The 57,671-nt window shown below is 46.4% G+C and carries 53 protein-coding genes (1 of these 53 running past the window's edge); 39 read left to right on the top strand and 14 right to left on the bottom strand.

Annotated elements, in window-relative coordinates:
* On the bottom strand, positions 1-379 hold the 5' portion of the coding sequence (locus ACFQZT_RS11380; protein WP_379299738.1) for a C40 family peptidase. It extends 248 nt beyond the left edge of the window; the window shows 379 of its 627 coding nt (coding positions 1-379); its start codon is at positions 377-379; the stop codon falls past the left edge of the window.
* A 206-nt stretch (positions 380-585) separates the two neighbouring features.
* Between ACFQZT_RS11380 and ACFQZT_RS11375 the strand changes: the two genes are divergently transcribed.
* The 17 genes from ACFQZT_RS11375 to ACFQZT_RS11295 all read left to right on the top strand — a co-directional run bounded on the left by ACFQZT_RS11375 (position 586) and on the right by ACFQZT_RS11295 (position 16,268).
* The gene (locus ACFQZT_RS11375; protein WP_379299736.1) at positions 586-1,371 is read left to right on the top strand and encodes an arylamine N-acetyltransferase family protein; all 786 of its coding nucleotides are present in this window, start codon (positions 586-588) and stop codon (positions 1,369-1,371) included.
* A gap of 279 nt (positions 1,372-1,650) precedes the next feature.
* Positions 1,651-2,202 (top strand): DUF1003 domain-containing protein, encoded by a 552-nt coding sequence (locus ACFQZT_RS11370; protein ID WP_379299734.1) that lies wholly within the window; start codon positions 1,651-1,653, stop codon positions 2,200-2,202.
* 170 nt (positions 2,203-2,372) lie between these two features.
* Positions 2,373-3,530, top strand: coding sequence for a putative lipid II flippase FtsW (ftsW, locus tag ACFQZT_RS11365; RefSeq protein ID WP_379299732.1), 1,158 nt, complete (start codon positions 2,373-2,375; stop codon positions 3,528-3,530).
* A complete protein-coding gene (locus ACFQZT_RS11360) occupies positions 3,508-4,653 on the top strand; it encodes an FtsW/RodA/SpoVE family cell cycle protein (RefSeq protein WP_379299730.1) in 1,146 nt (381 codons plus the stop codon). The genes ftsW and ACFQZT_RS11360 overlap by 23 nt, the downstream gene beginning before the upstream one ends.
* A gap of 39 nt (positions 4,654-4,692) precedes the next feature.
* Positions 4,693-5,319: a DUF4337 domain-containing protein gene (locus ACFQZT_RS11355; RefSeq protein ID WP_379299728.1), complete on the top strand. Its 627-nt coding sequence runs from the start codon at positions 4,693-4,695 to the stop codon at positions 5,317-5,319.
* A 42-nt stretch (positions 5,320-5,361) separates the two neighbouring features.
* Positions 5,362-6,291, top strand: coding sequence for a magnesium/cobalt transporter CorA (gene corA, locus ACFQZT_RS11350; RefSeq protein WP_379299725.1), 930 nt, complete (start codon positions 5,362-5,364; stop codon positions 6,289-6,291).
* Positions 6,292-6,470: 179 nt separating this feature from the next.
* The gene (locus ACFQZT_RS11345) at positions 6,471-7,142 is read left to right on the top strand and encodes a phospholipase D-like domain-containing protein (RefSeq protein WP_379299723.1); all 672 of its coding nucleotides are present in this window, start codon (positions 6,471-6,473) and stop codon (positions 7,140-7,142) included.
* Between the two features lie 92 nt (positions 7,143-7,234).
* Positions 7,235-7,906 (top strand): DUF1345 domain-containing protein, encoded by a 672-nt coding sequence (locus ACFQZT_RS11340; protein ID WP_379299721.1) that lies wholly within the window; start codon positions 7,235-7,237, stop codon positions 7,904-7,906.
* A 219-nt stretch (positions 7,907-8,125) separates the two neighbouring features.
* On the top strand, positions 8,126-9,148 hold the full coding sequence (locus ACFQZT_RS11335) for a LacI family DNA-binding transcriptional regulator (protein WP_379299719.1): 1,023 nt from the start codon (positions 8,126-8,128) through the stop codon (positions 9,146-9,148).
* Between the two features lie 13 nt (positions 9,149-9,161).
* A complete protein-coding gene (locus ACFQZT_RS11330) occupies positions 9,162-9,986 on the top strand; it encodes an ABC transporter permease (protein WP_379299717.1) in 825 nt (274 codons plus the stop codon).
* Between the two features lie 33 nt (positions 9,987-10,019).
* Positions 10,020-11,048 carry an ABC transporter ATP-binding protein gene (locus ACFQZT_RS11325; protein WP_379299714.1) on the top strand — a complete coding sequence of 343 codons (1,029 nt, stop codon included), beginning with the start codon at positions 10,020-10,022 and terminating at the stop codon, positions 11,046-11,048.
* 31 nt (positions 11,049-11,079) lie between these two features.
* Positions 11,080-12,261: an extracellular solute-binding protein gene (locus ACFQZT_RS11320; RefSeq protein ID WP_379299712.1), complete on the top strand. Its 1,182-nt coding sequence runs from the start codon at positions 11,080-11,082 to the stop codon at positions 12,259-12,261.
* Positions 12,258-13,109, top strand: a complete 852-nt coding sequence (locus ACFQZT_RS11315; protein WP_379299710.1) for an ABC transporter permease — start codon at positions 12,258-12,260, stop codon at positions 13,107-13,109. Before ACFQZT_RS11320 ends, ACFQZT_RS11315 begins: the two co-directional genes overlap by 4 nt.
* Complete coding sequence (locus ACFQZT_RS11310; RefSeq protein WP_379299708.1) at positions 13,106-13,570, top strand: hypothetical protein; 465 nt, start codon at positions 13,106-13,108, stop codon at positions 13,568-13,570. Before ACFQZT_RS11315 ends, ACFQZT_RS11310 begins: the two co-directional genes overlap by 4 nt.
* A gap of 5 nt (positions 13,571-13,575) precedes the next feature.
* Positions 13,576-14,568, top strand: coding sequence for a CehA/McbA family metallohydrolase (locus ACFQZT_RS11305; protein ID WP_379299706.1), 993 nt, complete (start codon positions 13,576-13,578; stop codon positions 14,566-14,568).
* Positions 14,569-14,583: 15 nt separating this feature from the next.
* Positions 14,584-15,348 (top strand): glycerophosphodiester phosphodiesterase, encoded by a 765-nt coding sequence (locus tag ACFQZT_RS11300; protein WP_379299704.1) that lies wholly within the window; start codon positions 14,584-14,586, stop codon positions 15,346-15,348.
* Complete coding sequence (locus ACFQZT_RS11295) at positions 15,345-16,268, top strand: hypothetical protein (protein WP_379299702.1); 924 nt, start codon at positions 15,345-15,347, stop codon at positions 16,266-16,268. The genes ACFQZT_RS11300 and ACFQZT_RS11295 overlap by 4 nt, the downstream gene beginning before the upstream one ends.
* A gap of 1,071 nt (positions 16,269-17,339) precedes the next feature.
* On the opposite strand, the gene ACFQZT_RS11290 is transcribed toward ACFQZT_RS11295, so the two are convergent.
* Both ACFQZT_RS11290 and ACFQZT_RS11285 read right to left on the bottom strand, forming a co-directional pair.
* Positions 17,340-17,813, bottom strand: coding sequence for a hypothetical protein (locus tag ACFQZT_RS11290; protein ID WP_379299700.1), 474 nt, complete (start codon positions 17,811-17,813; stop codon positions 17,340-17,342).
* Positions 17,814-17,971: 158 nt separating this feature from the next.
* Positions 17,972-19,465, bottom strand: a complete 1,494-nt coding sequence (locus ACFQZT_RS11285) for a chymotrypsin family serine protease (protein WP_379299698.1) — start codon at positions 19,463-19,465, stop codon at positions 17,972-17,974.
* Between the two features lie 1,227 nt (positions 19,466-20,692).
* On the opposite strand from ACFQZT_RS11285, the gene ACFQZT_RS11280 reads away from it, so the two are divergent.
* Together ACFQZT_RS11280 and ACFQZT_RS11275 are read left to right on the top strand one after the other, a co-directional pair.
* Complete coding sequence (locus ACFQZT_RS11280) at positions 20,693-21,784, top strand: lactonase family protein (protein ID WP_379299696.1); 1,092 nt, start codon at positions 20,693-20,695, stop codon at positions 21,782-21,784.
* Positions 21,781-22,749 carry a quinone oxidoreductase family protein gene (locus tag ACFQZT_RS11275; RefSeq protein WP_379299694.1) on the top strand — a complete coding sequence of 323 codons (969 nt, stop codon included), beginning with the start codon at positions 21,781-21,783 and terminating at the stop codon, positions 22,747-22,749. Before ACFQZT_RS11280 ends, ACFQZT_RS11275 begins: the two co-directional genes overlap by 4 nt.
* Positions 22,750-23,020: 271 nt before the next feature.
* On the opposite strand, the gene ACFQZT_RS11270 is transcribed toward ACFQZT_RS11275, so the two are convergent.
* Positions 23,021-23,917: a LysR family transcriptional regulator gene (locus ACFQZT_RS11270; RefSeq protein WP_379299692.1), complete on the bottom strand. Its 897-nt coding sequence runs from the start codon at positions 23,915-23,917 to the stop codon at positions 23,021-23,023.
* A 117-nt stretch (positions 23,918-24,034) separates the two neighbouring features.
* Between ACFQZT_RS11270 and ACFQZT_RS11265 the strand changes: the two genes are divergently transcribed.
* On the top strand, positions 24,035-24,406 hold the full coding sequence (locus tag ACFQZT_RS11265) for a CidA/LrgA family holin-like protein (protein ID WP_379299690.1): 372 nt from the start codon (positions 24,035-24,037) through the stop codon (positions 24,404-24,406).
* Positions 24,406-25,080, top strand: coding sequence for an LrgB family protein (locus ACFQZT_RS11260; protein ID WP_379299688.1), 675 nt, complete (start codon positions 24,406-24,408; stop codon positions 25,078-25,080). The genes ACFQZT_RS11265 and ACFQZT_RS11260 overlap by 1 nt, the downstream gene beginning before the upstream one ends.
* 72 nt (positions 25,081-25,152) lie before the next feature.
* Here the strand turns inward: ACFQZT_RS11260 and ACFQZT_RS11255 are convergent, their stop codons facing one another.
* The gene (locus tag ACFQZT_RS11255; RefSeq protein WP_379299686.1) at positions 25,153-25,854 is read right to left on the bottom strand and encodes a response regulator; all 702 of its coding nucleotides are present in this window, start codon (positions 25,852-25,854) and stop codon (positions 25,153-25,155) included.
* Positions 25,847-27,457, bottom strand: coding sequence for an ATP-binding protein (locus tag ACFQZT_RS11250; RefSeq protein ID WP_379299684.1), 1,611 nt, complete (start codon positions 27,455-27,457; stop codon positions 25,847-25,849). Before ACFQZT_RS11250 ends, ACFQZT_RS11255 begins: the two co-directional genes overlap by 8 nt.
* A 162-nt stretch (positions 27,458-27,619) precedes the next feature.
* On the opposite strand from ACFQZT_RS11250, the gene ACFQZT_RS11245 reads away from it, so the two are divergent.
* The 3 genes from ACFQZT_RS11245 to ACFQZT_RS11235 are packed head-to-tail and all read left to right on the top strand — an operon-like array spanning position 27,620 to position 30,443.
* Entirely contained in the window at positions 27,620-28,468 is an 849-nt protein-coding gene (locus ACFQZT_RS11245) for an ABC transporter ATP-binding protein (protein WP_379299682.1), read from the top strand.
* 37 nt (positions 28,469-28,505) lie between these two features.
* Entirely contained in the window at positions 28,506-29,297 is a 792-nt protein-coding gene (locus ACFQZT_RS11240; RefSeq protein ID WP_379299680.1) for an ABC transporter permease, read from the top strand.
* A gap of 33 nt (positions 29,298-29,330) precedes the next feature.
* A complete protein-coding gene (locus tag ACFQZT_RS11235) occupies positions 29,331-30,443 on the top strand; it encodes an ABC transporter substrate-binding protein (protein ID WP_379299678.1) in 1,113 nt (370 codons plus the stop codon).
* Between the two features lie 50 nt (positions 30,444-30,493).
* Here ACFQZT_RS11235 and ACFQZT_RS11230 read toward each other — a convergent pair whose 3' ends face one another.
* Both ACFQZT_RS11230 and ACFQZT_RS11225 read right to left on the bottom strand, forming a co-directional pair.
* On the bottom strand, positions 30,494-31,609 hold the full coding sequence (locus tag ACFQZT_RS11230; protein WP_379299676.1) for a phosphodiester glycosidase family protein: 1,116 nt from the start codon (positions 31,607-31,609) through the stop codon (positions 30,494-30,496).
* Positions 31,610-31,782: 173 nt separating this feature from the next.
* Positions 31,783-33,057: an MFS transporter gene (locus ACFQZT_RS11225; protein ID WP_379299674.1), complete on the bottom strand. Its 1,275-nt coding sequence runs from the start codon at positions 33,055-33,057 to the stop codon at positions 31,783-31,785.
* Between the two features lie 185 nt (positions 33,058-33,242).
* On the opposite strand from ACFQZT_RS11225, the gene ACFQZT_RS11220 reads away from it, so the two are divergent.
* The gene (locus ACFQZT_RS11220) at positions 33,243-35,084 is read left to right on the top strand and encodes an ABC transporter substrate-binding protein (RefSeq protein ID WP_379299672.1); all 1,842 of its coding nucleotides are present in this window, start codon (positions 33,243-33,245) and stop codon (positions 35,082-35,084) included.
* A 483-nt stretch (positions 35,085-35,567) separates the two neighbouring features.
* On the opposite strand, the gene ACFQZT_RS11215 is transcribed toward ACFQZT_RS11220, so the two are convergent.
* The 5 genes from ACFQZT_RS11215 to ACFQZT_RS11195 form a co-directional block, all read right to left on the bottom strand.
* The gene (locus tag ACFQZT_RS11215; RefSeq protein ID WP_379299795.1) at positions 35,568-36,389 is read right to left on the bottom strand and encodes a carbohydrate ABC transporter permease; all 822 of its coding nucleotides are present in this window, start codon (positions 36,387-36,389) and stop codon (positions 35,568-35,570) included.
* A 70-nt stretch (positions 36,390-36,459) separates the two neighbouring features.
* Positions 36,460-37,389, bottom strand: a complete 930-nt coding sequence (locus ACFQZT_RS11210; RefSeq protein ID WP_379299670.1) for an ABC transporter permease — start codon at positions 37,387-37,389, stop codon at positions 36,460-36,462.
* 71 nt (positions 37,390-37,460) lie between these two features.
* Entirely contained in the window at positions 37,461-39,119 is a 1,659-nt protein-coding gene (locus tag ACFQZT_RS11205) for an extracellular solute-binding protein (protein ID WP_379299668.1), read from the bottom strand.
* A 223-nt stretch (positions 39,120-39,342) separates the two neighbouring features.
* Entirely contained in the window at positions 39,343-41,712 is a 2,370-nt protein-coding gene (locus tag ACFQZT_RS11200; protein WP_379299666.1) for an AraC family transcriptional regulator, read from the bottom strand.
* A gap of 120 nt (positions 41,713-41,832) precedes the next feature.
* Positions 41,833-43,101, bottom strand: a complete 1,269-nt coding sequence (locus ACFQZT_RS11195) for an MFS transporter (RefSeq protein ID WP_379299664.1) — start codon at positions 43,099-43,101, stop codon at positions 41,833-41,835.
* A gap of 154 nt (positions 43,102-43,255) precedes the next feature.
* Between ACFQZT_RS11195 and ACFQZT_RS11190 the strand changes: the two genes are divergently transcribed.
* On the top strand, positions 43,256-43,495 hold the full coding sequence (locus ACFQZT_RS11190) for a cold-inducible protein YdjO-related protein (protein WP_379299662.1): 240 nt from the start codon (positions 43,256-43,258) through the stop codon (positions 43,493-43,495).
* A 108-nt stretch (positions 43,496-43,603) separates the two neighbouring features.
* Here the strand turns inward: ACFQZT_RS11190 and ACFQZT_RS11185 are convergent, their stop codons facing one another.
* Positions 43,604-43,906 carry a putative quinol monooxygenase gene (locus ACFQZT_RS11185; protein WP_379299660.1) on the bottom strand — a complete coding sequence of 101 codons (303 nt, stop codon included), beginning with the start codon at positions 43,904-43,906 and terminating at the stop codon, positions 43,604-43,606.
* A gap of 141 nt (positions 43,907-44,047) precedes the next feature.
* Here ACFQZT_RS11185 and ACFQZT_RS11180 point away from each other — a divergent pair, with 141 nt between their 5' ends.
* The 13 genes from ACFQZT_RS11180 to ACFQZT_RS11120 all read left to right on the top strand — a co-directional run bounded on the left by ACFQZT_RS11180 (position 44,048) and on the right by ACFQZT_RS11120 (position 57,567).
* Positions 44,048-44,491: a DUF2663 family protein gene (locus ACFQZT_RS11180; protein ID WP_379299658.1), complete on the top strand. Its 444-nt coding sequence runs from the start codon at positions 44,048-44,050 to the stop codon at positions 44,489-44,491.
* A 21-nt stretch (positions 44,492-44,512) separates the two neighbouring features.
* A complete protein-coding gene (locus ACFQZT_RS11175) occupies positions 44,513-45,112 on the top strand; it encodes a carbohydrate-binding family 9-like protein (RefSeq protein ID WP_379299656.1) in 600 nt (199 codons plus the stop codon).
* Between the two features lie 137 nt (positions 45,113-45,249).
* Complete coding sequence (gene aspA, locus ACFQZT_RS11170; protein ID WP_379299654.1) at positions 45,250-46,680, top strand: aspartate ammonia-lyase; 1,431 nt, start codon at positions 45,250-45,252, stop codon at positions 46,678-46,680.
* A 174-nt stretch (positions 46,681-46,854) separates the two neighbouring features.
* Positions 46,855-48,609: a methyl-accepting chemotaxis protein gene (locus tag ACFQZT_RS11165; RefSeq protein WP_379299652.1), complete on the top strand. Its 1,755-nt coding sequence runs from the start codon at positions 46,855-46,857 to the stop codon at positions 48,607-48,609.
* A 119-nt stretch (positions 48,610-48,728) separates the two neighbouring features.
* On the top strand, positions 48,729-50,162 hold the full coding sequence (locus ACFQZT_RS11160) for an FAD-binding protein (RefSeq protein WP_379299650.1): 1,434 nt from the start codon (positions 48,729-48,731) through the stop codon (positions 50,160-50,162).
* 6 nt (positions 50,163-50,168) lie between these two features.
* A complete protein-coding gene (locus tag ACFQZT_RS11155) occupies positions 50,169-50,711 on the top strand; it encodes an MFS transporter (RefSeq protein WP_379299648.1) in 543 nt (180 codons plus the stop codon).
* 341 nt (positions 50,712-51,052) lie between these two features.
* On the top strand, positions 51,053-51,742 hold the full coding sequence (locus tag ACFQZT_RS11150) for a GntR family transcriptional regulator (RefSeq protein ID WP_379299646.1): 690 nt from the start codon (positions 51,053-51,055) through the stop codon (positions 51,740-51,742).
* Positions 51,743-51,850: 108 nt separating this feature from the next.
* Positions 51,851-52,594, top strand: coding sequence for an ABC transporter ATP-binding protein (locus tag ACFQZT_RS11145; protein ID WP_379299644.1), 744 nt, complete (start codon positions 51,851-51,853; stop codon positions 52,592-52,594).
* The gene (locus ACFQZT_RS11140; protein WP_379299642.1) at positions 52,594-53,475 is read left to right on the top strand and encodes an ABC transporter permease; all 882 of its coding nucleotides are present in this window, start codon (positions 52,594-52,596) and stop codon (positions 53,473-53,475) included. Before ACFQZT_RS11145 ends, ACFQZT_RS11140 begins: the two co-directional genes overlap by 1 nt.
* 53 nt (positions 53,476-53,528) lie before the next feature.
* A complete protein-coding gene (locus ACFQZT_RS11135) occupies positions 53,529-54,656 on the top strand; it encodes an ABC transporter substrate-binding protein (RefSeq protein ID WP_379299640.1) in 1,128 nt (375 codons plus the stop codon).
* A gap of 198 nt (positions 54,657-54,854) precedes the next feature.
* The gene (locus tag ACFQZT_RS11130; RefSeq protein WP_379299638.1) at positions 54,855-55,760 is read left to right on the top strand and encodes an AraC family transcriptional regulator; all 906 of its coding nucleotides are present in this window, start codon (positions 54,855-54,857) and stop codon (positions 55,758-55,760) included.
* Positions 55,761-55,781: 21 nt separating this feature from the next.
* On the top strand, positions 55,782-56,564 hold the full coding sequence (locus tag ACFQZT_RS11125; RefSeq protein WP_379299636.1) for a hypothetical protein: 783 nt from the start codon (positions 55,782-55,784) through the stop codon (positions 56,562-56,564).
* A 328-nt stretch (positions 56,565-56,892) separates the two neighbouring features.
* Positions 56,893-57,567 (top strand): NAD(P)H-dependent oxidoreductase, encoded by a 675-nt coding sequence (locus ACFQZT_RS11120; protein WP_379299634.1) that lies wholly within the window; start codon positions 56,893-56,895, stop codon positions 57,565-57,567.
* Positions 57,568-57,671: the final 104 nt, after the last annotated feature.

Raw genomic sequence — 57,671 nt, 5'->3', positions numbered from 1 at the left:
GATCGAAACCGTTTTGATTGAAGGCGTATTGCACAAATCCTGAGCAGTCAAACGCAACGCCAGGCGTATTCCCGCCAAAAACATAAGGCGTTCCCAACTGCTTCATGCCGGTTGCAATAATGGCATCTGCTTTTGCTTCCCAGCTTTGTTTTTGTGAAGCAGTACCAGGAAGTTGAATAACGACACCTTTGTAAATATTATTCGGATTCACTTGCGGATTGGCTGCGATAAGAGCGGAAAGATTGACGTTGAATTTTTGGGAAATGGTCCAGAACGTATCGCTATCCGTAGCTATGTAACTATTGGATGGTGCGGCATATGTGATTCCGCTAAATAAACAGCTCGCCGCGATTACTGATGTAAGAATAACTTTTTTCATTCGTTACCTCCTAAGAGTTTTCGTTAGAAAATTTTCTTCGTATGCACCCGCAAGAGCTTCTTCTTTCAGCTTCTTTATTCTAGCAGAACTGGGAAGAACGAGAATACGAGTAAATTATGGAATGAAAGATCAAATGGGAGAGGTAAAAAGCAAATGATGCAAGAATATAATTACATATCGATATAATTGGAGGAGTTGATACCGGGATGAATGTTGACCGCAGCGAAGTTAAGCCTGAAGTGCGTGCCTATCTGGATCGTATTGGTTTTGAGGATGCCCTGGATAGAAGCGCGGCAACACTTGCCAACTTGCAGGCATGCCATCTCCATCGTGTGCCTTATGAAAATCTGGATATCTTGCAACGTAAGCCTCTATCGCTGGAAATCGCAGATTTATTTGAGAAGATTGTCATTCGCGGACGCGGCGGTTACTGTTTTGAGCTGAATGCCCTTTTCGGCTGGCTGCTAAGAGAGCTCGGATACACGGTTACCAACTTCATGGCCCGCTTTTGGCGAGATGAACCCAGCCCTCCACCCAAAAGGCGGCATCATGTTTTAAAAGTTGAGGCGGGGGAAGCTTCCTTCCTTTGTGATGTGGGTGTGGGAGGCATTGTTCCAAGCCGGCCCATTCAGCTGATCGAGGCTCTTGAGCACCATCAGGGTGATGAAACATACCGTTTAGAGCGAGATCCCTATTATGGCTGGGTACTCTGCGAGTTCAGACGGGGGCAGTGGAACTGGCTTTACTCGTTCACCGAGGAGCCGCAATTGCCAAAGGATTTTATTATGGCTACCTACTGGTGTGAGAATGCTCCTGACTCTATTTTCACAAAAGATGCCATGGTTGCTATCCGTAACAAAGATGGGCGCAACACCGTTGCCGGCGACGAGTTTCGGATATTTACAAGCGAAGGTGTCCGGTCATTTACCCCGCAAACGAAGGAAGCGTACAACGAGGCTATGCTCGCTTATTTCGGAATCAAGATGGTTTAAACTGATAAAAAATGGTGAATAGCAGGGGTTAATTTGTCGTGTACAAAATATGACGATTAGAGTATGATGAGTAAGGCAATAACAATAAGGTAAAAAAAGGAGTTGAAAACTTTTTTATGGGTAGTCGAAGTTCTAGTGAGCCGGAACCGGAAATACGAAACGAGGAAGTCATGATCACTAACTGTCATTTGGAGGTTTGGTTGCTTATAAAAAAGTTATCAACCTAAAAACGAAATGCATTACGGGTTTCCTGACTTCCTCACATGAGGAGGAAGACCGATGGGTAAAAACTTTTATTTCAAAAAACAAGAAATTCAAAATGACGCTAAAAAAATCCAAGGTTTTGACATTGAAATTAATCGAGATGACGCCAGAAGGATTGACCGGCTCGTCGATAATTACGAAAGCAATATTCTTTCCCACCTTGATGAAGAATACTTGCGAAAAACATCGTGGTCAGATCGGCTAGCGGATCGAATAGCGTCTTTCGGAGGCAGCTGGAAGTTCATAACTTATTTTGCAGTGTTCCTAGCAATTTGGATTGTATGGAACTCGCTTCCTTTCACATCCCATTTTGATTCCCCGCCATTTATTTTATTAAATCTCTGCTTATCTTTTATAGCGGCATTTCAAGCCCCAGTTATTATGATGAGCCAAAACAGACAAGCGGCAAAGGACAAACATGAGTCCATTATCGACTTTGCAATCAATTATAAATCGGAGCAAGAAATTGACGATATGCAGAGCCATTTACATCGTATTGAAGATGAACTATTAGAATTAAAGCGTATTATTCTAGCTTCCCATGGTAAACAAAGGGAGATAGACTAAGCATCACGAGGATGACGAATCAGCCACTTGGATAAAGTGGCTTTTTGTATTTCACAAAAAAATAAGGCGCATTTTTAACATTCTTCGAATTTTCATTAAAGCTTAATCTGGCGGTGCTATCATTGAACAAAAGGAGTTACGGGTAGGAGGATCGTTTTATTCGACATCATATGGCAGGAATAAGTCAGACGACGGATGAGGGCAAGCCGAAGAAATCTTTGAGGGGACGGCCTGATTTTCTTCTTTTGTTAATCACTATTGCGCTCGTTGGTTTTGGAATTTTAATGGTGTTTAGCTCAAGTGAAGCGTCGGCTTATTGGAAATTTCATACTTTTTTTTATTTTACGGAGAGACAAGCGATTTGGGCGTTCATTGGTACTATTGCAATGCTGTTAGTGATGAATGTACCTTATCAAATGTTTCAAAAATGGTCCCGTCCTATTTTTGTCCTGATTCTTATTTTACTAGGGCTTGTAATTGTGTTCGGTACAAAAATTAATGGACATCGCAGCTGGTTTGGTGTCGGATCTTTTGGTATCCAGCCCACAGAGTTTGCAAAACTGGGATTAATCATCTATCTTGCAGCTCTGATCAGTAAAAAGGGAGAACATATCCGCCAATTCAAGAAAGGTCTGCTCCCTTTATTTATCATCGTTGGTCTTGTGCTAGGGTTAATCATGCTGCAACCGGATATTGGCTCTGACCTAGTGATCTTTGTCGCATCAGCTATCGTGATTGTTGCCGGCGGTGCAAGCCTTTTACAACTAACTGGAATTGGCCTTTTCCTTCTTCCAATTGCGATTGGTATCGTCTTCGCTAAAAGTTACAGGCTTCAGAGATTCACGGCATATCTTCATCCATGGAATGATTCTCAGGACTCCTCCTACCAGTTGGTTCAGTCTTTATTAGCACTCGGGCATGGGGGATGGACGGGAACAGGGTTCGGTAAGGGAGTAGAGAAGCTGCTCTACCTACCTGAAGCGCACACGGATTTTATTTTTGCAACAATTGGAGAAGAGTTCGGCTTTATTGGATGTTCCATTTTTTTAATCATCTATATCCTATTTATTTGGAGAGGCATCATCGTATCCTTGAGATGTCCTGATGTGTTCGGAACTTTATTTGGCATAGGAGTAGTATCACTTATAGGTATTCAAGCACTTATTAATCTGGGCGGCGTTACAGGGAGTATTCCCATTACAGGCGTTCCTCTTCCGCTAATTAGCTATGGGGGATCATCCTTACTAATTAGCATGGCGAGTATCGGAATCTTACTAAATATATCAAGAGAGGGAAGAGCCGCGGGTGTTCAACGAACTGGTACTTAGAGCGAAAAAAATTGATCTTATCATTATCGGCTTATTGTTATGTTTTATGGCTATCAGCACGATAGTGATCTATAGCGCCACAAATAATACGAAATTTGCCGGGCTGCATATGAATAACTTGGTCATGTTCGCGGCCATGTTTGTGCCAATGCTGGTCCTGGCCATGCTCGATTATCGGGATATTGTCCGCCATTTATCCTTATACCTGTATATATTGGGTATATTGCTATTAATTTTTGTGATGTTTAAAGGCCTGAATATCAATGGATCTCAGCGATGGATCAATCTTCATTTTATGCAGTTTCAACCTTCTGAACTGGTAAAAGTATTCGTCATCCTTATGTTAGCCAATATGTTGGATAAACGTAAGGGGGAATACCTGCGATTATTTCAAGACATCATTCCGATGATCGTGGTTGTGGGAATCCCTTTTCTGCTGGTCATGAAACAGCCGGATCTGGGAACATCGATTGTTTTTATCTGCATTTTGATAGGGATGCTATGGATCGGGAAGATTCGTTTCAAACATGGACTCATCGGGCTGCTTGTGATTATTGGGGTTATTGGAAGTATTATAGGACTATACTTTGTTGATCAACCGATATTCAATAAAATTGTAAAGCCGTATCAGCTTCATAGAATTCAAACATTTTTGGATCCAGCTAGTGATCCGGATCAAAGTTATCAGGTTGTAAATTCCTTAAAGGCAGTCAGCTCAGGAGAATTAATGGGGGAAGGCTATCTGCACGGAAAAATGATACAGAGCGGATACATCCCATATGACTATGCAGATTCCATCTATGTTGTCATTGGTGAAGAATTTGGCTTTGTTGGCTCGGCAGTTCTATTATTACTTTACTTCTTTTTAATTTATCGAATGATTCGAATCGCCATGGAATGCGAAGATTTAGCTGGTTCTTATTTGATCATAGGTGTGATATCGATGTTTACTTTGCAAATTTTTGAGAATATTGCGATGCATACCGGACTCATGCCGCTTACGGGAATTGCACTCCCATTTGTTAGCTATGGAGGAAGTTCTCTAATGACTAATATGTTGTCTATGGGTTTGGTTCTTAGTGTTTTGGTTCATCAATCGAAACCTCTTCAATTTGGAGACTAATGGAAATCGATACTAAATGCGTTTTGGAGGGAAATAGAATTGGAAGAGAACTTCGGGATAGAGAACCCACTAGAAAAAGTTGAAGAAGAGGTTAAGGAACTCGAAGAAAAGGAAAAACAGCATCACATAGAAGAAGAAGCACGAAGCAGGTTTAATAATTTGATAGCTATTACTATCAGTATATATGCTGTTTTGACCGCACTTGCGGGAATGAAAGAAGGGCAGGTAACTACGGATACTCTTCTACAAATGGATCAGGCGGTTCTGCTGCAGGCGCAAGCATCCGACCAATGGGCTTTTTTTCAAGCCAAAAGTATTAAAGGCGAACTCTATAAAAGCCAGTCAAAAATTTTCAGCCTGGATTCGAACCCGAAGGCTGGTGAATTATCCAAAGAGTTCGAAGCCGACACAAAGAAATATGATTCTGAAAAGAATGACATTCAAACCAAAGCAAATGAGTTAGAAAAACAGAGGGACGAAAAAATGAAGGAGACTTCCGAACTGGTTCACAAACATCATAGCGCAGGGACAGCACTCATTTTTTTGCAAATTGCTATCGTTTTAGCATCCATATCGAGCCTTCTAAAGAAGAAAATACTATGGTTCGGAAGTATGGGAGTTGCCCTCATAGGGTTACTCTATTTAGTTCCACTACTTATCAAATAGGCAGATGCAAAGTAAATCATTAGCGAAAGGAGACTAATCACGATGCTCATTTACAATAAAACTACGAAGCATGCAACTACGGAAAAAGTAAGAAAGCCGAATGAAAACGAAGTAGCGTGGATTCGTCTAAGAGCTCCTGACTCAAGTGAGATCAAGCATGTGCTATCTGACTTGCTTGATAGTCATCCTCTGATGGTTGAGGATTGTATCAAACTAAATCAACGCCCCAAAATGGATCGGTATCCGAATAATATTTTCATTTCTTTTTTCGCTATCGACCAAGATTACAACCCTCTCGAAATTGCGTTGGTGATCGGCCCAAATTACGTAGTATCCATATATAAACAGGATATTCCGGTGTTGGACAACTTGTATGAAGAATTTATAAAGATCGAAGGAAAAATGGAATTTCCCGCTCAAATCCTATACCATATCATGGATCGATGCGTGGATGAATACGTCAAGGTTGTTGACCATATAGAAGATAAAATTGAGGAGTGGGAGGAGGCCATTCACGAAAATCCCTATTCCAAAATAGCTCAAGAAATTTTTCGGCTGAAGCGGACTATTAGTGTCCTGCGACGAGTTTTTATAGAGGAGCGAACGCTGTTAGGTAGTATTAGTCATCAACACTTTCCTTATACTATGCCTGAAGCAGACGTATACTTCGTCGATGTTTACGATCATATCTCCCGGGTGGTAGATTCGATCGACATGTTTCGGGATTCACTGACCGGACTGCTGGAAATGCAAATTTCCATGAAAGCAGATCGAATGAATGAGATCATGAAAACTTTGACGATATGGAGTACTATATTTCTGCCTTTATCCTTTGTGGTTGGTCTTTACGGAATGAATTTGAAAGGGATTCCGGAGTACAGTTGGGATTTTGGGTATGCTTATGTATGGGGAGTCATGATCATTTTAGTTTTGGTCATGGTTGTATTCTTTAAGAAGAAAAAGTGGTTCTAGCTTAAAGCCTTCTTTATTATAAAATTTAATCCTCAGCTGGCGCTAACTGCCGGTTGGGATTTTTTTTGTTTACGCCTCTAAATACGACAGGATTTCTGAATTTTTAGTTCACATTTCAACAACAATCTCAAATCTATTGAATTATTATAGACTCATTGAAAGATAAGGAGGGATCATTTATGAAAAAGACTGTGCTAATCACATCGTCAATCATCATCGCATTGTCGTTAGCTGGATGCTCTGCAGGAAAGAATCAGCCAGAGACTGCGAATAAATCAACAACTGCTGCAGCCAATGTAACTCCTGCAACGGCAACGACTGAAGCAAAAGATCAGCAGCAAACGACGGATGCTCCAAAACAGCAGCCAACGGCGGCTGAACAAACGAAAGCCGAAATCGATTACGCCTTTACAAAGGATAATGGGCATCCGGAAAAAGTACTGATCGGAGTCATCAACGGGGCAAAAACAAACCTTGATATCGCTATTTACAGCCTGACGAATAAGGATATCGTCGCTGCGATCCTCGATGCGAAAAAACGGGGCGTCACAGTCCGGGTCATGACCGACCAGCAGGAGGTTAAAGCGGCAGCACAAGCTGAAAAGTTTAAGCAGTTGAAAGCAGCCGGTATTCCGATTAAGGAAAATATACATAAAGGGCTTATGCATTTAAAGGTAACAATCGCCGACAAGTCTGTCATTACAACCGGATCATTTAACTACACGGCAGCCTCGGCAGCGACAAACGATGAAGTTGTAGTCGCCATTCATGAAGCGAAGCTCGCTCAGGAATGGGATTCCGAGTTTGAAAAGATGTGGACCGATAAAAAGAATTATCAAGAATTGAAGTGAATTGAATCCCCGCCGGCTCCGGCCAGTGGGGATTTTTTGTTTTTTTGGCAATTATAATGAAATGTCGATTATTAGATGGAGGTTGATTGAACATGGAAGATAAAAATAAATTCGATAATAACGAAAACCAATTACAACAATATGTTAAGCATGTGCCGCGGTGGTCGTTCTTCAATGTAATACTTATCATTGGGGGACTGCTCAGCGTCCTATCAGAAAGGCTAACAATCGGACCGAGTTGGCTTATACCCGTGATCACATTAGTCTTATTGATTCCGATGTTGATTTCCATACGAAAATCTCAGCAAAAAATGACTCGCGTCATTGCTTTGATTATTACAGGCATAGTTACGGTTGGTTTGATTAGCAGTGTAACTTCTTTAGTTTATGGCTTATTTACACGAACCACTGTAAGTGCGGTGAATTTGTTACGAGATGCAGCCATCTTGTGGGTAACAAATGTCTCCGTATTTGGCGCTTGGTATTGGGAGATTGATCAAGGTGGACCTTATTTAAGACATGTGAACAAGACGCAGCCAATCGACTTTCTTTACCCACAAATGATGTACGAATCAGAATTATGGACGAATTGGAAACCCACGTTTATGGATTATTTATTTTTGGCATTTAACACGAGTGCAGCATTAGGACCTACTGATACACTGGTCATGTCCAGACGTGCAAAACTTCTAATGAATACACAAGCCTCGATTTCGCTTGTCATCGTGGCCGTAATTGCTGCACATGCCATAGGTGCATTGTGACATCTGTAAGACTTGAAGAAGCTTGAATTGATATTGATTCATGGGAGGTTTTTAGTTCTGAAAGCGCTTTTTTACTCATAAATGTAGAGAGGAAGCAGCTTTACATAACTTTATAATGCCGATAACATACGGCAAACATTACTCAGTTAATCTATTTGATGTGGGAACGGTCTCACACATGGGAACGGTCTCACATGATGAAAAAGGAGTAAAAGCAGCATGGAGTATACCATTAAGGAAATTGCCCTGCGCGCCGGCGTATCCAAGTCAACGGTATCCAGGGTCATCTCCGACAAGGGCTATACAAGCCCGGAAGCACGTGAGAAAGTGCTTCGAATCGTACAAGAATTAAAATATAAGCCGAATGCGGTGGCCAGAGCCATGGTTTCACAGCGTACGTACAATATCGGCGTAATGATTTACCGGCGGCATCATCCGATCGCTTCGCATCCGTTTTACGGCAAAATTCTCGATGCCATACTGACTTCAGCTGCGAGCTTAAATTACTCTGTATTCGTGACGACCGATCACGAAATGTCGGTTCGCTCCTCAGATTTTATGCTCGAAAAAAGAGTGGACGGTCTCATTCTAATCAGCCGACTCCAGCAGAACGTGATCGATAATATTAAAAGTTTCGGAGTTCCTTACATTATGGTCAATGGCTCGACCGATGTCGATGGGGTCATCCATGTCGTTAATCGGGACGAAGAGGGAGGTAGGAAAGCCGCCGGTCATTTAACGGATTTAGGACATAGGGACATATTCGTGCTGGCAGGTCCGCAAACCCATCGAAGCCATTATTTGCGACTGAAAGGATTCCGTCATTATATGGAACAACATGGGGAACCGCTTGAGGTTTCATCCGTCGCCTATCCTGACGCATCCACTTTTGAAGAAGGATATGAGACGATGCGCGAGCACTGGGATCATTTCCGTACAAGAACATATACGGCCATCTTTGCGACCAATGACATGATCGCCCTCGGTGCGATGAAGTTTTTGTTGGAGCAGTCGGTCAGCATACCTGGGCAGGTGTCCGTGATGGGCTTCGATGGTATCGATTTTTCGGCGATGTTCTCGCCTTCCTTAACAACCATCCGTGTCAATATGGAGGATATGGGAACGAGCGCATTCGAGATGCTGGACAGGCTTATCCGCAAGGAGCCGGTTGATGTATCCAACATGGTGTTCGAACCCCAATTGATCGTTCGGCAATCAACAGGACCCAAATCTATTTTTTGAAAGGAGCGTCCACATGCGGTGGTATTTAAAAGCAATAGGTCCTAAGAAAATCATCGAATTTATTATACTCGTGGTGTTTGTCATCTTTTTCCTGGGGCCGCTGTTGAACCTAGCCATACTGGCTTTCACAGGAAAATGGAACTATCCGGATGTCCTTCCGCACGAATGGTCGTTGAAATGGTGGGCATTTGTATTCAAGCAGGAGGATATCGCCAAGTCGATTGGCTTGTCGTTTCTAATCGCATCGATCGTGACCGCTTTGTCCATAGTTCTCTGCATCCCGGCAGCTTATGCGTTTGCCCGGATTCGTTTTCCGCTAAGCCGCTTCTTCTTGTTCTCATTTCTGCTCACACACGCGTTTCCGAAAATGGGGCTATACGTATCAATTGCCGTACTTTTCTACAAGCTTGGCTTAATGAACACGCTCTTGGGTGTGGTGATGATACATATCATTAACGTCCTTATGTTCATGACCTGGATTCCGACCGCCGCATTCCGCAATGTGCATACCGCCCAAGAAGAGTCGGCCAGAGATGTGGGAGCCAGTCCATTGCGTGTATTCCGGAGCATTACACTGCCGATGGCGATGCCGGGAATCCTTGTCGCTTCAATCTTTACGTTCTTGAATTCGCTGGATGAGGCGCAGGGCACGTTCCTGGTCGGCATCCCGAATTATAAGACGATGCCAATCGTCATGTACTCGATTATCGCCGATTATCCGGCTTATGCAGGAGCTGTATTCTCGATTATTTTGACGGCACCGACCATTATCCTGCTGTTGGCTGCCCAGCGCTTTGTCAGTGCGGATATCATGTCGAGCGGGTTCCAAATCAAGTGATTGCCGATAGCGCAAAAGGGAGGTTAAACGTACGTGGATATTCAATTATCGATTCAGCAGTTGACGAAACGTTATAAAACAGGAGATGGCGTATCCGACATTTCTCTTGATGTCCGCAAGGGTGAGCTCATTACCCTGCTAGGCCCGTCCGGATGCGGCAAAACGACAGTGCTTCGCAGCATCGGCGGCTTCCTGGATCCGGATTCGGGGGACATCCTGATCGAGGGCAAGAGTGTTCTTCAGTCTCCGCCGGAAAAGCGGCCGACTTCGATGGTATTTCAGGGATATAACTTATGGCCGCATATGACGGTTTATGAAAACCTGGCATTCGGGTTAAAAATACGCAAAACAAAGAAGGCCGAGATTGAGCAGGCCGTTGCCGATGTGCTGCATCTCGTTCGTTTGCCGGGAGCCGCTCAGAAATATCCTTCCCAACTTTCCGGAGGCCAACAGCAGCGTATCGCGGTAGCCAGATCTCTTCTTTTAAAACCGGCTGTTCTGCTGCTGGATGAACCTTTTTCCGCGCTGGATGCCAAGCTCCGACATGAAATGAGAGAAGAGCTCAGGGAGATTCAGGCCAATACCGGACTGACGATGGTATTCGTTACTCACGATCAGGAGGAGGCGCTGTCCATCTCCGATCGCATCGTTGTCATGAATCATGGGCATATCGAGCAAATTGCATCTCCGCAGGAAATCTATGATGAGCCGAAAACGCTGTATGTGGCACAATTTATCGGTAAAATGAACTTTTTGAAGGGGGTGGTATCCAACGAACGAGTGACACTCGGACCATTAATCTTCCCGAATCCGAAAAAGCTTTCCGGAGATGTAAGCCTCGCTGTCCGACCGGAGGACGTGAATTTACAAGAAGAAGGGCAAGGTCTGCCAGGAACAGTCAAACAAATCATGGTATTGGGGCATTATGCCGAAGTATCCGTCGATGTGCAGGAGCACGGGTTGATTCGGGCATTTCAACCGCGGGATCAAGTCAAAGACTTGCATCCGGGGAAAAACATTACAGTAAACTTTGCAAAAGCATTGGCATATCAGGCAGTTTAGGGCCACAAATTTAAATTAGGAGGTATTATCCATGTTTCGTAAGAAATCTGCAATCACGTTTATGACTATATTCGCCATCACAGCAACCTTTTTGTCTGGCTGCGGCAGCGCGGACAAAAGCGCAGCTCCGGCGAATGCAAGCGCCAGCCCGGCTGCCCAATCAACGGCATCCGCTAAGCAGCCTGTAGAATTTACGTTCTATTTCACGGGCTCGCAGAACGTAAAAGATTTGTGGGATGCGATCATTCCGATGTTCGAAAAACAAACGCCGGATGTTAAAGTGAAACCGGTATATATCCCTTCAGGAACGGGCGCCCAGCCTACATATGATCGTATTACCGCAGCCAAACAGGCAGGCAAAGGATCCGGCGATATCGACCTTTATGAAGACGGTCTGTCTTACGTGACGCGAGGCCAAAAAGATGACCTTTGGGCGAGCCTAAGCGCCGACAAAATTCCGAATTTGGGCAAAGTAGACCAGAAAACGTTGAAAGATATTTCAAACATGGCCGTTCCGTATCGTTCGTCAGCCGTTGTTTTGGCCTATAACAGTGATAAAGTCAAAGATGTGCCTAACACATTGGATGAGCTGTATGATTGGATTCGCAAGCACCCGCAAAAATTCGCTTATAACGATCCGTCCACCGGAGGTTCCGGGGATTCGTTCGTGATGACTTCCCTCTACAAATTTCTGCCTGAAGATGCGATCCATAATTCCGATCCAAGTATTGAAAAGCAGTGGGATCAAGGCTTTACGCTGCTCAAGGATCTTGGAAAATATGTTTATGGCAAAGGGATTTATCCGAAGAAAAACCAAGGAACGCTCGATTTGCTAGCTAGCGGTGAAGTGGACATGATTCCGGCATGGTCGGATATGGTTCTCGATCAATTGTCTAAAGACCAACTCCCGAAATCGACGAAAATGAAGCAGTTGACGCCTGGTTTTAACGGCGGACCGACGTATTTGATGGTTCCGAAGCTGTCCGAGAAGCAAGATGCTGTATTTAAATTCCTGAATTACGTCATGTCACCGGAAGCGCAGTCGGTTGTCGTGAATAAAATGCACGGCTTCCCGGGCATCCAGCTGTCGAATATGCCGCAGGATATTCAAGACTCTTTCAAAGGCGCTTCTGAAGGATTCCGCTCATTCAACATCGGAGATTTGGACAAAGATATGACCAAACGTTGGCAAAGTGAAGTTGCTGCCCAATGAGCAAAAACAAACAATTGAAAATGGGGATACTGGGGTTACTTCTGGTAATCCCCTCTTTTTTAGTGCTGTTCGTCATTGTCGTCATTCCGATTCTGATTTCCTTGAAAGAGAGCTTCGTCAATAAAACCGGCGGTTATGACTTATCCAATTACACGTATTTGTTCACCGATAAACTGATGCGTTCCAACATTATTTTTACGCTGGAAGTTACCGTCATTTCTTGTATTCTCGTCCTAGTGGTCAGCTATGCGCTCGCTGTTTACATGCGCTTTAATAACGGAACGGTAGTCCGCTGGATTCGCCGAATGTACATGATTCCTATTTTTATCCCGTCCGTCATCGCCACATACGGCTTGATCCAATTGCTGGGCAACCATGGGTGGGTATCTCGATTTTTATTGCTGGCTCATGTGGACACGATGCCGCGCATCATTTTTGATATGAAAGGCATTATTATCGCGAACTTATGGTTTAATATTCCTTTTACGACGATGCTGCTTGGCTCTGCCTTATCCGGGGTTCCGAACTCGATTATCGAAAGCGCGAAGGATGTTGGCGCCGGCGGATTGCGCATTTTCTTCCGTTTTGTGCTGCCCCTCACTTACAAAACTTTACTCGTTGCCGTTACTTTCGTATTTATGGGCGTCATCGGTTCATTTACGGCTCCCTTTCTGGTCGGAGCCAATGCGCCGCAGATGCTCGGTGTTTCGATGGAGCAAATTTTCAGTGTGTTCCAAGAAAAGCAATTGGCCGCCGCGACTGCCTTTTTTACATTCCTCCTTTGCTCGGTGATGGGATACTTTTACATTCGTACCATGATTCAAGAGGAGGGAGCGAGGTCTTCATGAGATCGATGAAAATCGATGTGCAGGGGCAGGTAACTCCGCTTTGTTCGAAAAGCCACATCTCGTATAAGTTTCCTGTGCGAGAGCCGGGGGGCAAGCTGTGGATCAGCTTTGCTTATGCGCCGAAAAATTTGGCTGACCGTGAACAATCGAAAGCTCTGATTGAGGCCAGCATCGGCAAGTACACGGAACCGGAGCAGCGGGATCGGCTGCAAGCGAAGTGGGAATCGTTCCTGCCGCTGAAAAATTTAATAACGATTTCCGTGGACGACCCCGAACGCCACCGTGGCGCGGGGCATCGCCATGATCCCGAACAGCTTCTGTTGCTGTCCGAACCCGAAGCGTCGCCAGGCCTTGTCAGCGGACCGATGCCTTCCGGAATGTGGGAAGTGACGCTAAGTCTGCATGCGATCGTTATGGAAAATTGCCAATATACGCTGCAAATATGGCACGAGGAGGAGTAGCTGTTATGCCATGGATTGCTAGTGAGCTTCACACGCATACCTTTCATAGCGACGGTAGACAGACGCTTCGCGAGCTGTCTATTGGAGCTAAGGCTCTTGGCTTCGATTGCATCGCTTTGACCGATCATAATACGATGACCGGCTTACAGGATAAAGAAGCAGTTGAGCGGGAATCCGGCATCTCCATCATTAGCGGGATGGAATGGACGACTTTTTACGGGCATATGGTGACGATCGGGCTCACGGCGTTCGTAGACTGGCGCCCGGTGGGAGCTGGAGATATTCACGCCGGGATTGCCCGCGTCCACGCGCATGGCGGCATCGCCGGGATGGCGCATCCTTATCGCATGGGAAGCCCGTTATGCACCGGTTGCTTCTGGGAGTTTACCGTTAACGACTGGAATGATATCGATTATATCGAAGTTTGGTCAGGGACGTTTCCCTCGATCAAAAGCGACAACGCCCGCGCCTTCCGTTTATGGACCGATAAGCTGAATGAGGGCTTTCGGATTGCGGCCACTTCGGGACGTGATTGGCACGCCCAAGAGACAACGGAAGATCCGGTATCTGTTACCTATCTCGGAGTCGAGGACGGGGATGCACCGGTGACGGAAAAAGCAGTCCGTGCTCTATCGGCAGGCAAGGCGTCGGTGACGATCGGACCTCATCTCATGCTTGAGGTCGAATCGGAAGGAACTGTCTACGGCATTGGCGAAGTAGTTCCTGGTGACCCGGAGTCACGGGACATGATTACGGCCAATGTTTTCGCCGACTTTACTGTACGTAAAGGATTATGGGACTTTCCCGATCAAACCTATTCATTAATACTTACAGGGAACACCGGCGTGTTGGGCGAGCATTCGATCCATACGCAGCAGCCCGGTTGCCGGATCGATTTTCCGGGTGACGAACTCATATGGATTCGGGCTGAGCTCTGGGGGACGGTTCGCGGTGTTCGGGCAATGATCGCTTTTACGAATGCCATTTACTTTGATTGATGAAAGGGATGCGCCATGATTGAACGATTTCCGCTCATTACCGCCCATAGCGGATGTATGAACACGCTTGATAATACGCTCCTTTCCGTAGAAACTGGGATTCGTCTCGGAGCCGATATTGTAGAAGAAGATGTACGCGTGACGATAGACGGCGTCCCGGTATTAGCCCATGACGATGCTTTGCGGACGGTGGATTGCCGGGAATACCTCATTTCACAAACGACCTATGCGGAAATCAGCGAGCTTCTGATCGCAGTCCGCCGTGGGGAGCTCCATGAAACGATGCAAATCTGCAGGCTGGAAGACATGCTGCCGTTGATCCTGGCATCAGGTAAAACTGCAAATTTAGACTTAAAAGTAGATGATGCCATTGAACCTGTAGCCGATCTGGTGAAAAAGTACAATCTTCTCGATCAGGTCTTTTTGTCAGGATGCGAAAGCGAACGGGCCATGATAGCTCAGCGGACCCATCCCGAACTACGGAAGCTGCTGAATGCGGATTCCAGCTTATTTTTATCCATGGCATACGGAGATGCGGTCGTGCAAACTTGCGTAGATGCGCTCGCCTCTGGCTGTTTCGGCATCAATATCAATTACCGGCTTGTCCGGCCTGAGCTGCTGGAATATGCTGCTGACAAGGGGCTGCCGGTATATGTCTGGACGTTGAATGATGAATACCTGATGAGACAGTTCATCGACATGGGGGTTGCTTCCATTACGGCGCGTAATGTCCTGACACTGATACATGTAAAAGAAGCGCTGCGGGGTAACCTGTCATGATCGAAATATACGCAGATGAATGGAGAAGAGCCAGCCAAACCCTCGTCGACAATATGCTAAACGGTGGAGTTACGGCTGGCAGCGATTATTATCGCGCAGTGGTGCCCATGCTGGAGTTTCTTAGCGGAGTATGCCCGGAACGTACGGAATTTGCCGTCTGGGCAGCGGAATATTACCATTTGGACGGAAACTTGCGCCGTGCCGGCGAGCTTTACAAGCGGGTATTGGAGCAGACGCCCCTTCAGGATCTTGACGACTTGGAGATTAGCCGTATCCGCAAATTCTGTCCGGTGCTTTTAACGACCCCGCAAGAATGCTTTCCATTGAAAGATGTAGCTGCCGTTCATCATCCGACTCTCCCATTAATCGGTTACCATTTGTTCTGGGAGGACGATTACGATTTTCCTGACGATTATGAACCATGCGATCATGAAGAAGTGTGGGTGGAATACGACCCTGAAGATGAGGTTGTAACGAAGGTGCTGACGTTTTTCCACAGTAGCGTAATTGAATCACAGACTGCCGTGCAGGAAGCCAGAGAGAACGGCGGACGGCCTATCATCCGTATTGAGTGGGGGAAGCACGGCTCTCTGCTGAAAGGATGGGAAACCTTGACCATCCCGTTAAAGGGAGTTTCGGCCATGGATTGGCTACTGGAAACGTACGCGCATGTAAAAGCGGGAGGACGATTGCCGGACCATCCGCTGAAGAGGCATTGGCCGAAAGGTTTTGCAGGTACATTTGCGGACTACATTGATTTTTCCGTTCCTGTTGATCCCTTGCATTACTTGGCCCGTAAACCGCTATTGTTCAAAACGGAGTGGGTCAATGCGGTTCTTTTTATTCATGGTATATTGTACAATTTTCATCCGAAAATGGAATGGCCTGAGCGTTTTGGGCGCTTGTCCCAAACGAAGTAAACCAATAAGCGCATTCAATTCGACCGATGGCTGCCTGATTGCGCTTATTTACTTGGGGAAATATGGGGAATAATGCATTGAAATGGAAGCCCTAAATAGACAAACTTCTTGACGCTACCGCAACCACAAACATTTTATCAACAAGCTATGCCAACAGCACCATCCGGTGTTACTTCACCTAGCAGTATGTTTCTTCCAGGCTTGCTTCAACCCTTTACCACAACCCTGCACCAACCGTATGCTCCTGCAGCACGCCAAAGTGTCCGCCGGGTTATCTACTGGGTTGTAGATCCTATTAATGGATCCTGTGTGCCTCATCCAGAGCTTTCCTATATTAGAATACCTTAGAGCCATACAGGGTCAAAAAAACCACTTCCATATACGGAATGGCTTAAGCAGTCAATAGCTCAATACCCTATAAGGAGCAATTGCCACAACATTCTCCATCCCCAATCGTTTCCCAATAAACGAACAGTGTTTGTAGTCATCCATTTTTATCCTATAGTGGGTTTAAATTCTACATGGATCAAAAACGTGCTGAGGACTTTACTGTCAACATGGTTGAACACAAGTTTACGTTTGAGGAACTTGTTCAAATCATAAAGAGCACTCCCAACGAGCCTTGGCTTTCCCTAAGGAATGCAGGAAAAGGGATGCGGAAGCATCTTTCCACATGCACTAGCCAAAGCCTACGTTTCCGCATTCCTTTCCACATTCTTATGCTGTGGCTGGTATTCTCTCCGCTTATCTTTTTAGAATTCTGATGTTACGTAACTTCCAAGTAAAGTGTAGCGACGAGGAAGTGAAGGGGGAATTGTCCAACGACAACATTGTGCCCTCTCTTGCGACAGCAGCATGACCTGCACTGGTAATCAATGATCTATCGCATGAAACTGCTGCACCCTCCAATACGGCTACACGTAAGATCAGGTTAGTATGCTGTCGCGAATTTAAAATCAGGTCATATTGCTGTCGTAAACTTTGCGACAGCAACATGACCTGTTCGAACAACACATCATACTTTACACGAAATCCGCGTTTTGTTGGAGCTTAACTATTCTTTTAGATGTTCTACTTAACAACTAAAGCTTGCTTTTGGGTTGATAATTCATACTTTTTATCAGTATTGTTCTCTGAAATATCAAAATTAGCGACAGCCCATACTTGATACTCACCAGGGATATCTATGTTGAAGGTATATCGTTCAACAACAGTTCCATTTTTAGGAATACCTCTTACTACACCGAGGCTTGTGATTGGATAATGATTTATTATTTTTCCGTTTTTATTGGAAATATAAAATGTAAATAGTTGTTCGCCATGAGTGATGCGTATATCGCTATCTTTATTGTTTGTAAATTTTGCCTCAATTGTGAAATCAGTATTTTTATTTGCTATGCTAGGACTTGTTAGTCCAACCGTATATTCCATATTCGTAGAATCAGTCCCTTTTGAGGTAGTATTCTTGATACTAGCTGTTTGAGAAGTACAGGCTAAAATGCTTAAAAAAGCAAATAAGACCAAAATCGAAAAAATTTTTTTCAAATATTCCTCACCTCCGTGATTATTTCTTTTGTCATATTTCTTATGACGTTATTTGTTTTTGGAATGTTGCTTTACTCTGTAATGAATTTTTAAATACTATGACAAAAGGCGCTGCATTTTACATGCATACGCCTCGCCACCTATTACATAAAAAATATTTATGGAGCCAAGTATGCACCAGCCATATTAAGCACGGACATCACTTTACCGACTTTTTCATAAACATTATATGTTCCATCCTCAATTTTTGGACCATATCCTGATAGAGTAACTGTTCCAGTATTAATCCCCGCAAGATCCCAGACATACTTTCCTCTACCATTATCCCATCTATAACCTGCTAGAATAGGGCCGCCACTATCTCCTTTTATACTTGTGTAGCCTTGAGCGAAAACTTCATTTTCTTTGTAACCATACCCAGCGCCACCCCACCAGACATCTACATTTGAGTATTTGATTGTCCCACTAGTAGTCCCCCCGCTATTGGCTCCCCTTAAGTAGACAGTATCGCCGACCAAATTATTTGTATAGTAACCAACCATTGGGGTCGTTGAAGTAGAGGACGGGTAGGGTACGACTGGATTCACATTAAATCCGGGATATAAAGCAATATAGCCAGCATCAGCAGTACCATCTGTTCCATTAGGATCTGATGAAAAAGTTCTTTTATAGTAGTTACCGAACGCTGGGGTATCATTCCAAGGTTGATACCAAGCACCGCCTGAACTTACTGGAGAACAATGTCCAGATGTAACTAAGACATTCATATTAGTAGTGTTGGTCTTACCGTAGAATCCCGCAGTACATATATTAGCATAAGTCTGGCCATCAGATTCTTTATGATAGTTTCCAGTAATAAAAGCCCCTGTCGGAATATTATTACCAAAATTTGTTTCATCTGCATGCTCTTGTGTCGAGATCTGTCCTTCAGTGATACTAAGCAAACCTGGATCAGATACCATAGATTTCAGAAGCTCCTTATTGGCAGTCACAAGCTCCTTATTATCAGTTTTAGCTGTAAGTACAATAAGTTTATTGTTTTTTGTATCTGGAATGAGAGCCTTTACCGACCCGGGAGTTGCTTTTGCTTTAATTTTTTTTTTTGCTTCATCTATTTCTTTTTTAGAATACTTAGTAATTTCAAACTCAATTTTATCTTTATTTTTAATATTTTTTGTTGTCTTCTCTTTAAGATCCTTTGAATCATTTGTAATTTGAACCACAATGGTTCCTTTATCGGGATTGTAATACATTCCAGAATATTGATCAGAATTATCATTAATCATTTGATCGAGTTTAGGGGCATCTACTTTGACCCTATGTTTTTCCGAATAATCATTAAGTCCTTTTTTAGATAGAGGTAGTCCGTAAGGAGCAGGAATGGTATTTTCTAATGATTCACTATCAGTAATTTTCTTAAGAACATATTGGGAAGGCGTTACCGATGGTGCACTTACTGTATGTTTTTCGTTTGGAACTAATGTTAAGTTTGGAATATTTTGGGATGAGTTTTGGGCAGATAATGAAAAGTTAGATAAAACATCTGGTGTTGCTGCAGGGGTATTGTTTGATTCTGTAGCAAAAGCTTGGGAATAAACTAAAGATGAAGATAATAAAGCCACAGATAGCGCAGATCTAAAAACTTTTTTCATTTTATACACTCCTATAATATGGATTTTTATTAAATATTAAATTTTTTCCATGAAATCCGAGCTTTGTTGGCGGTGGACCTATGTTATTTGCAGACTTGGCGTTAACTGCGGGTACTGCTACTGAGATACAGAGCATTGTAGCTGCTAAAATTGTCCTTAAAGACTATTAAAATGCCATTGTTTCATCCTCCGATAAGTATAATTAGGTTTTGATTCAAATGCTAAACAATATACAGATAATCAACAATAGTACTGGCGATTATAATGTTTCTAAGCAACACCTACCATCTCTCATAATTTTCCAATCAATATACTAGACGCTTAATAATAGTCACATGTTTCTTATTTATATAAAAATAGTTATAATTTACCATAAATATAGCTTATTTCCCAATTGAATTGGGCTATAACCATGGTCCTTATGACAAAATAACGCAAAATATGACAGTTTTTGATGACCGAGTTTTAACGCAAATAAAAAGGTGCAAACACATTGTAGTGTTTACACCCTATTATCTAGAAGAATGTAAGTAAGTCCGACTAAAATTTTGAGTAAACCTGAGCATAAGCCTTTTTCATTTGTTCTCGTAATTCTTTATTCTCTCTCTCTCAAGTACCTTGATTTTGCGGTTTAAAGTTTCGATGAGTACATCCTTATTGGCACCTTTCATCTCACGTTTACTTTTTTTTGGCATAGGTGCTGGGGATTGTTGCTGTCGTAAGGTTGCAGATACCTGACTCTTCCGAAACGCTATTAAAATTAATGCCCCGATCAGCTCGTATATGCTTTTATTCCGGCACTGATTGGCGATGCATTTCCTTCAAGTTGGAGTAAACCTGGTCTACATTCGTGATTTGCTTAGGCACATTATAAATGAAACAACGGAAGTCTACGCAAGGGCGGACAGCCAAATGAAGCGAAATGCCCTTGAAGGTGGATACCAGGTTACAACGCCCTCGGAAATGTCGGTATGACAGAAAAACGAGGAACTTTTAATGTGGCTTAAAGATTTGGGGAAGAAGAGAACCGAACCTTTTTCTGATAGAGAGACAATTTAGTGTGTGTAGGCTGCTTATTTAGGAGGGCTCTCTGTTGCGCCAATGCCGGAAAAATTGTCGACGCTGCGGTTAGAGCAGTTATTTTTTTCCATGCGTATAATTTGCCAATATCAAATGGATTTGCGATAATGCGCATAGGAAATAAATGCGATGAGGTGCACGCTTTTTATGGAAAAAAAGAAGATATTTGCGATCATTGGGTCTTATGCGAATTCTGATCAAACGGGGCTGTACGCAAGCAGGTATGATGCGGCAACGGGAAGTCTCGAGCTGATCGACCAAGTCTCTGGCCTCCAAAACCCAACTTTTCTGGATCTGGATGAAGAAAGCTTCAAAGTTTACGCACTGACTGAAGGCGTTGATGCGAGCGGACAGCGCTGCGGGGCTGCAGCGGCTTATTCGATCGAGCCATCAACCGGCAAATTGTCTTTGCTGAACAAGGAGACTACGGTGCCGGCGACCACTTGCCATATTACTTTAGATCAATCGCGCCAATGTATCATGGTAGCCAGCTACCACGGCGGTATGATTGGTCTCTCCCCTTTGCTGGAGGATGGTCGTATTGGAGAGACTGCCGATATTCAGCAGCATCATGGATCCAGCATCCTGCCGGCGCAGGATCGACCGCGCGCGCATTCGGTAACGATGGACGCTGCTAACCGGTTTGCCATTGTATGTGATCTGGGCCTGGATCGAATCATACTGTACAAGCTGGATGTCCAGGCAAGCCGGCTAATTCCGCACGGGGATGTTGAGGTCGCGCCGGGGGCCGGTCCCAGGCACTTTGTTTTTCACCCGTCCAATCGTTACGGCTATGTCATTAACGAGCTAGGCAGCACGATCACGGCTTTCTCCTATGATCCTGAGAAGGGGGAATTGAGGGAAATCCAAACCATGGCCACGCTGCCGGATGGCTATGAAGGGGACAATGCATGCGCCGATATTCATATTTCCCCTGACGGTCAATTCCTTTATGGTTCTAACCGAGGGCATGACAGCATCGTGGTTTTGGCGATTGATCAGCAAACCGGAAAACTCTCAGTTGTTGAACACGCCTCTACGCTCGGCGGTCATCCGCGTAATTTTGCGATTTCTCCGGATGGACAATTCTTGCTGGTCGCCAATCGGGACGGCAACAACATTGTGACGTTTGCCAGAAATGAGCAGACCGGCAAGCTGCTTCCAACTGGAAGCAGGTTGGAAGTCTCTAAACCTGTGTGCATCAAGTTTGCTGTTCTGCAAGCGGAAGATAGCCAATGAAAGCATTAATATTCGAACAGTTCGGCGGGCCTGAAGTGCTTCACTATGCGGATATCCCCGGGCCGGAACTCGTGTCCGGCACAATACGGGTAAGCATGAAAGCCATTGGCTTGAATTTTGCCGATATCTATAGACGGCGTGGCCACTATCACCTCGCTGGGCAGCCGCCATACATCCTGGGTTATGAGGGGGCAGGCGTGGTTGAGGAAGTGGCTTCGGATGTGGAAGGCATCCGGATCGGCGACAGAATCGCCTTTGCTGATGTCCCTTATGCAAATGCCGAAATCGTCTCCGTGCCGTATGACCGTGCGATTCCGTTGCCTGCGGATATTACATTCGAGCAGGCTGCGGGCATCCTGCTTCAAGGCATGACAGCGCATTATTTGGCAAACGATAGTTATCGTGTGAAGCCGGGGGACGATATTCTCGTTCATGCTGCCGCTGGCGGTGTCGGGCAGATTCTGACCCAGCTTTGCACCAGCAAAGGAGCAAGAGTGGTCGGATTGACTTCTTCAAGTGCAAAACGGGAAGTGGCATTAGGAGCGGGAGCTGATGAAGTCTTTCTTTATGGCAGCGATTGGGTAACCAATGTCCTTCAATGGACGGAAGGACTTCATGGTGTTGATGCCGCATACGATTCAGTCGGCTCAACGCTGATGGATAGTTTTGCGGCGACGAAGACGAAAGGGACCGTCGTCTTCTATGGGATGGCCGGAGGAGATCCGGCGCCAATCGATCCGCGGATGCTTATGGACACGTCGAAAACATTGACGGGCGGCGATCTGTGGAACCATGTGACGACTCGCAGCAACCGGATCGAACGGGCCTATTCCTTGTTCGATGCGATACGGCAAGGACATCTCAAACTGGAAGAGTTCAAGCGCTTTGGTTTGCGCGAAGGTGCTGAAGCCCACCGGTTGCTGGAGAGCAGAAACAGCACGGGCAAAATCTTGTTGATCCCGTAGAAATAAAGAAGATTGCCGCTTCATCGGCCCCGCAAAGGTGGATGGACGGCAATCTTTTTCTCATTAGACAGGAAAGTATGTAAGATTGAGGCTGATTTGCGGGTAAATGAAAGACACCGGTCGAATCACACACATTAGAGTCTCTTGAGTACCTTATTAAAGAACGAACGGCCTTAGAAAAGAGAAGGTGAGTTAGTGGTTTTGGGAGTGAAGAAAACAAGCAGCCAATTGGAACATTGCTCCAATCAAATGCGCCCTATACATACGCTAGCTAATATTGGTGCTCTGCAGCAAAAACTTCTTGGGTGAACGCAATCCACGCCCTCGCTGCTGAAGAGAGGTAGCCCTCACGTTTCCACACCATGACCAGCTGCCAGGGGATGATCGGATTCACCAAAGGAATTGCAGCGACCTTCTCAGCGCGGAGAGAGCGGCAAATCGTCTCCGGCAACATCGCAATGCCAAGTTCGGCGCCTACCATTTCTCCGATGAAATCCCATTGCGAGCTTTCAAAAACGATTAACGGATCAAATCCGACGGCTCGGCACTCGTTAATAATTCGGCCATGCAGGGCAAAATCGCTGTTGAACAAGATAAACCGTTCCTCTGCCAGTTTAGCCAAATTGATTTGCTCTTCCTTCGCGAGCCTATGAGAAAGAGGCAAAATCACCTTCAACCGATCTTCAATCAAAGGAAAAGAATCGAACACCGCGGCATCTATCGGTGCGAGCACAACCCCCACATCCAAAGTGCCTTCGACGAGGCTCTCCTCAATTTTCTTAGCGCCGTCTTCCACCATTTTAATAGCAATGCCCTGATAACGATCTTGAAATTTTTTGATCACACCCGGAAAAAAGCTGGATCCGGCCATCGGAGGTAGACCGATCCGAATGCTGCCTTGATTCAAATAGGTCAGGTCATTGAGCTCGGACTGCAGACTATCGAATAGCTGCAGTATAGGCCCTGCATGCCTCATTATCGCTTCCCCTGCATCGGTAAGTCTGAAGTGCTTTCCCTCCCGGATAAACAATTCCGTATGAAGTTCGTTCTCCAAATGTTTGATCGCTTTACTGATGCTAGGCTGTGTAATATGCAGCATTTCTGCCGCCTTCGTAAAGCTGTTCAGTCGCACGATCTCTTGAATGTATTGCAGCTGACGTATGTCCATAGCGGCTTTTTAACTCCTTTATTCATAGCCAAAAGGAATGTGATTCATGGTATGAATTCATTTTACCTATGAAAAACATTCTTGTATACTGAACTCACCGAAGGGAGCGGGATTTAGTTGAGAAAGCTGCTGCAAACGATGATTCAAGTTTTCTTTTTTATGCTTACTGCCAAGTTGGCTGATGCCTGTGTACAATGGCTTCATCTCCCCATCCCCGGGACCGTGTTCGGTATTTTTCTGCTTTTCGCGCTGCTCAAGAGTGGAATCGTTCGTTTGGACTGGGTCGAAGTGGGTTCCAAATGGTTGCTTGCGGAAATGCTTTTATTTTTCATTCCGGCAGCGGTTGGCATTATCAAATATAAATCATTGGTGATGCAAAGCGGAGTATTTATTGTGCTCACAATAGTATGTAGCACATTCATGGTGATGCTATGTTCAGGGTTAATCGGTCAATGGATAGCAAATCGGCATGAAAGGCAGGCCGGGTAATGGAGACACTGACTTGGTTAGGTTTGACAATTGCCATTTATTGGGTTGCCAAAAGATTATATCGAGCATTTCCCATAGTGGTTCTCACGCCGCTGCTCATAACTCCGGTTCTCGTCATCGCGATCATCGAAATAAGCGGCGTATCGTTTGACACGTACAACAAAGGCGCAGGTTGGCTCAGTCAAATGGTCGAACCCGCTACCATTGCGTTGGCGGTTACGCTTTACAAGCATGTTGACATCATGAAAAAGCATGCCTACACCATCATGACGAGCGTCGCGTGCGGGGCAGTCGCTGCGATTGTTACGTCCGCAGGTTTAGCCCACCTGTTCGGGCTCAATTCCGCAATTATGGATAGTCTGGCTCCGCGCTCCGCAACGACGCCGATCGCCATATCCATATCCCAAATGATCGGCGGCATGCCGACATTAACTGCGGTAGCGACGTTAATTACGGGACTGCTCGGTCTCATTGCGGGACCGCTAGTCGTCAAATGGTTCCGGATTCGCGGGCCGGTTGCCCGCGGCGTCATGTATGGCACGAGCGCCCATTCGGCGGGCATCAGCAAAGCATTGGAGGATGGCGCCGTAACCGGCTCCGTCGCCGGTATTGCGATGCTGATCACCGCTTTCGTCACGTTATGCGTGACGCCATGGTTGATTGCGTTGTTTTAACCGCACCGGAATGTTTAAGTCTTTAAGTGAGTGCTCGGACATAGAGATATTTTGTCTTATCCGCATTTCCGCTCACTCTTTCAATCGGTATAGCCGTTGAGGACGGCCGATTGTGCCGTATTGTAAATATTCTTCAACTATATGCTCTTCTACCAGATAAGTCATATAATTTCGAACGGTGGAGCGGCTTACGCCGGCCCGCTGGGCGATCTGATCTACATTTTGAAACTCCTTGATTTCTTTCAAGTACTGTTTAATCCGTTCCAGGGTCCTAATGTCAATTCCTTTCTGGAAAGGGCTGGGGGTGACTGGACTCACGCCTGTATCCGGCGCTCGAAGTTTTTTTAGATTATCCAGCGACTCCTGATTCAATGGATCGGTGGAGGATAAACGGGACTTAAATTGGATGTATTTAAGAAGCGTGTTTTGCAGATGCTCCAAGTCAAAAGGTTTAAATAAATAATCAAAAATGCCTAACCGAAAACCTTCTTCGACGATTTCACGTTCTTTGGCAGCTGTAATCAGGATAATGTCACAGGGGAGGTTCTGGCTGCGGATGGTGCGCACAAGTTCAATGCCTGAATGATCGGGCAAATACACATCGAGCAGCAGCAAATCCGGCTTCGCAGCAAGCGTCGCGGACAAGGCTTGTTCATAATTGTGAGCGGTACCCACCAGTTCATAGCCTTCTTGCGAGCCAATGAATTTGCCATGCATTCTTGCAATCATAAAATCATCGTCAACGACGACTACGCGAAGAGGGGAATTACTCACGGGCCGTTCCTCCTTTTTTAGGTAAACTAGCTGCTAATGTCGAGCCTGAAGACGAACTTTCAATGGATAATTCGCCTCCAATATTTGAAATCAATCGGGCCAGTAAAGTAAGTCCAAATCCCCGCCCGCTTCCTTTGGTTGACACTCCGTCCTTAAACACGTCTTCACCAAGCAGAGGATCAATGCCCGGCCCCGTATCTTGCACGGAAATGGTCAGCCGATCGACCTCGTCCTCGAAACGAACGATGATCGTACCCGGACTTCCTTTGGAAGCAGCGCCTACAATGGCTTCAAGGGCGTTTTCGATCGCATTCCCTAGCAGCGTAATTACGATATCCCGATGCGGACATGGGTCGGGAAGCATCGATTCGGAGTCAACGATGAGCTGAATGCCAAGCTCCTTGGCCCGGTGCAGCTTGCCGATCAGCACGCCGATTACTGCAGGATCATGAATTCTGGACAAGAAAAAATTCAATAAATGCTGTTGTTCTTCATTAATTTGCTCGATCAATTCGTTCACCATTTCATACTCCTTCATTTTGATCAAACCCGAAATCAGGTGAAGTTTGTTCATGAACTCATGGCGCTGGCTTCGTAATGAATCGGCATACTGGCCGATATCGGCGAGGCGCTGATCGATTTGGTCGAGCTGAAGTTTATCCCGGAAAGTGGCTACGGCGCCGATGACTTTTCCTTTGGCCCGAACAGGTACGCGATTGGTAATCACCAGAGTATTTCCTATGATCATGGGCTCATCCTGATGGAGGCTCCCTTCTTCAAGCACTTCCAACAATCGCGAAGTAGGGAGAATGGAGTTAATATCGCGGCCACCAACATCCACATTCTCCATTTCCAATATTTTTTTGGCTTCGTGATTGCAGGTTGTAATTTTTCCGTCACTGTTGATGGCAATAATGCCTTCCCGGATGGAATTCAGGATTGCTGCTTGCTCTTGTGTGATGAAGGCAATTTCATTAGGTTCCATGTTGAAAATTTGTTTTTTGATGTGTCCGGATAACAAATAAGCGCCGAAGAGACCGAAAAGTAGGGCGACAATCCCCGAGATGGCGATTTTCAAGAGGATGCTATAAATATCTTTCCAAATATCCTGCACAAGAAAGCCGACGGAAACAAGCCCAATCTGGTGATGGCTCTCGTCGAATATCGGTGTTTTCCCGCGGATTGAAAGCCCGAGACTGCCTCCGGAGGTGGATTGAATTTCCAGCCCTTGCAGTACTTTTTGATCCATATCGGCGTCCTCCCCATCGAGGGGCAACCCTATTTTCGCCGGATTCGGGTGGCTGAAGCGGATTAAATCCATATTGGTAACCACAATAAATTCCGCTTTCGTTTTGTTGCGCAAATCTTCGGCCAGCGGTTGGATGACAGATGAAGGATTCGGCTCCTTTAACGTCTGAACCACTTGGGGCATCCCTGCAATCGTTCTTGCCAGAAAAATAGCGCGATCGCCTGTTTCTTTAAATTTCCTGTCAATAGTAATGTAGGATATCGCGGATATTACCAGGATTAGAACAAACAAAATATTCAACAGCACCAGGAGATTGATTTTCGATCTTAAGGTCAACAGCCGCTTCGGTTTCATCGTGTGCATCTCCATTTCGATTCCGTTGGGTTTATTGTGAAAACCGTTTTTATTGTAAATAATGAACTTTTTAGCACAATATATACGGTCACTTTATGTTCAACTATACTCAAAATTGTAAACGCTATCAATCAAAAAAAGCAAGTCAGGAGGCAGCGAGAAATGAGCGCAGAGACGGAACACGTTCGATATGAAGCGAAAGTAAATGCGAAACCTATGATCGAGTTAATAGGAGTATCCAAAGAGTTTCTGAAACCATCCGGTGAAGTCCATACGGTGCTGCGCGACATCAACTTAACTGTAGGAAAAGGTGAATTTGTTTCCATTGTCGGCCCGACAGGCTGTGGGAAATCGACGACGTTAAGTTTAATCGCAGGATTCGAATCGCCGACGAAAGGGACGATACGGATTCAAAATGAACCGCTGGAAGGGATCAACCGCATTGCCGCTTGTGTATTTCAAACTGAAAATGCGTTCCCGTGGAAAACGGTCATCGATAATGTGTCCCTAGGTTTACGATTAAGAGGCACTGAAAAGCGCCAAGCCTATGACGAAGCAAGAAAATGGATTGAGATTGTTGGACTGAAAGGATTTGAAGGGCATTATCCTCATCAATTGTCCGGCGGAATGAGAAAACGCGTTGCGTTGGCGCAAACGCTCATCGTGCAACCGCAAATCTTGCTGATGGACGAATCGTTCTCCGCACTCGACGTGCATACGCGCCATTTGATGGAAAATGAGCTTCTCAAAATATGGGAAGAGACATCGGCTTCCGTCTTCTTTATCACTCATGATCTGGAGGAGGCCATAGCGTTAAGCGACCGGGTCGTTGTACTCAGCGCTGGACCGGCGGCGACTGTGAAAGGCGATTATCGGATTGATCTGCCGCGCCCGCGCAATGTGGCCGAAATTCGGTTTGATCCGGCATTTATGAGACTTCACGAACAAATTTGGAATGATTTAAGGGATGAGGTGATGATCAGCTATGCACACACTGTCGGCCATAAATAAGAATTCGAAAGAAGAAATCGATACAAGGAAAAGAGAAATGCGTAAGAAGGCATTGAAGATCAGAACGCGCAACCTGACGCTTCAAATTCTTCTGGCCATCATCATTTTTGGCCTGTGGGAGTTTCTGGCCGACCGGCAAATCATCGATAAGTTCTTCTTCTCCAGCCCGTCGGAAATTCTTTTGCACATCGTAGATTGGTTCCAGAACGGCACAAGCCAAGGCCCCTTGTATGTGCATTTCATTGTAACCTTTGAGGAAACGATTCTCTCGTTTGTCATAGGGGTGGCTCTAGGTGTAATCGGAGGCTACCTATTAGGGAGGAATGAGATTTTATCCGTTGTTCTCGGTCCTTACATCCAAATGTTGAATGCGCTTCCACGCGTAGTTCTCGCTCCCATCTTTATTCTATGGCTTGGATTGGGTATGCCGTCCAAAGTTGCTCTGGGCGTCACTTTAACCTTCTTCGTGGTCTTTTTCAATGCCTTCCAGGGCGTACGCGAAGTCGATAAGAATTTGGTCAACAATGCGCGGCTGCTGGGCGCTAACAATAGACAGCTGGCCAGACATGTTATCATTCCTTCCGCCTTAACGTGGATTCTGTCCAGTCTGCATTCCAGCTTCGGCTTCGCGCTCGTTGGGGCTGTAGTCGGCGAGTTCATTGGGGCTACTAAAGGTCTTGGATTTCTGATCTCGCAAGCTCAGGGCGCCTTTGACACAGCTGGCGTTTTCGCCGGCATGGTATTGCTTTCGTTAACCGCATTAGTTGCAAATTGGGCCGTTGGCAAGTTGGAAAAAAGGTTTATTGCTTGGCGCTTTGTCCGCCAGTAATAATAAAAACTCATGTGAGAAGGGGTAAAAACGATGAGAAAAAGCCAAAAAATTGCAGCAGGAATGTCCAGTGTCGCTATTCTTGCCATGCTTGCAACAGGATGCGGGGCTGCACAGCAGGCCGCTGCGCCAAGTAAAGATCCCGCCAAGCCTGCGGATACGGCAAAACCCGCTGAAACGAGTGCGGCTACCCCGGCAGCTGCTCCAATGCCGAAAGTGACGATCATGGTCGGAGGCTTGGAGAAGGTCATCTACCTGCCTTATAAACTAACGGAAAGTTTGGGTTATTTCAAAGATGAAGGTCTGACCGTCGAATTGGTGAATGAAGCCGCTGGACAATCTGCAGAGGAAGCGCTAATTGCCGGCGAAGTGCAAGGGGTTGGCGGATTCTACGACCATACGATCGATATGCAATCCAAAGGAAAGATTCTTGAATCCGTCGTACAAATGGCGGGGATCCCAGGGGAACGACTCATGGTATCCAATAAATTAAAAGATCAGATCAAAGGATTGCCCGACTTGAAAGGTCATACGATCGGCGTTACCGGACTCGGCTCTTCAACGAACTTCCTCGCGAACTACCTGGTAACGAAAGGAGGTAACACAACCAAAGATTACACGCCAGTGCCTGTTGGGGCAGGGCAAACCCTGATTGCTGCGATGCAGCAAGGGAAAATCGACTTGGCTGTAACCACTGAACCTACGGTATCCCTGCTCGTTTCCAAAAATATTGCTTCTGTTCTTGTAGATATGAACACGGTTGAGGGGACGAAGCAAGCATTAGGCGGCAACTATCCGGCTACTTCGCTTTATATGCAAACCTCGTATGTCAAGGCTCATCCTGACGTGACACAGCATTTAGCGAATGCTTTCGTGAAGACGATGAAATGGATCAACACGCATAAGCCTGAAGAAATTGCCGATAAACTGCCTAAGGAATATTATGCAGGCGATAAAGACATGTATTTAACCGCGCTTAAAGGCACGCTGCCTATGTTCACTCCAGATGGAAAAATGCCTGCGGATGCTCCGCAAAAAGTGCTGGAAGTTTTGAGCGCATTTAATCCGAAGCTAAAAGATGCCGGCATTAAGCTGGATCAAACGTATACCACGGAATTCGTTGACAAAGCGCTGCAAGCTAAATAAGAGACAATGCAAAAGAGCCCTTCCCGGGGCTCTTTGCGTTTTTGAACCTATTATTTCGCCGCGAACGGCTTATCGGAGGAATCGAAGTGAGACATGTCGACGCCAGCCCACATATTCGTCACTTTGACCTTGTCGGGATGGTCAAACACCAGGAAAGCAGTCGGCAAATACCTCATCCCATAACTGCTAGACGGTCGATTCACCACCTCGTTATGGTTAACGAGTACGGAGGAAGAACCGCCATCCAGATTAGCCGCGGTGACTGCTCCTTTATCCAATAGTAATTGTTGTGCGTCATAGAGCGTTGCACCCATGGAATAACCAGGTTGTCTGCCGTCAATGACGAGGAAAATAATCGTCCCGTCTTTGGTTTGCGCCATACATGTACGGGGGGCAATGCCCCAGCCATCCGCCTCGTTTTTCACAAGACCTTTGCCGTTAACAATGAATTTGGGCTGAAAGGTGACAGCATCTCTAACTCCCATTTTGATTAATTCAGAAGGTTTGTAGCGTCCTGCCACCATAATGCCGTTTCGATCAAGTCCCACGACGTTAACGGGATCATTCATCCCTCCATCGCTGTAGAGCAGCTTGCCTCCGGACATGACAACGCCGATCGGTCTAAAACCATTTCCGTCATAGTTCGGATCGTCAAAGGCGCCGCCATTTACACCGGCGATGGCTCCCGTTCTTTTCACCATACTTAGAATTTGCTCGCCTTGCCCGGCTAAGCTTGTCGTGACGACGCGAATCATTTGAGGATTATGAACGATTAGCATGTACCCTTTAAATTTATTGCTCGAAACCGGCTCAACTTCAACCGCGTTGTTCTTAGTCGAGGAAACGGCAATATTTCGATTGTCTTTTACTAAACCCATGGCATCGAATTTTTTGAAATAATCGTCGACTCTATGATTCAATTCGTCTTGTCCAATGAGATATTTGGCCAAGTCGCGATGCTGTGTTGTAATGATTGTATCAGCAAGCATGTATCTCCAGCTCGTTCCCGATGCTGTGAAATAAAACCAGCCTAGGAATACCGAGATGAACAGAAGGAACAAAAAGGCAAAAGTACGAAATAAACGTCTGCGCCGCGGCTTCAGCCGTGGTTTCAACGGCGGAGAACTGTTAGGCTGAGTCAAGCTGTAACCCTGATATTGCTGCAAAATCAATCACCTCTCTCAAAACATTCCTTTCTACTTTAAGGGGCAAACCTTAAAAGATGATTAAAAACGGCAAATTTCGTCAAATTCGCCATCATTCCTACAGAAAGTAGATGATCCACTCAAGGTCAGCCCTTGTTTTGAGGAGGCAGATTGTTTGGGTTCGTCGCGTGGTTCTAGATTCCGGCGCTTTGCAGACTAGCTTCCTTTGCCTTCAAGCCTGGTACAATCGAGGCGAGCAGCCCGACGCCGACAAGACCTGTAAGCAGAATCAGCGCTGCCATCGCAGCCGGGGACAGGAAGCCGCCGATGACCACATTCAGACCGCTGATGATTTGCGCGGCCCGATTCGTCATGGAGCTGAGTGCCATGTAGGAGCTGCGGGCATGATCGGGTACGAGCTGGACGAGCAGGGCCTGTTTGAGCGGAACGTAGGTAAGCTCTCCCACGGTAGCCAGCAGCATCAAGAGGACGAGCAGCCCAGGCTGATTACCGAACACGAGATACGAGTAGCCGATAATGTTGCACAACATCGCGGCAAGCATCACGCGGGTGTCGGATCGTCCTTTTAACACACGTCCTACGAAGAGGGAGAGAAGAACGACCGCAATCGTATTCTCCGTCCGCAGGAAACCGACTAGCGGCAGGCCGTCGACGGTGGCTGATAATCCGGGCAGCCAGGCCGTATGATGGATGTCTTGCGCGAGCCGGATGCCGATATATCCGGTCATATTCATCTCGACGGATACCGTGAGGATGCCGGCTAAGACGTAGATCATGAACCTCCGATCACGAAGCACTTCAGCATATCGCCGAAACATCGAAGTGTGTGCTGCAGCGTCTTCTTTGCCGGATGCCAAAGTATTTTGGGGCTCACTTGGCATCGTCTCCTGAATGAACAGGGCCGTGATGATCAGCGAAAGCAGCGACATACCGCCTACCGCCAGCAAGAGCTCGAATAAATAGTCGCTAAAAAAGAAACCGCCGATCATTCCCGCAACTGAAATGGCCAAGTTGTTGCACCAATAGTTGATGCGGTAAATAGCTTTGCGCGTGTCAGGCTCCGACACATCGATGAGCATCGCTTCGACCGCCGGCTTGCCAAACCCCGAAGACGCACTGATGAGCATCGTCATCAGGAGTGTGAGGCTGGCCGAGTGCAGCAGCGACGAGTTGGCTAACGCCATGACGGCGTAAGCCGCGGTGCCGCCGATCTCGGCTATTAGCATCACTTTCTTGCGGCCGAACCGGTCCGCATAGTGACCGCCGATGGTCGCGCAGAGGAGCGCGATACAAATGCTAATGGCTGTCGCCGTACCTGCAATCGTGGTACCAAGCGTTCTTGCAAAATAAACGGACATGAATGGTGTTACCATGTTACCGAGCGTATTTGTTAAGAAGCTCATCATAATACGCAGCCGTACGTTGGGATGAAATTGAAAGAATGTCATGAGATTCACCTGCTTAGTTTGATCGAAATAGTTGGTAGACCTACTATAGCAGATGGTAGCCGCTTAAAAAGTGTACAAGGATGAAAGAAGCTTTCCCCTTTTTCAAAACTTCATAAGATCGTTGACGAAATGAAACCGGACCCCTATACTTTTTCATTATTGGATAAATAGGGGAGGACACCTGCATGCAGCTTGCCTTGCAATACGTACAGTTGAAAGCATCTTTGATACGACTCGGGCATCGCGCAAATGAAGATGTACCTGTCACGGTTGAAGAAATATCGGGTTACTTGTACTGTACGGAACGCAACGTGAAGATTTTGATCCGTAAAATGAGCGACCTTGGCTGGATCGTGTGGACACCCGGCCGCGGAAGAGGTCACCGTTCGGCGATCCGATTTCTCGCATCGGCAGAAGAACTGCTGATGGCCGAGGCCAAGTTGTATGTGGAGCAGGGCAATTTGAACAGTGCCATGAGCTTGTTTCAAATGGAAGGATTGGATATCGGGTTGACCGACCGGTTTCTGGCATGGCTCGGAGACTATTTCGGCTACCGGGGAACGCAGGAGGCAGGAGCCATAGAGACGCTCCGTCTGCCGATGCACAATCGGATCGAGACCCTGGATCCCGCCGAGATCTTGTTCTCGCGCGATTTGCATTTCGTCAAGCAGACATTTGATACGCTGCTTCGGTATGATCCTGCTCGCGGCAGCCTTGAACCAAGCCTTGCTCATAACTGGTCATGCAGCGAAAATGGGAGCGTATGGACGTTCTATTTACGAAAACGCGTTAAATTTCATCATGGACGGGAACTTACAGCAGCTGATGTCGTCTATTCGTTGAACAGGCTTCGGTCAACAGGCAATGAGGATTCACCCAACCGTTGGCTTGGTGAAAAAATCAGCGGTATCCATGCCCTGGATCGCCTAACCGTTCAGGTGATATTGGAAGCTCCGAATTATATGTTTGCTCACTATGTCAGTTCGTATCCAACAGCTATCTTGCCAGAGGATATATACAAGTCCAGGAGCAACGATGAAATCAGTAAGCTGCCGGTAGGCACAGGCCCGTTTCGCATAACCAGGCATGATGATGGCGGCATTACGCTGGAAGCGTTTGAAGATTATTTTCGCGAGGGCGCGCATTTGGATCGAATTGAGCTGCTTTATGTACCCGAGCTTGTCAGTAAGCGGAATTGGCAGCAGTGGAATTTTCACATGGGTAAATTGAATCATGACACGCAGCAGGCACCAGCACACTGGCGAAAAAAAGAAGTCATGACGCTCGGATCGAACCTGCTTTCCTTTAACTTGCGAAAGCAAGGACCGCAGCAGGATCGCGAGGTCCGCCGGGCGATTCATCTTGTGCTTGATCGGCTCGGGATGATTGCTGAACTCGGCTTGAATGGCGCGATCCCGGCTGAGGGCTTTCTTCCTCCGGATAGGCCACGCGTGTCTTTAAAAGATAATCAGCCGGAGTTAGCGCGTGGACTGCTGGCGGCAAGCGGTTACGGCGGGCAGCCGCTGAAGCTGATCTTTACGCACTCTCACCATCGTGAAGCGGAGTGGATTCGGGATCGCTGCGCTGCCGTGGGGATCACGATGCATCTGACCGAGTATACGTACAAGGAAATGTCCAGCATCGATCTGCTTCTGGAAGGCGACGTGCTGCTGGGCGGCGTCGTGGCTGATGACGATGAGGCGCGCTGTCTCATTGAGATGTATAAGATCGGCAACATGCTGACCCGTGTCTGTGCATCGGATGAGCAGCGGCAAACCTTTAACGATACGATCGCGCGTATCGTTGCAGAGCCTGACGCGAATGTGCGCATGGCGCAAATTCGCGAGATGGAACGGCTGCTGACGGAGGAGCACCGCGTGCTGTTTCTGGTACATACGAAACAGCAGACCGTATTCAGCCCGCATTTGAAGGGGATTGCCGTCAATACGCTCGGTTGGTTTGATTTTAAAAATATTTGGTTTCGCCCCGAAATCAAAGAAACGAATCCCTTTTCCCAGCAAGCCTAACTAGAAAAGAAAGAAGCTGCCCCTAAGTAGATCATTCTACTTAGGGGCAGCTTCAGTTCTGAGGGGGTAACCCTTCGGGTCACCAGATTGACAGAGAACAAAGGTCTNCCCTAAGTAGATCATTCTACTTAGGGGCAGCTTCAGTTCTGAGGGGGTAACCCTTCGGGTCACCAGATTGACAGAGAACAAAGGTCTTTATTAGTGAACAAGTTTGACGCTAAATTTCGGAGAAATAGCCATTTCGGGGCTCGAAAGAACAAAAGTCCATAATCAACGAACAATCTTCGCTAATTATGGAATTTTATTCGTTCGAAGCCTGATTGGTGGTCATTTACCCACCAAATGCGTCAAAATGTTCTCTAATTAGAGACCTTGGTTCTTTTCACGACGGGTAAGGGGAAACTGTAGACACCCCAGTTTGTTTTCAATTGGAGGTGATGAATTTCGGGCTTTCGAAGGTTCCACTTCACTTAGTGGGCTCCTTCACCCTTTGACAGCGCCGATCATAACGCCTTTGACGAAGTACTTTTGCACGAAAGGATACAGGATCAAGACGGGTACCGAAGCGACCATAATCGTCGCATACTTGATTGTCTCCCCGAGCTGGAATTGATCGGCGGCGTTGGCGCCAGCGGACATGGCATCCGTATTGTTCGCAAGCAGGATCTCCCGCAAAGTCAACTGCAGCGGGTAAAGCTCGCGTTCTTTAATGAAGATGGAAGCATAGAACCAGCCGTTCCATTTTTCCACTGCATAGTAGAGGATCATCACGGCAATAACGGGCATCGAGAGTGGAATAATAATACGGAACAAGATGACGAAATGATTCGCTCCGTCCATTTTGGCCGATTCTTCCAAGCTCTCGGGTACGGCCATGAAAGCGGTACGCATGATGATGAGATTGAAGGTGTTGACTGCGAAAGGGATGATCGTCGCCCAGAGTGAATCGATCAATCCGACCTGTTTGACAACGAGGTAAAGCGGAATTAATCCGCCGCTGAAGAACATGGTCAGCACGATGACGAAGATGAATACCCGGTTCCACATCACATTTTTACGGGAAAGGACATAAGCGCCTAAGGCGGTTACGATCAAGTTCGTACAGACGCCGAAAATAAGAATGAACAGCGTATTTTTGTACCCTTTGAGAATCGCCGGATTATGAAAGACACTTTTGTAAGCTTCGAAACTAAATCCAAGCGGTTTATACAAAAATCCTTTATGTGTAATCAATTGACCCGCATCGCTGATGGAGGCAAAGGCTACATAGAGAAGCGGGTAGAGAGTTACGATAACAAGCGCCATTAAGGCCACATGAATCAGCCCTACAAATACCCTGTCGGAATAGCTGTTCCTCACAGTAAGCTCCCCCTTCTCACCATAGACTGTTTTCACTTATTTTTCGGCTGAATTTATTCGCTGCGATGAGCAGCAAGAGGTTAATCACCGAATTGAATAAGCCGACTGCCGAACTGTAGCTCCACCCGAATTCGAGCAGTCCTTTCCGGAATACGAAGGAGGAGATGACATCCGCAGTATCATAGGTGCTGGGATTATAGAGCAGGATGATTTTCTCAAAACCGACATTCAATAAATTGCCCATGCGCAAAATAAACATGATCGCGATCGTCGGTAGAATGCCCGGCAATGTAATGTTCCATATTTGCTTCCATCTACTGGCGCCGTCCATCCGGGCTGCTTCGTACTGCTCCTGATCAATACTCATCAATGCCGCCAGATAAATGATCGATTCCCAGCCGATTTTTTGCCAAATTTCCGAGAGCACATAGATCGTCCGGAACAGCTCGGGCTTCTGGAGCATGGCCGTATCATTAGCGCCGAAATAGGTCAGCAGGTTGTTGATGACGCCGCCGCTGTTCGTAAAATCTTTAATCATCCCGCAAATGACGATAAGGGAAATAAAATAAGGCATATAGGTGATCGTTTGGACAAAGCGCTGAAATCGCTTATTCGTTAGTTCGTTAATCAGTATCGCGAGCAGGATGGGGGCCGGAAATTCGAAACATAACGAATATAAAGAGATGAGCACTGTATTCTTCAAAATACGCCAGAAGTAATAGCTGCCGAAAAACGCTTTGAACTGATCCAGTCCGACCCAGTCGCTGCCGAGGATTCCTTTCATCGGGGTATATTCTTTGAACGCAATGATAGCGCCGTACATCGGGGCATAATGAAAGGTGAAGTAATAAGCCAGAACGGGAACCATCATGAGGTATAAATATTTGTTCAACACAAAATCTCGCTTGAAGCGGACAGTAAAGGTTGCATCCGTTCCTTTGCGCATGGGTGTGGACTCCTTTCATTAAACGTGCGGATCGGAATGAGAAGGGAGAGCAGCCTCTCCCTCAAGCTAATCTACCGTTTGTTATATCGATCCAGGGAAGCTTTCTTGATCTCGATCGCGCGATCGAGCTTAACGGACTTGAACTTCTCCACATACTTGTCAAAACTGTCGACCGACTCTGAGCCTAATATGATTTTGAGCGTCATTTCATCGACCAGGGTGTTCAGGTCCGTCATGATTTTGGCAAGCTCGGTGCTTTCTTCCGGTGTAGCTGTAATGGGTGGAAGTTTGTATTTATCAACATCAGTCTTTTGCCAGGTAGTGACGGCGTCGCGCTGTGTTTGCAGGGCTAAATATTGTTCAATGTAACGCTTATCTTGCACGAAAGGACCGTTGTAGTTACCGCGTATGTACATAGACATAGCCTGCGCAGGAGCGAGCTTATCCGGATTTTTCAAGATCAGATCGGTGTACTTCGGATATCCGTTTTCATTATTATAGGATACGCCTTCGGTGCCGAAATTGAAGAACATATGCCCTTCATCCGAGTAACCATAGTCGAGAAGCTTTGCGGCAATTTCGACGTTTTTGGATTTGGCTGTGATAGCGACCATGCCTCCTGGAGAGTTGGCGGGGTCCTTTTGGCCGTACATGGCGGTATCACCCTTCTTCAATACGGGATAAGGGGCTCCGATAAGCACGGCTTTCGGGTCCTTGGCCACGATAAGCGGCTGCCATTTGCCAATACCGCCCCCAGCATTGTTGACTGTAGCGCCTGTTGCACCGGAAGCGATATTCGCATCCATCGATTTGGTATCGGCGGTAGCGAAGTTCTTATCGATCAAACCTTCTTCATACCATTTGTGAAATGTTGCGAGAAAATCTTTGTACCCTTTCTCCGCTGGTCCGAACTTTATCTTTCCGTTATCGATAAAGAAGTCGCGTGTCACACCGAAAGCGCTGGCGAAAGCGCCGTTGCTAAGCTCATTGAAAGGCCGGGGAACGCTGACAACAGCGAATGCAGCCGTTGCGCCTTTCTTTTCTTTGAAAGCTTTGAGTGTGGTATACCACTCATCAATCGTGGTTGGAACCGGCAGGCCAAGCTCATCCAGCCAATCTTTGCGTACGATGGGGCCTTGATAAACACGCAAATAATCGTCGCCGCGAATGAAGGGGAACGTAAAGTAGCTGCCGTTGTCAGTTTTAACCTGCTTGTCGACGGCGGGGTGCTCTTTCAAATATTTTTTCAGGTTCGGCGCGTATTTATCAATGGTCTCATTCAGTTTCAGGATGTAGCCGTCTTTGATCGCTTTTTCCGGCCCTCCGGGGAACTTGGTGAGCCAATCGTATTCGATCATATCCGGTAATTCGCCTGATGCGAGCATGACATTCAATGCTTGTTCGGCCTGGTTCGTTGGCGGAGCGGAGAATTTCAGATTCACTCCGGTTTTCTTCTGCCAATCCTGGAAGAAGGGGACATCCGCGTGTGCGGATTTGACACCCGTCAGATTGCCGTTTATTTCGCCCCAATAAGTAAGTGTTTTATCCGTTTTCATCGGGTAGGTCGTCGTTGCACTTGAGCCCGGGGTTGCCGCGCCACCTGCTGCTGCCGTTGGACTCGAACTGCTCGGGTTGGAGCTTGTGCTATTGGATGTGCAAGCTACAGTGAAGCTTGCCGTCAATGACGTTACGACCAGCATCATGTACAATTTTTTTCTGTTCTTCTTCATAGTGGACCTCCAGACCGTTTATCAATTGGTTGATCGCCAGACCATTGCTAAAGGAACGTAGGCTTGAGATCCGTCGTTCCTTGTCTCTACTATATGACAACGCTTACATGCAAACTATCGCGAAAATATCCAATTACTTCGTGAAATCTGCCAGCAGACTATGCAAAATATACAATAGTATCGTGAAAAACGCCATTTACAAAAAAAAGCCGCGTATCGCAGCTTATTTCTGGGTCAATTCTTTATACTTCCCCGGCGTAATGCCTTCTATTTTTTTGAACACGCGAATGAATGCGTTAATATCATTGAATCCTACGCAGCCCGCGGCATCTCCGACTGACTGATCACGCTGCATCATGAGTTGTTTGGACTTCTCGATGCGCACCTTGTTGATCGTATCCAGCAGGCCAACGCCGACGAAATCTTTGAACAACTTGGATAAATAGGTGGCTTTGCGGTCAAAATGGTTACCGATCATCGTTACATTCAGATTCGGATCCTTATAATGCTCTTCGATGTAAGCAATGACTTCGTCTACGAGCTTTTGCAATGACCGTTGTCGCGATAGCGCCATGTTCTGCTGACGCCTGACGGAGGTATAATCGCAAACTTGATGAAGAATTTCAATCAGCTGCTGCTGCATCTCTTGAATGGTCTTACTGGTGATAAGGCGGTCCAGTTGTTTGGGATTCCGGATAAAGAAGCTCTCCTGCATGTCACCGGTCTCGCTTACCGTCTTCATCATGGTGGAAACCAGATTCAGCATCAGACATTTGGCTAAAGAAACGGAAACCCCGGGACGTTCCAAGTTGCGTTCCATGATGTCAGCAAGAATCCCCTTGGCATTCTCGAGCTCCCCTAACTTCATGGCACTCATCAACTGCTGCTCAGCCTGCAAAGGGTAATAATAACCATTGTCTGTTTCACCGGCTAACTCGGTTTGCAAATCGTCGAAAGTAACAATCTCGTGGCGGCCCATCACCAGCTTATATTCCATCGCATCCAACGCTTCCATAAAAGCTGTGGATACACGGGTAACCTGCTCATGAATACGGCTAATGGAAATGGTCATCCGGATCTCATAAGTCGACGCCAGAAAGGCTTGCGCTTCTTGCGCGATGTGCAACAGCTCGCTCTTTGCGCTATGGCCGGCTTCATGGATCACATTAACTAAGCAGGCAATCGAATCGTCAATCTCGGTCGCGTAACCGCGGTATTTCCGAGCTACTAATTCCTCCACCACATTCATGATAATAAAATGCAGCAGCTTCCACTTATCGCCTTCCTGCATATCGGATATACGTTCCATGAAGGCACGGCTATCTTCGACGACAAACAGCAAAACGGCAAAATCGTTCGTATCAAATTTCATATCAAACGTGGTTAAAGCTTCGGCGATCGGCACCTGGCTGTCAAGCTTGCCGCGAAGCAGTTTGACGATGAAATTGGAACGGATGATGTGACGCTGCTGTTCCATTTTCAACTTCATATTGTCCACTTCGCTTAAGGTGCTGTCCACAGCTTCTTGAATGAAGTGGAATTCATTAAAGCGTCTCCGGGCGGGCAAGGCCGCCTTATTTGAAAATGCCTCCACAAGGCGGCGAACGGGATGATAATTTTTACGCAAGAAGAATGTTGTCAACATACAGCCGCCGAGCAGGCTTACCGCCATCGACAAGTACGTTAAATTACGCACATGTTCGGCTTTTTTCCAATAATGACTGCTTGGAATCATCGAGACATATTTAAGTTTAGAGCGAGGGGATTGGATGTAGGATACTTCATATTTTTCCCCGTTTGGATCGGAATAAAATAAGTTCGCGGCATCTTGCAATTGCGCATATGGAAAATCGTTCGGCAGGGTGAGGTTGGAGCTTGAGACGAGAATTTGATTATCTTCATTCAAAATAAGCACATGCCCTTTGTTGAAAATTTCCATATTTTGAATGGCTCCGAGAATACGGGATTGATCGATCATCAGTACGTTCGTTGCAACGGGCTTGTCGCGCTCTAGCGGGTAAGTACTAATATAAGCAACGGTTTTCTGCAGTTTGTTGTCATCATTAATTCGGTACATGGGGATGAAGCCTTTGAAATTGCTTTTACCGACAATGGAAGACCAGGAAGCATAGGTGAATGCATCACTGCGATGCAAAGTTTCATACGCAAATGCCCCATTTCTGACAATGCCGGGAAGAACAACTGAATCCGTGGCGTTTAAATAAACATAGAAGGAATCGATTAATGGATAGGAGGTCTTGTACAGCTTAAGATCCTGTGCAATCTGATAAATATCATAAGCGTAATCCTTAGGAAAAGTATCATACTTATTGGAGTATAGCAGCTCCTGCATGCGTACGCCCCAAGTCATTTCGAAATTCAATTGCTCCATCGTTTTGAACTGGTTGTCCATGACCTCGCGTATTTGTTTGAGTAAGGAATCGTTTGCCTGATGAATTTCTTCTTTTAACGTCTTGCTCGACTCAAAATAAAGTAAAAAGCCAATCACGATCGGCAACAGGAGTACGACGATATACGAGATCAGCCACGTTAAGACAATGCTTTGTCTATTGAAGATCATTCTATTCCGCAACAAGAAACCCCCTCACAATCACAGAAATAGATAATGAACGTATGATTTAAGGTTATGGTAGCGCTGTCATATATATTGTATGTGTTTCCTATCGTTGCAGTCAACGATAGGAAGGTACTTTTATTGATTCGATTCTTGAACAGGCTTGAACCGGTTTTTTCCGAAGAAAACGAGGAACAATATAGAGATCAGCGTGTAGACAACCGCTGTAATGCAGAACGCATAGGCATACCCGTAATAAGGCCCGAAGCGGAAAACAAGTCCTGTGCTGACGGGGGAGGCGAGAAACCATCCCAGGTTAAAGACGGCTTCACCCGAACTCGACGCGAGCCCTCGCAAAGAGCGATGGACATAACTCATTTTGATCGAGTTGTAAAATGGGTTAGCGGCATTCATTAGCGCTTGCCTGAACAAATAGCCGCAGGATGACAAGTAAAAGTTCGAAGAGAAAGCTGTAAGAAGTAAAAAAGGAATAGAGCTGAGCTGTAAATAGACGACGGATTTCACTTCTCCGTACCGCTTCACAATCATTGGCCCGATCAGAAAGGCCACGGCTGTTGCAGCCTGTCCCAGAGCTACGATGATGCCGATCGCGGTTTTTGAAGCCTCGAAGCGATCCTCGAAGTAGACATTCAGATAAGGGACAATCATGCCGCCTGCTGTTGAGGACAACAAGCCAAGAAGAACGAAGATCCCTATTACCTGAAGGGAGGTTTTATGCTGCTTCCAAATCTGCTTTAACGGGAGACGCTCGCGGCTGGTCTCCAGCTCTTGCCCCGTCTTCTCGAACATGAGCATGGGGATGACGCCGAGCGCGGCAAAACCGACACCGATGAGCAGCGTAATACGCATACTATGTATTTCAGCGAGCCCGATCATGAATTGGAAAAAGTCGCATAGGGCGCCTCCCAGCGCGATCCCTACAACATTGGCAACCATGACGAGAGCCATATTAAAACTGAATAAATGAACGCGCTGCTGAGGGGTTGAATTGTTCGCCATGAACGGCAAAATCGTCGCGGATACGACGGCAAGCGCTGCCCCGCCAAAGAATGAGGAGATGAGCATACCTTGTTGTCCTTCAATCAGTGTTCTTGTGGTCAACGCCGCTATGACGCATAGAAGACCGAAGGAGATAACCCTCTTAGGTCCGAATCTATCATTCATGATGCCTGCAGGTATTAATATAATGGCCGCGGCTAATGCGTTCATCCCGACAATGCTGCCGACCATGGTCTGGTCGTAACCGAGACTTTTCACATAAAGATTGTAGACAAGACCGAACATGCCCAAACCCAGGTTCCATACAAAATTAAACCAGAAGAATAAGAGAATATTCCGACTATAGCCTTGAAACTGTGACTTCCATTCGTAAAGCAAATTCGACATGGGGACTCCTGCCTTTGTATCTGTGTCTAAATTGTAACCGTCTTACCCATTCTACCACTGGTAAATAAAAATGGACACCCTAAAGGCTTGATATTCATGCCGATCTGTATAATAATTAGTAGTCTAATAAATGAAACAGGGAGAACAAATTGAAATGCCTACATCAACGACTACAGATGAACAGAAGCTAGAGACGAAACCGGAAGTAGAACAGGTAGAAATTTGGAAGTGTAAAGAGGCAGATTGTAAAGCATGGGTTCGCAAAGAATTCGTTACGGAGGCTTTACCGAACTGCCCGTTATGCAAAAATCCGATGATTCGCAGCTACAGACACGTGCCTGTGACCGCGAAAAAAGGAAACAAGAAATTTTTAATGGGAAAAAGACGGTTCTAGTACTGTTTATACAAGATGAAAGACCAAAGTTCGTCTCAATAAGAGACAGAGCCTTGGTCTTTTTTTTCTTGTTTCTTTGTAAAGTATGCATGCAGATTCATGATACTGCTAGATCCCTTTTCCACCTATGGGGCGCAGTCTGATTTGCTCTACGCCTGCGATAAATGGTCTGGCTCGTGAGATCATCTCTTTGGCACCCTCATTCAATAGTGAAGCTTCATGCGCTGCGGAATCACTCCATATTTCGGTCACCCATACCGTTTCGGGCTCACTGTCCGACACGTTGACGACATACAATTCGCAACCCGTGACCGATTGCATGCCGGCTGCAGCTTCCATGAGGATTTGGACAAAAGCATCGCGTCCGCCTGCATGCGTGGTGAATTTTACGTACATACCGAATTTATTCATATCCAATCTCCTCTTATTGAGATGTAAGTACACTACAATGATAACCATACACAATCATCACTGACAAATACAGTCAGTCTTTTACCCGCGCATCAAGACAAACAATTCAGCATACCATCAATAGTGAAGGAGGGGATGTCCATGAATTGGTCTGAACTGGATTTATCCGGCGATACGCAAAAGCTGCTGGAAGAACTGATAGAGCGCAAGGAAAAATGGGATAAACTTAAAAAACTCCGAAGTTTTTACTTTGTCATCACAGGCGTCATCTGTTTTATCTTTGCCTTTGCATTTAACAGAAATATTATGGTAGGCTCAAACGGTAACGTCATGGCCATGCTAGGTCTTTTGCTTGCCAATAGATATGTGCTGCTATCTTTGCTATTAAGCATTGCATCCGCCATGTTTATGAGGAATGTAATCACCAAAGTGGAGAAAGCGAAGAAAAAATATGAAAGCTTGCGCGAGGAAACGATTGATAAGCTGGAATACTCCTGGAAAATCAATATGACTTCGAGTACCAAGGATCAAATTTCAAGAGCTATGAAAAAAATATACGATATTAATCTTGTCTACAAAAGTTGAGACTACAGAAAGGAACATTCTATGATCTACAAATGCCGATACATAGACGACAACACGTTAGACCTTCCGTGGGAGAGCATCGAAGCCATTCCTTTACGTGAAGTAGTCACTGGAGAAAACCCGAGATTGCAGACTCGTGTTCGTGCATGCTGGACGCAGGACCAGTTAAACATCCGCTTCGAGTGCGAAGACGATCATATCGTAGCCACGATGGTGCGGAGGGACGATCCTATTTACATGGAGGATGTGGTAGAAGTATTTATCGACACGGCCGGCACAGGGCGTTCATACTATGAGTTCGAAGTGAGCCCGCGCAACATCGTTTTCGATGCGTTGATTCATAATGATCTGGCCGGTTCCAAAACGGTGGACACCTCTTGGGATGCAGCGGGTCTAATGACCCAAGCAACCGAAGGAGCCAGTGGATGGAGGCATTATGAGCTTCGAATACCTTTTGAAGACCTGGGCGAATATCCTCAGTCCGGTACGAGATGGCGCTGGAATTTATATCGAATTGACGATGATCGGCAAGGAACCCGGCATTACTGGGCGTGGTCGCCGACCGGAGCCGTGGACTACCATATCCCTCAGCGGTTTGGTACAATTGTATTTGTTAAATAATAAGTTATTAACCAGTGGATAATTATTTCTTGCCTTAAGCAGGAATCGATGTAATTAACCGCGAATTAGTTTCTATGAGCAGCACGATGACGTGCTGCATCTTCTTGCGTCATGATTGCATATGACGAAGTATAGGGATGGTGTGTTCAATGAGTTATCGGATTGAAAAAGATTTTTTAGGTGAAAAACAGGTGCCTTCGGAAGCGTATTACGGCATTCAGACGATGCGTGCGACTGAGAACTTTCCAATTACAGGAGTGACTATACATACTGAGCTGATTACGGCTTTGGCTGAAGTGAAGAAAGCGACGGCGCTGGCCAACATGGATACTCACATGCTGCCAAAAAGAATCGGCGAGCAGTTGGTTGCAGCTGCCGAGGAAGTTCGGCAAGGCCGGCTCATCGAGCAGTTCATCGTAGATTCCATTCAAGGCGGCGCCGGTACGTCCATTAATATGAATATGAATGAAGTATTGGCAAACCGGACACTTGAACTGATGGGTGAAGAGAAAGGGAACTATTTCCACTGTAATCCGAATAATCATGTCAATATGTCACAATCGACGAATGATGTGATTCCGACGGCGATCAAGATTGCAGCCTATCGATTGACAGAATTGCTGCTTACCGCAATGAAAACGCTTCATTCCGCCTTCGGCCGTAAGGAGACCGAGTTCGATGACGTCATTAAAATGGGCAGAACCCATTTGCAAGATGCGGTTCCGATTCGGATGGGCCAGGAATTCGGGGCCTATGCCCGCGTTATCGAAAGAGACATCAAGAGAATCGCCCAAGCTTCGCAAGGCTTGCTCACCGTTAATATGGGAGCGACGGCCGTAGGTACAGGGCTTAATGCGAAACCGGCTTACGTGGAAAGTGTTATGCGTCATTTAAAAGAGCAAACGCAACTTCCGATCGAGCTGGCCGAGCATCTGGTGGATGCAACGCAAAACATGGATGCGTACACCGAACTGTCCGCAGCACTGAAAGTATGCGCCGTTAATCTGTCGAAAATCTGTAACGATATCAGGCTTATGGCTTCCGGTCCCCGGGTAGGACTTGGCGAAATCAAATTGCCGCCGAGACAGCCGGGATCGTCCATTATGCCGGGTAAAGTCAATCCCGTTATGGCTGAAGTTGTCAACCAGGTGGCGTTCCAGGTCATCGGCAACGATCATACGATCTGCCTGGCTTGCGAAGCCGGTCAATTTGAGCTGAACGTCATGGGGCCAGTCATCGCCTTCAATCTCTTGCAATCGCTCAAAATTATGCGCAATGCGGCTGAAGTGTTCGAGCAGTTCGCAGTTGAGGGCATGGAAGCGGATCGGGAGCGATGCAAAGCGTATGTCGAGCAAAGCTTCGGCATTGTCACGGCGCTTAATCCGCATCTGGGCTATGAAGTCGCCGCGCAACTAGTGAAAGAAGCGGTGCGTACCGGCATGTCGCTGAAAGAACTCATTCTGGAGAAACAGCTGCTGACGCCAGAGGAAATCGAAGAGATTCTCAATCCAATTCAAATGACAACGCCTGGGATTGCAGGCGAAAGATTGCTGCAGCCAAGAGAATAAGAATACGGTACAAAGAGGTCATCCTAAGGATGGCCTCTTTTTGCATGCGTGCAGGTAAAATTTCACAGAAAGTTCATGAAGAAGTATCATTCGAGGTAGGAAATGTATGGTAAATATCAGTGTGGTGTTTTACAATGAAATAGGACTATAGTCTTGGTTAATGGAGGGGTATATATGTCGAAAAACAAAAAAATATGGCGTTTAACCATACGCAAAAAATTAGTGTTAGTGTCACTGTTTTTGCTGTTAACGCCCATTTTAGTGATGGGTGCCATCACCTACAAGGTCTCATCGCAAGAAACCGATAAATTGATTCAAAGCAACTTGAAGAATACAGTCGAGATGGCTTTGGAGCTGACGGATTCCTTCGAAAAAGCTTCGAAACAGGGGGCGATGTCCAAAGAAGATGCCCAGGAAAAAGTAAAAGAAATATTGCTCGGAGCGAAAAAAGATGGAAAGCGCTCGATCAATGCCAACTTTAATCTCGGCGCTAACGGTTACTTTTTCATCTTGAATGAGAAAGGCGACTTACTGGCTCATCCTTCTTTGGAAGGCCAAAACATTCTCGATAAACAGACGAGCGACGGCTTTTATTATATTAAGGATATGATCCAAAAAGGAAAAAGCGGCGGGGATTTCACGGTCTACAATTGGCCGCTCCCTGACTCTTCAAAAGAAGCGAAGAAAATTGCCTACGCCGAGGCAACGAACTCGGATTGGGGTTGGATTATTTCTGCAGGCTCTTATATGCAGGATTACAATAAGGGACAAGTACATATTTTAAATACGATCCTTATTACTTTGATTTGCTGCTGGGTGGCCGGAGGCGTGGTGATGACGCTATTTGCTCTTCACATTTCCAGACCCATTAAGCAACTTGCCCGTCAGGCTGAGCAGTTTGCGATGGGAGACCTTCGCACATCCAATTTAAAAGTGAGCAATAAAGACGAAATTGGTGAACTCGCTGTTTCTTTTGAATCGATGTACACCCACTTACGTGAGATTGTCTCCGGACTCTTGTCCAATTCGGACCGGTTGACGGATGCAACGCATGAATTAAATCAATCGATTGGTGAAACGACAGGTGCGAGCAACCAAATTTCGATCTCGATTCAAGATATGGCTTTAAGCAATGAAACTCAGGCGCGGAGCGTCAATGAAAGCTCCACGGCGATGGAAGAAATGGCGGTTGGGATCCAGCGGATTGCAACAACTTCAGCTGCTGCCTATGAAGCGTCGGAGATGACGCTGCAAGAAGCGGAGCAAGGCAACCGATTGATCACCGAATCAACCGAGCAGATCAATGCGGTGAGCAGGACCGTGGGCGATCTTGCGGAGATTGTAGAGAAACTGACGGAACGTTCGCAGCAAATTGGCGATATCGTTCAGCTCATTACCGATATTTCCGCACAAACGAATTTGCTTGCTTTGAACGCTTCCATTGAAGCGGCACGCGCTGGAGATGAGGGCAAAGGATTTGCTGTCGTTGCTGGCGAGGTGAAAAAGCTGGCAGAGCGTTCGACGGCATCAGCCGCTGAAATTGCCGAGCTCATCCAAGCCATTCAAGAGGATATGAAACATGCCGGCGTGGCGATGGAAAAAGGGGAGCAGGAAGTCGCGCAAGGCGTGAGTGCGATCCAGCATACAGGCCAAGCTTTTGTGCGGATTCTTGACGCCACGCGGAGTGTCGTGAATCAGGTTCAGGAAGCGTCGGCGGCTGCCGAAGAGATGTCGGCCAGCTCGCAAGAAATCGCCGCATCCTTGCAGGAAATCGAACGGATGGCGAACCAGACTAACGATTTGGCGCATCTGATTTCGGCTTCTACGGAAGAACAGCTTGCAGCGATGGAGGAGCTGACTTCATCTTCGGAAACGCTGGAAATCATGTCCTCAGAGATGCAGTTCATGGCTCACCGGTTTAAACTATAAAAAGAAATAACTCGATCCTTATATGGAGCATTTTAAACCATTCCGGTTTTGAAATGCTCCTTTGCTTTTCATACAGTAACAAGTATGATTAGACTGAATTACATAGGGCGGGGTGGATAATGAAAAAAACCATCTGTTTAGTAATGCTGATCATCGTATGTTTGTTGACTTATTTTCATAATGCCGGCCCTGATCAAGATCCTTATGCAGTAACGGACTACAGCCGTTTGCACCCGGTTAAGGTAAAACGTGTTGTCAAGGGGAAGGAAGAGGAGCAGTTGGTTGCTCTGATCCGCGAGGCGAAGCAAAATCATTGGAGCATCTCGATATCCGGTCAGCGGCACAGCCAAGGCGGGCATACGTATTACCAGGATGGAATTGTCGTCGACATGACTTCGTACAATCAAATCCTGTCTTTCGAACCGAAGGAGAAAAGAATTCGTGTTCAGGCAGGAGCCACATGGAACGATATCCAAAATGCGATCAATCCTTACGGTCTATCGGTCAAAACGATGCAGTCCCAAAATATTTTCACCGTAGGCGGTTCCATCAGCATTAATGCGCATGGCCGGGATATCCGGAATGGATCACTGATCAAGAGTGTGGAATCCTTTCGATTGTTAACAGCGGATGGTGAAATTATGGAAGTAAGCCGTACCGAGCATGCGGATCTATTCCCGCTTGTACTTGGGGGATACGGACTATTCGGCATCATTTTAGATGTGACCCTAACTTTGACGGATAATGAAATGTATACGATTTCGAGCGATCGGATGAGCGTCCGCGATTATGGCAGCTATTTTAAGGACAAGGTGAAATCCAATCCGGATATTCATATGCATATCGCACGCGTCTCCGTTGCGCCTGGTACCTTTTTGACCGACATGTATGCGATTAATTATCAAGTCGATCCTACAACACCGCTTGAGGGCCACGACACACTGCGAACGAGAGAAAGCTGGGTCATTCCGACCAAGTTGATCTTTAACCTCAACCGATCATGGACTTGGGGACGAGATGCATTCTGGGAGTTGCAAAAGAACTATTTTGCCAAAGAACAAGGGCACAGCATCAGTAGGAATAACGCCATGCGATCCGAATCCGAATTTATGGAGTACAGGCAGGCAGGGGAAAATGATCTGCTGCAGGAATATTTTATTCCTGTGGACGAGTTTGCTGGGTTTCTCGAAGACATGAAACGGGTATTAAGCAAAGAAGAATTGGACCTTTTGAACATCACGGTTCGGTATGTGAACCAGGATCAGGAGGCCGTCCTCTCGTATGCGAGGGAGGATATGTTTGCATTGGTTTGTCTTTTTCATGTGCCGCTAACGACCCAAGATCAGCTTAAGGTCAAAACCGGTATCGGGCACATTTTGGATGAGGTTATTAAGCATAACGGGACGTATTATTTGCCTTATGCCCCTTATCCGTCATTAGAGCAATTTCGAACCGTATATCCGAAGTATGAAGCTTTTTTCAGGAAGAAGGATCTGTATGATCCGACCCATCTGTTCATAAACTATTTTTATGAAGATTATAAAGGGGAGTAGCCGCTGATGGATGTGAAATGGCTGATTCGATCCCAAAGCATCTTTACGCTGGCGGCGGGCATGATTTATCCGTATTACTTGCTTTTTTTGAAAAACCTGGGGAACAGTTATTCCAAATATGGGCTGGCTTTCGCAGTGTTTACGATAAGCTCTGCCGCCGTTTCGCAATGGCTGGCTCCGAAATTGGATCGGCACGGCGTACGTATTATGAGCGCGAGCTCTTTGGGGATGATGGTGGCTATGCTGGCCTTCCCATGGGTGATGTCCTATGTATGGGTCCTTATCCTCCAACTGCTGATGGGCACCTGCAATGCCATGCAAAAAATGAGCGAAAAGCAGCTAATTGCCGACCACACTGAGCGGGGGGCGCGAGGTGCATTCATAGGGTCGTTCCATTTCTGGACATCCGTGGCTTCCGGATTTGCCGTTATTGTTGGCGGCTATATCATTGATTGGTTGACCATCAATGCGCTGTTTTATGCCAGCGCTGTGCTGTATGGAATAAGCAGCTGGGTTGTTTGGCGTTTAGCGCTAAGAAATAAGGGATAGAGGATTGCGCCGGCTTGTGGCTATCCTTTTAAGAAGTCGAGTAGAGAGGGATCTCTGCTCGACTTTTTTTTGTGGAATAGCGGCCAAAAAGGACGCTACACACGCAAAATTGCTCGGACGGAAGTTTTAAGTCAAATGTATGTCATATTGAATCACATGATTTTAGACATTTCCAAAGCCATCCCCCTTTATTTCATCTTCGTCTACAAAAAAACAGCCTAAATTTGTTGTCATTGCTAAAAAAGACTATTTTCAATGTTAAGTATATTGACGTTGTGTGAAGTCGTATATTACCATCAAGTTGAATCAAATACCAACAAGAGTTAGGAGAACGTATTCCCATGTTACAAGCGAATGAAGCAGACATGTATAAGGCGATTAAGGATGCCATTATCGAGCAAAAGCTTCGGCCCAATATGCAGCTTGTCGAAGATGTTTTGGCGGAGTCGTTCGGCGTAAGCCGTACGCCGGTGCGCAATGTACTGCGGCGTTTGGCCAGCGAGAAGCTGGTGACGGTCATTCCTTACAAAGGAACGTTCGTCTCATGTCCTTCGATCCATGAAGCCAGAGAAGTGTTCGAAATGCGCAGAGTGCTTGAGTCAGCTGCCATCAGAAAGGTTAGCCGAACGATGAGCGAGGCTCAGCATTTTCAGCTCCTTACGCTTTTGCAAGATGAGCATGAAGCGCATCTGCAGGGAGATTTGCTTGGGGCACTGCGGATCACTGGCGAGTTTCATCTGCGAATCGGCGAGTATGCCGGCAATTACTACTACTTTCGATACTTGGAAGAGCTGATTTCACTTACCTATGTCATTATTGCATTTTATGGCATGAGGAAGAACGTATACTGTCACGATCATGAGCGAATTTTGCGAGCGATGAAGCAGGGGGACGAAGAGCAAGCTGCACGATTGATGGTGGATCATTTGAGTGAAATTGAGCTGTTTCTGGATTTTGAAGAAAAGGATGCGCAGCCTAATTCGTTAGCGGATATTTTCAAATCCAAAGGGTTTGCAGGAGTAAGGAAATAACGATGAAAGATCACATTTTTTTTAATCGGGATTGTATACAATCTCGTATGAGATACCGCAAAGTCGAATCCAACGTCGTCATGAGGCAAATAAAAAAGGGGTGAGGTTATGAAACTAACGATCCAGCATGTAGGGAAAAGCTACGGGGACCGCGCCGTTTTGAAAAATGTGGATTTGACCGTGCATGCCCATGAATTTATATGTATTTTGGGTCACAGCGGCTGTGGGAAGTCAACGCTCCTCAATATGGTGGCGGGCTACTTGCTTCCGGACGAAGGCACAATCTCAGTAGACGGGGAACGCATTCAAGGACCGTCGAAGTCACGGGGGATGGTGTTCCAGGATCATGCTTTATTTCCCTGGTATACGGTCCTCGAAAATATCTCATTCGGCCCTGAGGTTCAAGGCATTACGAGAGCTAAAGCCAAGGAAATCGGCAAGGAGTTTCTAAATTTGGTGGGGCTTGAAAAGGTTGCAAATCATTACCCGGCTGAGTTGTCCGGAGGCATGAAGCAGCGGGTAGGGATCGCAAGGGCATTAGCGAGTTCCCCTGAAATATTACTCATGGATGAACCGTTCGGCGCACTCGATATTTTGACCCGTGACATGATGCGCAGAGAGCTCGGAAGAATTTGTGCCAAGCTGAAGCCGACGATTCTCTTCGTTACGCACAGCATCAGTGAAGCCGTCTATTTGGCCGACCGTGTGGTCGTGATGAAGGATGGCGAAATTGCCGATACGTTTGCCGTTAATATTGAACATCCACGAACTTTTGAATCTGCCGGGTTTGGCGAAGCCATGCATAGAATCGAACGGATTCTAATGGAAGATGAAGCAGAGGAGGCTGTTTGATGAACGACACATCCACATCGGTAATGGCGGATGGCGAGCTGATCCAGCCTCCAGCCAGGAGCATTGTCACGCCAAATAAGCGTAAAAACACCGGGAATGGCTTTCTTGAAAAATGGAACACGCTTCCATTTCTAACCTTTTTCGTCATATGGGAAGCTTTTTCCAGGTGTAACGAGAAGTTTGCCTGGTTTAATCCGCTTTTTTTGCCGCCGCCTTCACTTGTCTTAGTCGACGCATGGGAATTAGCCAAGACGGGTCTCGTCGTGCAAAGTCTGATCTCCAGCTCGATTCGGATCGCTGCCGGCTTCGTCATCGGTTGTCTGTTCGCCGTTGTAATTGGCGTCATGATGAGCAAATTCCGTAGCGTGGAACGATGGATGTCCCCTATTCTCAATCTGGTAAGTCCCATACCGGCGCTAGCTTTGCTGCCGCTGTTCATAATCTGGTTCGGGATTGGCGAGTTTCCCAAAATTCTGCTCATTGCATGGACGACATTCGTCCCTGTCCTCGTCTATACGGTCGACGGATTTAAGTCGGTTCCATCGACGTTAATTCGATCAGCAATGAGTTTGGGTGCTTCTGAACGTCAAATTTTTATGCGCGTCTTGATTCCGTCGGCCATTCCGAATTTTATCGTCGGAGCCCGCGTCTCTCTGGGATTATCTTTTTCAGCACTGATCGTTTCCGAAATGATGGGGGCCAAATCCGGGCTAGGCTATATCATTGTCGATGCCAGGAACTATTTTAAAATCTCCAATATGTTTGTCGCCATTATTCTCATTGGCTTAGCTTACAGCTTGTTTTCCTATCTGGTGAAACTCCTGGAAAGGAGGGTCTTGGCTTGGCGTAAGGGCGGCATGCGAGATGCCGTTGAAAAGTAGAAAAGGTTGCAGTTGATCACTCAAAAAAAGAGACGATAGGCGGAGGGAAACCAATGAAAAACAAAGGGAAATGGGTTCAATCTTTAGCGTTAATCGTAACGTCGGCTATGGTTTTGGCAGCGTGCGGTTCAAAAGAAGCTGCAACGACTACTACAGCTCCTGCGGCCACAGCGGCAGCAACAGCAACAGCAACGCCAGCGGCTACAGCCGCAGCAACATCTGCGGCAGTGATAACTCCGGAGACCAAAGATGTAACACTGGTCGGGGTGCGCGATGCGCAAATTTCTTCCCAGCAAATTATCGCGGATAAGCTCGGCTATTTTAAGGAAGCAGGACTGAACGTAACGAGCCAATTGATTGAAAGCGGCCCGGATATCGGACCGATGGTAGCCGGAGGCAGCGCGCCTGTCAGCATTCAAACGAACTTCATGGATATTATCCTCAAGTCTTCCAATGTACCTGTCAAAATCGTCGCTCCTTTGGCGCAAATTGCCGGTACCCAAGCGGTCGTCGGTTCTAAGAAATTGGAGCTCAAAAGCGCCAAAGATCTGGAAGGCAAAACGATCGGGATACCGAACGGAGCCGACGTGAAGATTGCGATCGATAACATGGGCAAAGAGCTTGGCGTCGATGTCAGTAAAATTAAATACGTGAATTTGGCGCCGAGCGATGCCGTTGTCGCGCTGCAAAAAGGCGATATTGATGCCATGGCCTGCTGGGAACCGTTCATCACCAAAGCCATTCAAGGCGGAGGCAAGTTCCTGTTCAGCGGCACCAAAAGCGAATTGCCGGACAAAAAGGGCAATGTCAACTGGATGAGCGTACATACGACGATTCAGGTTTCCGACGATTATATCAAAAAAAATCCGAACACGATTAAAGCGATTCTCGCCGCTTTGAAAAAAGCGACCGACTATATCAACATCAACCGCAAAGATGCAATCAAAATTTTGGCGCCTGAACTGCATTTGAGCGAGGAAGAACTGACGCAAATCATGGATCGCAACGTGTATGCGATGGTGGTGGATGACACGTATGTGAATGGCAGTAACGGCGCGCCTGTCGGCGACTATTTGAAAGCTGTAGGGAATATAAAAACAGTTCCAAAAGCAGATTCTTACCATGATCTCAGCCTGTTGAAAGCAGTAGATCCTGGCTTGATCAAAGTTGAATTGAAATAAGGAATTCAATGAACAAGTAATTTATAGAAAACGTACTCCACTAGTTCAGGGTACGTTTTTTCTTGTTTGCAAGCTGGTCGGAACTATGCTTTATTTCCCGGATGAAGCACCTTCAAGTACATGTTACAATAGCAAGAAATATCAAGCATACAATTTCGAATCGCTATACACTAGGTATAGATAAAGGGGAGGAACTAGATGGGCGAAGATTATTACGGCCAGATTCAACGGACGATTGAGTTCATTGAAAATCATCGGGCGGATCATTTATCAGTGGCGAGATTAGCGCAGGTGGCCTGCTTCTCCGAATTTCATTTTCATAGAGTGTTTCAAAGTATCGTAGGAGACTCTGTGATGGATTACGTAAGAAAGAGGAGATTGGCCGAAGCGGCTTACCAAATCGCACATACCGATAAAAAGCTGCTCGAGATCGCCCTCGACAACGGCTTTCAGTCTCATGAGAATTTCACCCGCGCGTTTAAGAGGATGTTTGCCATGTCACCGGCTGAATATCGCAAACGAGAAATTCACCCTCCCCAATATCCGAAAGCGAATGTGCTGCAAAAAAGATTTAATCCATATCTGGGAGGCATTCAAATGGACTATGTCATCGTACGGAAACCGGCTTTTACATTGATTGGCTATGAGTTAAAGACAAGTAGCATGGATGGGAAAAATCTGCAAGAGATCCCTGCTTTTTGGCAAGAATATTTGCAGGAGAACAAGGGAGCGGCTATCCCTAATCGGGTGCATGCGGATTCTCCTGTTGAGCTGGGGATTTGCACCGATTTTAATATGGAAACGGGAACTTTCTCGTACCTGATCGGCATGGAAGTGACGCGTACTGATCAAGTTCCGGCAGGTTTGATATGCAGGGAATTTCCTGAAGAAACCTATGCGGTATTCACGTCGCCGAAAGTAACTCCGGATCAATTCAGCGCTTCGATCCAAAGCACGTGGAAGGCTATCTTCGAGGAATGGTTCCCGCATTCCGGCTATGAACACGCCGGCAGCTCGGAGTTCGAGCTTTATGATGCGCGCTGTCATCCCGGAAATGATCTTGTCCAAATGGACATTTATATCCCTATTAAAGTGAAGGCATAGGCACATACAGGGGGGGAAGACATGCAGCGTCTCCAGAAAATCATAATGGCATTTCCGAATCAGCGTCGATGTGAACATGAATGGTATCAAATATTCAGAGCGCTGATCATCGACATCCAAAGTTGTCGTAGTGGTTTACAACCAGGCTTAGCCCCGGAGGGGATGCTGCCGGTTACTTCATTTCAAAACGGAGGCGTTCATTTCCCTAGCATTCTTTTGAAAACAGCCGCTTCAGAAGAAGTCATTAGTGAACCTGCTATCGCTACTCCGAATCCGAATGTCATAGAAATTGGCGAACTCTATACCCGTCTTAAAGGACATCTTATTGACCTCGACCATTCGGGAATTAACCTACCCGTGTCTCTTTGTCCAAAATCAGAATGGGACTCATTAGAGTGCAGACTTGCCCGATTTACGAATATATATGGTTATCCAGGTGAAGATTGGCCATTTATCATTCCGGCTGCTGAGCAAGAGTTTGTGCACGAGATCACAGACTTTTCCGTCATACGTACACCAAAATTTGAATGGGTATACGACAGCTATGCAACCCTGCCTATTCTTCAGTTTGCTTTAGTTACCGACGTATCGAGGCAAGAGCTCGAGGAACTATTCCCTGCTCCGGCCGGCTTTGCGATTCCTGGCTTAGCGGATATTTTCAGGAGCGTTCTGATCGACTCGCCGTGGCGCGATAAGGTCGTATTCCGCATGGATTTGTACTATAAACGAACGGATGGGATACCGTCGGATTGGGAAACTGGCGAATGGCTTGTGAAGGAAGGCGGAAGAATCCGGCCAGCGTAGCATGATCAGTTTTTTTGGCAGCTGTTTCTCGACGGGGAGCTTTAACACCGTTTTTCCGTCTTATATTGAAGGATTTAGGATAATCGAGTAGTTTAAAACGGATTTTCCGCGTTAACGTCATGGGTTGCCTCCAGAAATCCTCGAATATAAGGCATTAACACCGTTTTTCCGTCTTATCTGGCTGGAATAATCGATCAAACACTAAGTATCATACATGATACTTGGCAACAAGAATGTGCGTACTTACGCGGTTGTATGTTTCCATCTATAATGATCTTGTGATGCACCACGCTGAATCACATAGATACTATAGGATAGGATGATCATAATGAACATAGCGACTTCTAGCGTCAAAGAGCAAATACTCAAGGCATACGCATTTAGGCATGCCTGCAAAGAATTTCTTGCGGACCGTAAAATCAGCGAGGACGATTTTGCCTTTATCCTCGAGACAGGACGGCTGTCGCCGAGCTCCTTCGGCTTTGAGCCATGGAAGTTCCTTGTCATTCAGAATCCGGCAATTCGGGAAAAACTGCTGCCGGTAACATGGGGTGCGAAGAAACAACTGCCGACTTCCAGTCACTTTGTTGTTCTTTTATCGCGTACGAAAGCCGATTTGGTTGCTGATTCTGAACACATTCAATATATGATGAAAGAGGTTCAGCAGCTTCCTGAGGATGTGCAGAAAGGCAAGGGAGAGATGTACCGAAACTTCTTGGCCGACGATTTCAAGCTGATCGATAATGAGCGGGCGATGTTTGAATGGGGAAGCCGGCAAACCTACATTGCGTTGGGCAATATGATGACGGCTGCTGCACAAATTGGGATCGATTCTTGTCCGATCGAAGGCTTTGATAAAGAACAAGTGGAGCAAATCTTGAAGGATGAAGGCTTACTGAAAGGGAATTATGGCGTTTCCTGTATGGCTGCATTCGGCTACCGGGTCAGAGAGCCTCGTGAGAAGACGAGACGATCGCTTTCTGAAGTGGTTGAATGGGCATAATCGTTTATGAAGAAGAGACCATGGAGATTGATTCCATGGTCTCTTTGCGTGTGCGCCCAGCATGGGCGCTATCTATAGGGTTCAAGTCCCGAATGGCGAAGGCA

Source organism: Paenibacillus sp. GCM10027628, assembly GCF_042676385.1.
In the GTDB taxonomy this organism is placed as follows: Bacteria; Bacillota; Bacilli; order Paenibacillales; family NBRC-103111; genus Paenibacillus_E.
The sequence above is the reverse complement of the archived record's forward strand: the minus strand, read 5'-3'. Positions and strand labels throughout refer to the sequence as shown.

What these genes read in the sequence shown, in the direction of transcription:
- ACFQZT_RS11245 (WP_379299682.1), top strand. Translation starts at nt 27,620, where the DNA reads ATGAGCGCAGAGACGGAACACGTTCGATATGAAGCGAAAGTAAATGCG.
- ACFQZT_RS11260 (WP_379299688.1), top strand. Translation starts at nt 24,406, where the DNA reads ATGGAGACACTGACTTGGTTAGGTTTGACAATTGCCATTTATTGGGTT.
- ACFQZT_RS11330 (WP_379299717.1), top strand. Translation starts at nt 9,162, where the DNA reads ATGCGGTGGTATTTAAAAGCAATAGGTCCTAAGAAAATCATCGAATTT.
- ACFQZT_RS11145 (WP_379299644.1), top strand. Translation starts at nt 51,851, where the DNA reads ATGAAACTAACGATCCAGCATGTAGGGAAAAGCTACGGGGACCGCGCC.
- ACFQZT_RS11120 (WP_379299634.1), top strand. Translation starts at nt 56,893, where the DNA reads ATGAACATAGCGACTTCTAGCGTCAAAGAGCAAATACTCAAGGCATAC.
- ACFQZT_RS11375 (WP_379299736.1), top strand. Translation starts at nt 586, where the DNA reads ATGAATGTTGACCGCAGCGAAGTTAAGCCTGAAGTGCGTGCCTATCTG.
- ACFQZT_RS11165 (WP_379299652.1), top strand. Translation starts at nt 46,855, where the DNA reads ATGTCGAAAAACAAAAAAATATGGCGTTTAACCATACGCAAAAAATTA.
- ACFQZT_RS11195 (WP_379299664.1), bottom strand. Translation starts at nt 43,101, where the DNA reads ATGTCGAATTTGCTTTACGAATGGAAGTCACAGTTTCAAGGCTATAGT.
- ACFQZT_RS11285 (WP_379299698.1), bottom strand. Translation starts at nt 19,465, where the DNA reads ATGAAAAAAGTTTTTAGATCTGCGCTATCTGTGGCTTTATTATCTTCA.
- ACFQZT_RS11280 (WP_379299696.1), top strand. Translation starts at nt 20,693, where the DNA reads ATGGAAAAAAAGAAGATATTTGCGATCATTGGGTCTTATGCGAATTCT.
- ACFQZT_RS11250 (WP_379299684.1), bottom strand. Translation starts at nt 27,457, where the DNA reads ATGAAACCGAAGCGGCTGTTGACCTTAAGATCGAAAATCAATCTCCTG.
- ftsW (WP_379299732.1), top strand. Translation starts at nt 2,373, where the DNA reads ATGGCAGGAATAAGTCAGACGACGGATGAGGGCAAGCCGAAGAAATCT.
- ACFQZT_RS11180 (WP_379299658.1), top strand. Translation starts at nt 44,048, where the DNA reads ATGAATTGGTCTGAACTGGATTTATCCGGCGATACGCAAAAGCTGCTG.
- ACFQZT_RS11140 (WP_379299642.1), top strand. Translation starts at nt 52,594, where the DNA reads ATGAACGACACATCCACATCGGTAATGGCGGATGGCGAGCTGATCCAG.
- ACFQZT_RS11190 (WP_379299662.1), top strand. Translation starts at nt 43,256, where the DNA reads ATGCCTACATCAACGACTACAGATGAACAGAAGCTAGAGACGAAACCG.
- ACFQZT_RS11185 (WP_379299660.1), bottom strand. Translation starts at nt 43,906, where the DNA reads ATGAATAAATTCGGTATGTACGTAAAATTCACCACGCATGCAGGCGGA.
- ACFQZT_RS11345 (WP_379299723.1), top strand. Translation starts at nt 6,471, where the DNA reads ATGAAAAAGACTGTGCTAATCACATCGTCAATCATCATCGCATTGTCG.
- ACFQZT_RS11215 (WP_379299795.1), bottom strand. Translation starts at nt 36,389, where the DNA reads ATGGCGCTTGTTATCGTAACTCTCTACCCGCTTCTCTATGTAGCCTTT.
- corA (WP_379299725.1), top strand. Translation starts at nt 5,362, where the DNA reads ATGCTCATTTACAATAAAACTACGAAGCATGCAACTACGGAAAAAGTA.
- ACFQZT_RS11220 (WP_379299672.1), top strand. Translation starts at nt 33,243, where the DNA reads ATGCAGCTTGCCTTGCAATACGTACAGTTGAAAGCATCTTTGATACGA.
- ACFQZT_RS11310 (WP_379299708.1), top strand. Translation starts at nt 13,106, where the DNA reads ATGAGATCGATGAAAATCGATGTGCAGGGGCAGGTAACTCCGCTTTGT.
- ACFQZT_RS11370 (WP_379299734.1), top strand. Translation starts at nt 1,651, where the DNA reads ATGGGTAAAAACTTTTATTTCAAAAAACAAGAAATTCAAAATGACGCT.
- ACFQZT_RS11235 (WP_379299678.1), top strand. Translation starts at nt 29,331, where the DNA reads ATGAGAAAAAGCCAAAAAATTGCAGCAGGAATGTCCAGTGTCGCTATT.
- ACFQZT_RS11300 (WP_379299704.1), top strand. Translation starts at nt 14,584, where the DNA reads ATGATTGAACGATTTCCGCTCATTACCGCCCATAGCGGATGTATGAAC.
- aspA (WP_379299654.1), top strand. Translation starts at nt 45,250, where the DNA reads ATGGTGTGTTCAATGAGTTATCGGATTGAAAAAGATTTTTTAGGTGAA.
- ACFQZT_RS11175 (WP_379299656.1), top strand. Translation starts at nt 44,513, where the DNA reads ATGATCTACAAATGCCGATACATAGACGACAACACGTTAGACCTTCCG.
- ACFQZT_RS11320 (WP_379299712.1), top strand. Translation starts at nt 11,080, where the DNA reads ATGTTTCGTAAGAAATCTGCAATCACGTTTATGACTATATTCGCCATC.
- ACFQZT_RS11210 (WP_379299670.1), bottom strand. Translation starts at nt 37,389, where the DNA reads ATGCGCAAAGGAACGGATGCAACCTTTACTGTCCGCTTCAAGCGAGAT.
- ACFQZT_RS11305 (WP_379299706.1), top strand. Translation starts at nt 13,576, where the DNA reads ATGCCATGGATTGCTAGTGAGCTTCACACGCATACCTTTCATAGCGAC.
- ACFQZT_RS11205 (WP_379299668.1), bottom strand. Translation starts at nt 39,119, where the DNA reads ATGAAGAAGAACAGAAAAAAATTGTACATGATGCTGGTCGTAACGTCA.
- ACFQZT_RS11275 (WP_379299694.1), top strand. Translation starts at nt 21,781, where the DNA reads ATGAAAGCATTAATATTCGAACAGTTCGGCGGGCCTGAAGTGCTTCAC.
- ACFQZT_RS11295 (WP_379299702.1), top strand. Translation starts at nt 15,345, where the DNA reads ATGATCGAAATATACGCAGATGAATGGAGAAGAGCCAGCCAAACCCTC.
- ACFQZT_RS11135 (WP_379299640.1), top strand. Translation starts at nt 53,529, where the DNA reads ATGAAAAACAAAGGGAAATGGGTTCAATCTTTAGCGTTAATCGTAACG.
- ACFQZT_RS11160 (WP_379299650.1), top strand. Translation starts at nt 48,729, where the DNA reads ATGAAAAAAACCATCTGTTTAGTAATGCTGATCATCGTATGTTTGTTG.
- ACFQZT_RS11155 (WP_379299648.1), top strand. Translation starts at nt 50,169, where the DNA reads ATGGATGTGAAATGGCTGATTCGATCCCAAAGCATCTTTACGCTGGCG.
- ACFQZT_RS11125 (WP_379299636.1), top strand. Translation starts at nt 55,782, where the DNA reads ATGCAGCGTCTCCAGAAAATCATAATGGCATTTCCGAATCAGCGTCGA.
- ACFQZT_RS11225 (WP_379299674.1), bottom strand. Translation starts at nt 33,057, where the DNA reads ATGACATTCTTTCAATTTCATCCCAACGTACGGCTGCGTATTATGATG.
- ACFQZT_RS11270 (WP_379299692.1), bottom strand. Translation starts at nt 23,917, where the DNA reads ATGGACATACGTCAGCTGCAATACATTCAAGAGATCGTGCGACTGAAC.
- ACFQZT_RS11315 (WP_379299710.1), top strand. Translation starts at nt 12,258, where the DNA reads ATGAGCAAAAACAAACAATTGAAAATGGGGATACTGGGGTTACTTCTG.
- ACFQZT_RS11340 (WP_379299721.1), top strand. Translation starts at nt 7,235, where the DNA reads ATGGAAGATAAAAATAAATTCGATAATAACGAAAACCAATTACAACAA.
- ACFQZT_RS11150 (WP_379299646.1), top strand. Translation starts at nt 51,053, where the DNA reads ATGTTACAAGCGAATGAAGCAGACATGTATAAGGCGATTAAGGATGCC.
- ACFQZT_RS11335 (WP_379299719.1), top strand. Translation starts at nt 8,126, where the DNA reads ATGGAGTATACCATTAAGGAAATTGCCCTGCGCGCCGGCGTATCCAAG.
- ACFQZT_RS11240 (WP_379299680.1), top strand. Translation starts at nt 28,506, where the DNA reads ATGCGTAAGAAGGCATTGAAGATCAGAACGCGCAACCTGACGCTTCAA.
- ACFQZT_RS11130 (WP_379299638.1), top strand. Translation starts at nt 54,855, where the DNA reads ATGGGCGAAGATTATTACGGCCAGATTCAACGGACGATTGAGTTCATT.